Below are 56,274 nucleotides of genomic sequence, written 5' to 3' on the forward strand. Positions count from 1 at the left end.
ATTTCGGCACGGCGGTGTGCGTTCATCGCTCGCCACCCCCCAACCCGCCCCGGCGACCCCCCCCACGGGTCCCACAACAACCACCCCCACCCTGCCGCTTCACGCCGCTCCTACAGCGGGTCATGCTCTACGTGTGCCTTCAGGCATACGCATCTAGCAGGCCGCGCATACGCAGGTTGTGTGGGGTGGTGACTGGGAGGTCGGTGCCTTCCAGTTGGTTGCCGGTTGCCAAACCGCTGCCAGTCTCGCCCTTTTCGCCCTGTTGCTGCGGCGTCGATTGCTGGCCTACATCGGCGTGGCTCAGCTGCAGCCCTTGTTCGCCCAGCATTTCGCGCAGGCGCGGCAAGCTGCTTTCCAGGGCGTGGCGGACGTCGGCGTGGGCGCTGCTGAAGCTGGCGTGGACGCGGTCGCCGTCCAACTGCAGCTTCACATCGATCTCGCCCATGTTGTCCGGGTTGATGCGGATGTGGGCGTGGCCGATCTTCTGCTCTGCAAGCCAGCCGACGCGGGCACCGATGGCCTCGTCAAAGTCGCCGGCATTCAGATCCGGGGTAGGCGTTGGTGCGGTGATGCTGCTGGACGGTGCGCTGCTGCGCACTTCCTGCAACGCCTGGTTATGTAGCAAGGACGCAAACGTAGTTGGTGCGGGCGTATCAACGTCGAGGTTGAGGCCCGCATCGTCGTTTGCCGCCGCGCTGGCCACCGGCAGCGTCAACTCCGCAGCGGCGTCATCCGCGCTCGGCGCGGCTTGCGGATTGGCCGCGCCGATAACGGAAGCAACAGACGGCGTCGACGTAGCGGGTGCTGCCTGCGTGGCCGGTGCTGCCTGATTTGCGACGGTCATCGCTACAGGTAGTTGCGGCGCCGGCTCCGTAGCGGGCGTGATCATGGCCGACAGGCCGAACGGCGGCCACGGTGCATCGTCGGCGGCTGTCTGCGCGTCGGGCCTGTCATCGTCATTGGCGCTGTTGTCGGTGGCGGCACTCTTCTCGGTGCTGGCCTCGCTGATGCCGTCGTCACGGCGCTCCTCGTTGGCAGGCTTGGCGTCATTGCTGGTTGGCTTGCTGGCAGCAGGCTTCTGCGTTGCTGGCTTGCTGTTGAGCATGGAATCAAAGCCGTTGTCGGATTTTTTATCGGTGCTACTACGTGCAGGTCCACTGCTGTCGATATTGCCGGCACCGGACAATCCGGAGGAGAGAATATTCATTGGCTTTCTCCTTCGCCCTCGGCTTTCTTCAAACGCGCGCGGCGTGCACCGATATCGTCCATCTCGCGCTGGTCGCGGCGATCGGCGACCTGCTTTTCCTGGGCGCGGTAGCTGGCAGCCAGCTGTTCCAGCACGGCTTTGTCGCGGCTTGCGAGCAGCAGCCGGGCGCGCTCGGCGTCGACGCGCTCCTGGTTGCTGTCCACGGTCTTGCTCTGCGCTTCCACCGCGTTGTCCAGGCGATCGAGGAAGGCGCGGCGATTGAGCAGCTGCGCAGCGCTGGTGGTTGCCAGCTGTGCATTGGCGTACTCATCGGCGTACTGGCGCAACTCGGAAAGCCGCGATTGATGCATGTCCAAGGCTTGCTGGCGCTCGGCCAGGGCTTTGGCGACTTCATCTTCGCGGTCCTGCGCGTGGCGCAGCAGCGGGTCCAGGCGACGGCTAGGGCTCATGCGGGCGTCTCACTATCTACCAGTTGGTGCAATGCACTGAGGCTGTGGCTCAGGTCGGCGGCGTTGTGCACGTCCTGGCCAAGGAATTCCATGATCTCCGGCCACCGATCCAGTGCTTCGTCGGTGAGCGGGTCGTTGCCGCGCTGATAGGCGCCGATGGCGATCAGGTCGCGGTTGGCGGTGTAGGCCGATACCAGTTGCTTGAGCTTGCGGATACGCGCGCGCCAGACGTCATCGGCGATGTCCTGGACCACGCGGCTTACCGAGGATTCGACGTCGATAGCCGGGTACAGGCCGCTGTCGGCAACCCGTCGCGACAGCAGGATGTGGCCATCGAGAATGGCGCGGGCGGCATCGGCAATTGGGTCCTGCGGATCGTCGCCTTCGGTGAGTACGGTATAGAAGGCGGTGATCGAGCCACGACCTTTTGCACCATTACCGGCGCGTTCCACCAGTGCCGGCAGCTTGGCGAATACCGACGGAGGGTAGCCGCGGGTGGTGGGCGGTTCGCCGACCGACAGACCGATCTCACGTTGGGCCTGGGCGAAGCGGGTCAGCGAATCCATCAGCAACATCACGTTCAAGCCCTGGTCGCGGAACCACTCGGCGATGGCGGTGGCACGGTAGGCGCCGTGCAGACGCGCAAGCGGTGGCCGGTCGGCCGGGCTGGCGACAACCACCGCGCGGCGCAGGCCTTCCTCGCCCAGCGTGGATTCGACGAAGTCACGTACTTCGCGACCACGTTCACCGATCAGGCCAACCACGATCACATCGGCAGCGGTGAAGCGGGTCATCATGCCCAGCAGCGTCGATTTACCGACGCCGGAGCCAGCGAACAAACCGACACGCTGGCCGCGGCCAATCGGCAGCAGGGAGTTGATCGCGCGCACGCCCACATCCAGCGGCTGGGTGATGGGCTCGCGTGCCAGCGGGTTGATCGACACACCGGCCATACTGACGACGCCTTCGGCGCGGATCGGGCCCTTGCCGTCCAGCGGAATGCCATCGGAATCGATGACGCGGCCAAGCAGGCCTTCGCCAACTTCGACGCCGCCACGGCGGTAGGAGGGCACGACGCGGGCGTTGGGCAGCAGGCCATGCAGTTCGGCGCTGGGCATCAGATAGGTGCGGTCGCCGGAGAAGCCGACGACTTCGGCATCAACCCAGCCGCCGTCGATGATCTCGACCTTGCAGCTGGCGCCCATCGGTGCTTCGCAGCCAACCGCTTCAAGCGTGAGGCCAACGGCGCGGCGCAGGATGCCTTCGCGAACCAAACCGTGGCCGGCGCCGGCATCAAGCGATATGCCATCCAGGCGCGCGGCCAAGCGGAGGTTGCGCGCGGCAGCCCAGTCGGCAGGAGCGGGCGAGGGTGATGCGGTCATTGCGTGGCTCCGGCGCGACGCAGCACGGTGGCCAACGCCGCACGTAGACGAGCGTCCAGCGTGCCATCGACGCGTACGGCCTCGGCGTGCACGCGCAGGTCGCCACGGCTGAGGCTGTGGTCGGGCACCAGACGCTGCCCGGCGGGCAGTGTCAGCAGATTGTTGATCGCGGCGATGTCGTCCGGGTGCAGGCGCACTTCGACGTCACGGTTGGTGCCGCTGACCGTGTCCAGCGCTTCATCGATCAGATCCTTCAGCAGCGATGGATCGGCCTCGTAGGCGCGGCTGATCAACGCGCCGGCAATGCGCACTGACAGTTCGCCGAGTGCGCCAACGACTTCATTCTCCAGTCGCACCAGCGGCCGGCTGAAGTTGTCGAGGATGCCTTCGATCTGTGCGGTCAGGCGCCGCACTTCGGCCTGGCCCTGCGCGTAACCTTCGGCGTGACCCTGCTGGAAGCCTTCTTCCTGCGCGGCATCGCGGATCGACTGGATCTCGTCCAGGGTTGGTGGCTGCAACGGCGGCGGCGCCGGCTCGGCAACGATGGTTTCCAGCGACGCGAGGTCGAAATCCTCGGGCACCGGCTGGCCGGCAGGTGCGTTCAGATCAGGGGCGTGCCAGCGCACGGCATTGTTCACAGCATGGCCTCCGCAGCGCCGCCGAGGGTGATGGTGCCTTCATCGCCCATGCGCTTGACGATGGCGAGGATCTCGCGCTGTGCGCCTTCCACATCGGACAGGCGCACCGGACCACGGGCTTCCATGTCTTCGAGCAGGATCTCGGCAGCGCGCTGCGACATATTGCGGGTGATCTTGTCGCGCACCTTGATGTCGGCACCACGCAGCGCCAAGCCCAGACGCTCGCCGCTGACTTCGCGCAGCACCAGCTGCATTTCGCGGTCGTCAAGATCCACCAGGTCGTCGAACACAAACATCAGGTCCTGGATGCGGCTGCCCAGCGGCGAATCGATGCGGGCGATTTCGGTGAGGATGGCTTGATCCTGGCCGCCGTCCATGAAGTTGAGGATGTTGGCAGCACACTGCACGCCACCGATATTCGACGACTTCAGGTTCTGGTTGCCGGCGAACTGGCGCTCCATGATCTCGTTCAGTTCGTTCAGCGCATTCGGCGGAATGCCATCGAGGGTGGCGATGCGCAGCAGCACGTCGACGCGGGTGCGCTCGGGCAGCAGCTTCAAGGCTTCGGCGGCCTGGTCGGTTTCCAGGTGGGCCATGACGATGGCGATGATCTGCGGGTGTTCGTTGCGCACCAGATCGGCGACCGCGCGCGGGTCCATCCACTTCAGGGCATCCAGGCCGGTGGTGTTGCGGCCGAGCAGGATGCGGTCGATCAGGTTGCTGGCCTTCTCATTGCCCAGCGCCTGCACCAGCATGTTGCGGATGTAGTCGTCCGAGCCGACGCTCAGCGAGGTCTTGTTGCCCAGCTCGGCGCCGAAATCGTCCATCACCTTCTGCACCTGCTCGCGGGTGACGTCGGTGAGGGTGGCCATGGCGATGCCGATCTTCTGCACTTCCTTTGGTTCCATGTGACGCAGCACTTCGGCCGCGTCGGTTTCGCCGAGCGACAGCAGCAGTACGGCGGCACGTTGCACGCCGGTCATCGGCATTGCATCAGTCATTTGACACCCATCCCTTCACTACCTGGGCAACCCGCTTGGAGTCGGTCTTCACTGCTTCGCGGGCCATGCGCAGGCGTTCTTCGTAAGCGTCTACCGGCAAGGCCAGTGCTGGCTTGCCATCAAGGTGCAGGCGGTCAGCGGCAAGCGCTGGCATCTCGGTGCCGTCATCCAATACCTGGACGTCGGCGCTGAGCGGATCTTCCGGACCCGACAAGGCCTTCGGGGTGCCAGTGATCTGACGCAGGGCCGGACGCAGCACGCCGAACAGCAGGGCCAGCACCACGATGGCACCAAGTACCAGACGCAGTGCATCGCGCACCTGCGGGTTCTCCCACCACTTGGGGGCTTCGACCGGCACGGATTCGCGCACGAACGGTGCGTTCATCACCGACACGGTGTCACCGCGCTCGGCATTGAAGCCGACGGCCTGCTTGACCAGTGCTTCGACACGGGTCAGTTCAGCGGCGCTGAGCGGCTGATCGGCGAGCTTGCCGTTGCTGCCGGCGCGCGGCACATGGTCGACCAGCACGGCAACCGAGACGCGGTTGACCCGGCCCGGCGGCTGGCGGGTGTGCTGCAGGGTGCGGTCCAGCTCGTAATTGCGGGTGGCGTTCTTGGAGGTTTCGGTGGGTGTGGCCGCAGCCGGCGGCGGTGCAGCAGCGGCGCCCGGTGGGGTGTTGCTGGTCGCGCCGGGAATGCCCTGCGGGCCGGCGGTGGCGCTGCTGTTCTCGCTGATCTGTTCGCTGCGCACCTTCTGCGGCTCACCGTTGAACAGTTCGCGGGCTTCCTCGGTGACCGAGAAATCCATGTCCACACTGACTTCCGGATTGACCCGGCCGGCGCCGGTCATCGGCTCCAACAGCTCGCGGATGCGCTGGTTGTAGGAACCTTCCAGACGGCGGACCTGATCGAACTGGGCGGCGTTGAGCGCGGCTTCGCTGTTGGGATCGGCAATGGTGAGCATGCGCCCGCTCTGGTCGACCACGGTCACGCGTTCCGGTGCCAGATCGGGAATGCTGGACGCGACCATATGCACGATGGCATCCACCTGGTTGCGTTCCAGCTGCTGTCCACCGCGCAGTTCCAGCACCACCGAGGCACTGGCGACATCGCGCTGGCGGGTGAAGGCGCTGGGCTTGGGAATGGCCAGGTGCACGCGCGCATCACGGACCGGGCGCAGGCTGCTGATGGTACGCACCAGCTCGGTTTCCAGCGCGTGCTGGTAGCGTGCGGTTTCGACGAACTGGCTGACGCCGAAGCCGGGATCGCGCTCCATCATTTCAAAGCCGAGGCGGCCGCTTTCGGTCAGGCCGGAGCCGGCCAGCTTCAGGCGCGCATCATGCACGTTCTTTTCCGGCACGCTGATGGCGCCGGTGGTGGCGTCCAGCTCAAACGGAATCTGCGCCGAACGCAGCAGGTCGGTGGCCTCGGCCGTCGCCTTCTGGTCCAGCCCGGTGTACAGCGGCATCATCTGTGGCTTCTGCGCCCAGAAGAACACGAACAAACCGGCTGCCACAGCAACCGTGATCATTGCCATCAAGCCCAGGCGGCGGGTGATCTGCAGGCTCTGCAGACGATCGAACCAGGCGCCAGCCCGTTCCGGATTCAGTGATTCTCTGGACAGCGCGAGTGCCATGCGTGCGGATCCTTACAGCGGCATGTTCATCACGTCCTGGTAAGCCTGGACGAGACGGTTACGGACTTCCACGGTGGCGCGGAACGCCAGCGAGGACTGTTGGGAGGCGACCATGACCTTGGCCAGGTCGGCATTGGCATCGCCGCGCTCGAACGCAGCGGCCAGCTGCCCGGACTTCTGCTGGGCCTCGTTGACGCCCTGGATGGCGCCCTGCAAGGCCTGGCTGAACGAAGGTGCGGCAACGGCGTTGCCTTCGGCCAGCCCCTGGATCGCGTTGCTGCGCGGCACATCGCCGATCGGCGCGGTCTGCGCCACCTGGTTCTGCAGCGTGCGGATCTGGGAGAGAACAGAGGTGATGGAGTGGGACATCGTGCGGGGTTCCGGGCAACGTGTGGGGGAGCTGATAGGACAGCTGCAAGTTGCGTGCCGGAACCGTGAAGGCTTTGATGTTGGTGAATACGTCGGATTTCTGTCGCGGTTGCGATATCGACGGCGACGATTCCATGGTCTGACTTGGTGCAAACGAAGAAGGCCGCCGGAGAACTGGCGGTAGTCATGACAGTAGCTGATCGGCGCGATGCTTCAGGGGCGTAGCACTTGCTGAGTGCGGCGCACCTGGTAGCGGGGGCCGCAGGTCTTTCTGGTTCTCCGCCAACAGCTGGGGCTGTACTTACTCGAGTGACGGATAATTCACTCAGGAGTAACAGCGTTACCCAGCGCCGCTCCCACAAAAAATCCGATGCCAGAGGTCTGACATCGGATTCGGGGTGGCTCAGATGTTTGAGTGAACAGCACCACGGGCATGCTGCGCTTACCCGGGCTATGGGCCGCGATTAATTGCTGGCCTCGACCGAGTCGCGCTCGATACCGTATTTACGCAGCTTTTCCACCAAGGTAGTGCGGCGCAGGCCAAGCAGCTGGGCGGCATGGGCGACCACGCCCTGGGTGCGTTCCAATGCTTCGTTGATCAGGGTCAGCTCGATGCCGGCCATGTGGTCGCGCAGGTCCATGCCTTCGCTGGGCAACTGATTGACGCTCTCCGGCGCAGTGATCTTGCTGATCAAGCCGCTAGGCTGGCTCGTAGGTTGTGCAGGCGTTGCAGCCAGTTTGCCAAGCAGCATCGGCCGCTCGTCGTCGCTGCTCGCTGCAGCGGCAAGGTTCGCTTGGTCGCCGCGATAGCGGCTGGGCAGATCCTGCACGCGTACGGTACCGCCGGGATGCAAGACGGCCAGGCGTTCGACCAGATTGGTCAGCTCGCGCACATTGCCTGGCCAGGCGTAGCTGGCCAGTGCCTGCAGCGCCTCGGGAGCGAAACGGACTTCGCCACGACCGGTGCGGGCGAGCTGGGTGGCGATGGTTTCCACCAGCACCGGAAGATCGCTGGCGCGCTCACGCAGCGCCGGCACGTCGATCGGGAACACGTTGAGGCGATAGAACAGGTCCTCGCGGAACTTGCCATCGGCGATGCGCGATTCAAGGTCACGGTGGGTAGCGGCGATCACCCGCACATTGCAGCGGATAGTCTGGTTGCCGCCAACGCGCTCGAAGCTGCGCTCCTGCAGTACGCGCAGCAGCTTGACCTGCATCGGCAGGCTCATGTCGCCGATTTCGTCCAGCAGCAGGGTGCCGCCTTCAGCCATTTCAAAGCGGCCCTTGCGTGCGCTAAGTGCACCGGTGAAGGCGCCTTTTTCGTGGCCGAACAATTCGCTTTCGAGTAGATCTGGCGGAATAGCGCCGCAGTTGATGGCAATGAACGGGCCATCGCGGCGTGGCGAACGCTGATGGATGGCGCGCGAAACCACTTCCTTGCCGGTACCGGACTCGCCCAGCACCAACACGGTGGTATCGAAATTGGAGACCTGTTCGATCAGTTGGCGCAGTTCGGTAACGGCGGGGCTGTGCCCGGTCGGGCCGCTGTCGCCGGCGTTGTCCGCCTGATGCTCGGCATCCAGTCGCTTCAGGCTGGCGCGGCGCAGCAGCGCTTCCATCTGCGCGTGGCGCATCGGCTGTTCCAGCGGCCAGACATTGGCTTCGTGCAGGCCGTAGTGGCGCGAGAACGCCAGCGGATCGCCTTCGGCCAACAGGATCGGCGGCGGCAGCGAGGTGCCAGCCAGCCAGGTAAAGAAGCCGGCCGCGCGGTCGGCATCTTCAAGCGCGCCGACCACCACCGCCATCCAGTCATTGCTGCGATGACGGCTGACGTCAATGTCCTGCGCTTCGCTGACCCAGCGCGGGTTGAAGTCCATGAACTCCAACAGGGCCAAGGTGCGTTCGGCGCGGACGCCGTCGGCGTCGATCACCAGAATGCGTGATTCACTCATCTTCTTGTACCTTGAGTCCTTCCAGGATCGGCATCACTTCCTGGATGTAGGACAGCTTGCTGACAAAATTATCGGCACCGGCGCGCAGTGCGTGTTCGCGGTGCTCGGCGTCATCGAAGTGACTGGCAATCACGATGTACGGCGGCTGGTCCTGGGTCTTGATCAGGCGTGTGGCCTGCAGGCCGCCCATTTCCGGCATCGCCAGATCCATCAGTACCACCTGCGGGCGCAGGGTTTCGGAGCGCTCAATCGCTTCCAGCCCGTTGGCGGCGCTGCCTACAACTTCCAGCCATTCGATTTTGCGGAAGTGGCGCATGGCAGCGTTGATGAAGCCTTCATGGTCGTCGACCAGCACTACGGTGAGCTTGTTCATGGGAATCCTTGGTCTTAGCCCACACGGGCCAGCTGGGGCTTGCTGCTCTGCCGGCGACGTTCGCGGGCCGGGGCGATATCAAGCTGTTCGCGGTATTTTGCGACGGTCCGGCGTGCAATGTTCACTCCCTGACGCGACAGCAGGCCGGCAATGGCCTCGTCGGCCAGCGGGCGGGACACCGGTTCGGCATCGATCAGGCGCTTGACCATGGCTTTGACCGCCTGGCCAGAGACACTGGCGCCTTCCAGGCGTACGGCAAAGAAGTGCTTCAATTCAAAGGTGCCACGCGGGGTCTGCAGGTACTTGCCGGAGGTGATCCGCGAGACGGTGGATTCGTGCATGCCGATCAGCTCGGCCACCTCTTTCAGGGTCAACGGCGCCATGCACTCGTCACCATTGACCAGGAAGGCAGCCTGACGCTCGATGATGACCCGTGCGGTGCGCAGCAGGGTGTCGTAACGCATCGACAGACCGCGGGTCAGCCAGCGTGCTTCCTGCAGCATGTCGCGCAGGGGTTGGGCGGCTTCGCCGCTGCTGTCGGCGACAACCCGCTCGTAGCTGCTGTTGATGGCCAGGCGCGGCGTGGTGGCAGGATTCAGTGCGACCCGCCATTGGCCGTCAGCGTGCCAGGCGACCACGTCCGGAATCACACTCAGTTCCTGCTGCGGCAGCAGGGTATCGCCGGGGCGAGGCTGCAAGGACAGGACCAGACGGAAGGCTTCCTGCACGTCCTCTACTTCGGCATCCAGGGCGCGGGCCAAGGCCGGGTAGTCGTGGCTGGCCAGCAGCTGCATGTCTGCGTCGAGCAGGCGGCGCGCCAGATTGCGCGCCGGCACCTGGCCGGGCAGGGCAGTGAGCTGGGCCAGCAGGCATTCGCGCAGATCTACTGCCGCCATGCCAGCCGGTTCGCCGTGCAGCAGGCGCTGGCGCAGGGCCTCGATATCGGCGCTGGTGCGGTCCAGGCGAGCGCTGGCCAGCTGGGTCAACTGGGCCAGCGGGGCCTGCAGATAGCCGGCTTCATCGCAGTGGTCCAGCCAGAAGCTGATCACGGCAAGGTCGGCATCGTCCAGTTCATAAGCAAGTGCATTGAGGATGCGCAGCTGCGGATCGGTTGACTCGCCGGCCGCCACGCGTGCCATGCGATCCTCGTCGTCGGCATTCCAACTGGCGCCGGGCACATCCCACAGATTGCTTTCGGGCAGTTCATCAAACGCTGCGGTTTCAGCCTGTGCGGCATCGGCTTCGCTTGCAGCCGGCGCGTCCTCAGCCTGCTCCTGCAGCTCCAGCAGCGGGTTGCTCTCCAGTGCCTGGCGGACCTCCAGTTCCAGCTGCATGCCATTGAGCTGCAGCAAGCGGATCGATTGCAGCAAAGCAGGCGTGAGATGGAGTTGCTGGCCCAGTTGGGCAGAGAGTGTGGCTTTCATGCGTTTCCCCGTTGCGGCCAGTGGATGGCTGCGTTGTGGAACGCATCTTGCGTGCTTCATGTCAGGGCGGTAATAGGTGTTGGCCCTATAGCTGTCAAAATCCGCCCTACGAGACGTAGGTGATTCCCCTACATAGCGTCGAATAATTGGCGCTACAAATCGGGGGTATTTCTGCAAGCCATTGATTTGTATCGCTCATGCCGCGCTGGTGACGGCTTTCCGATTTCGTGACGCAGCTTCGCTTTTACTGGCGTGCCGGCGTCAAGAAAGGTCGTTTTCGTGGCGCAGTGCCAGCAGAAGCAGGTCGTTGGCGCGGCGGCAGCCCAGCGACTCCATCATCCGTGCCCGGTGGGTTTCAACCGTCTTGATGCTGATCCCAAGGTCAGCAGCGATTTCCTTGGTGGTCTGGCCGGTGCCGAGGCGTCGCAGGATCTGCTTCTGGCGTGGCGACAACGCGCCAATGCCTGTTGCGCGTTCCTTGCCGATCAGTGGTGCAAGCATTTTTGCCGAAATCTGCGGACTCAGGAAAACCTGGCCGGCATGGGCGGCGCGCAATGCCAGCTCCAGCTCGGCTGGGGCCGCATCCTTGACCAGAAAGCCGACGGCACCGCGATCCAATGCGTCACGCACGTGTGCAGCGTCATCGTGCATCGACATCATCACCGCACGTGCATGCGGCAGCCGCTGGCGGATATCGGTCAAGGCTTCGAGCCCGGAGCGGCCAGGCAGGGATAGGTCGAGCAGGATCAGGTCCGGCACATGGAACAGGGCCATCTCCAATGCCTCATCGGCATTGCTGGCTTCGGCCACCACCTGGATACCGTCAAATGTCTGCAGCAGCCGGGTGAGCCCAGCACGAACCAAGGTGTGGTCGTCGACAATAAGAACGCGCACAGGAGACCGGGTCATAACGGAAGGCTGCACCTTAGCGGAGCAGCGAGGCGGGCGCCAGAGCACAAATTGGGAATAGGCTCATCGGTTGCGGCGACTGTCAGCAATCTGCTTGCGATGCAGTCGGAACAAATGTCGTTCGACTGCTGCCAGCAAGACATCATTCTGCGTATCCAGGCGCAGCCACAGCTGCGCACCCTGTGCCGTATCGGCTTCGGCCAGTACCACGACGGGCAGTTCAATCGCGTCGGGCAGCCATTCAGCGGGTTGCAGGCTGACCACGCCCGCCGTGCCAGCTGTGAAGCCGCCCAGCTGCTCGCGCTGCAGGCGCAGGCCATGCCGCGACCAGCGCAGCTGGGTGGCTGGCGCAGACGGTGCCTCGCGCTGCAGCAGGCGTCCCAGCAGTACAAGGGTCAGATCCAGGCGTGCTTCCAGCCGCTGCAGTTGCAGGCTGTTGTCGTTGCGTTCGTCGCTGTCGTCCACGTTGCGGGCGTCTTCGACCAGAGCGATGCTGCGCAGAAGCATCTCGGCACTGCCTGGGCGCTTGACCTTGGCACCGGCCTCGAACACTGCTGGCAGTGACAGTTCACAACTGAGTGTGTCGTCGAACAGCTCGGCTTCTGCAGCGTGGGCGATGCCGGTGGCAGTCATGCAAGGGTTCCAGCCTGTTGATAGGCGTTGGCCGCGCGGGTGGATTGACGTTCGGCGCGCAGGTGCATGGCGGCTTGATCACGCAGCTCCCGCATCCGCTCGGTCACGGCGTGCTGCTGTTCCAACAATGCCTGCAGGGCGTCAGCGCTTCCGGCGACGCCATTGTCCTGGATATAGCTGTGAAGACGCTGGTCGTGGGCGGCGACAATCTGCTCGGCGGCGTCGTGGTCTTCAGCGTCAATGGCATTCTTCAGGTCATTGAGATCGGCGTGCAGGGCATCAAGCATTTCGTTGGCAGTGGTGGCCATCAGCGTGCTCCGCCTGCGGTTGATGCGCTGCGTTGCTCGGAGGGGATGGCGTTCCAGGCAGACTCGATCTCACTTACCAAGGACAATGACTCCTGCAGCGCGGCGACATCGTTGTTGAGGTTGGCTTCGGTCAAGCGCTGCACGATGTAGTCATAGAGCGCGGAAAGATTACCTGCAACCTCGCCACCAGCGACATGATCAAGCGAGCCGTTGAGCTGACCAACAATCGCGCAGGCTTCGCCGATGGCTTTGCCTTTCAGGGCTTGGTCGCCCTTGGCGATGAAAGCCTCGGCGCGCCGCATGCGCTCGCTGGCGCCTTCCAGAAGCAGGGAGACCAGCTTGTGGGGGTCGGCATCCACTACCCGGGTTGAAACGCCGATCTGGCGGTATTGCTCGGCGAAATTGCGGCTGGGACCGTACATGTACTCAATCTCCTGGTGTTCGTGCAGTGAAGGCAACGACTGCCGATACATCGTTTGTGTGGCGTGATCTGCTATCGGCCATCAATGCGTATTGCTTGAGCCCGTCCTGGGCTATCAGCCCGACATCGCCGAAAGCTGCTGTGAAAGGTAGCTGCTGGTGCCCTGCATCTGCGACACCAACTTGTCCATCGCAGTGAACTGGGCGGTGTAGCGCGCGGACACCTTTTCCATGCGCGCGTCGAGATCGTCGAGTTGCTTGCCGAGCTTCTTGATTTCCTTGTTGAGCGCGTCGGTACGCTGCACCAAGGTGCCAGTGCCGCTGTCCAGGTTGCTCTTGAGGATGCTGTTCATGCCTTCATACAGCTTGCCGCTCTTGCCTACCAGAGCCTCGGCAGCAGCGGGATTTTTGGCCATCGCCTTGTCGAAGACACTGGCATCCAGTGACAGGGTGCCATCCTTGGTGATGGTCAGTCCCAGCTCCTTGAGGTCGATGACGTTGGCACTGAGCTGGCCGCGCAGCTGCTGCTGCAGGCCGCGCACCATCGAGTCGCCCGTCAGTACCGATGCCTGGTCCTTCTCGGCGTCATAGGCGCTGGAGGTCTTGAGCAGGCTGGTCGAGGCGTTGTAGGCGGTAACGAAGGCCTGCACCGCCGACTTCAACGGTTCATTGTTCTGGGTGATGGTCAACGGGGTGGTGGTGCCAACCTCGGCCTTGGTCAGGTCCAAGGTCACGCCGGCGATGATGTCGCTGATGCTGTTGCTGCTGGATTCACGGTCAAACCCGTCCACGCGTACGTGCGCGTTGGTGGCAGCGCTGATCTGTGACATGCCACCGCTGCTGCCATCCCAGGCCAGCGCGGAAAGGCCGCCATTGCCACCGCTGGCAGTGACCGTCAACTTACCGTCGGTGCCGGCATTGACGGCATTGAGTACTAGGTGCTGGCCATCGTTGGCGGTGATGACGGTGGCATTGACGCCTTTGCCACCGGCTGCACTATTGATGGCGGCGGCGATGCTGGTCAGGTTACTGCCCGGAGCGATATCGACCGAAATGGAATCCTTCTCGCCCCAAGCGATCGACAGCTTGCCGTCGCCCACCACGGCTTCAGCGTCAAACGCGCCGGAGCTGAGCTTCTGCGGCTGCGCCAGGCTGAGCACTTCGATGTTGTACGTACCTGCCGCGGCCAAGGTCTTGCCAGTAGAGGGGTCGGTGACGATGGTCGCTGAGAAGCCACTTTTCTCCGGTACGGAGGTTTTATAGGCGCGCAGATCGGCAGCTTTGCCCATGGCGTCCATCGCCGTCTGCAAGCTGCTCAACGAGCTCTTGATGTTGCCCAGCGCGGAGAGTTTGGCGGTGGCCGTGGTTCCCTGGTTGTTGATGCGGTTGGCAGCAGGTGCGCGTTCAGCTGCAACCAACTGCTTGACGATGGTAGGAATGTCCAAGCCGGAGCCAATGGTGGACAGGGAAGACGTAGCCATGGATGTTCCTCTTTCAGCGAGGGGGTGAAGCTGCAACCGCCACCCCGGATATCGGCACGCGGCGGCATAGCTTTAGCTGCGTGGCTCCGCAGTCATCTGCAAGCGGCGTGCCAGTGCCTGCCGGCGCGCACAGCGCAGTTCACGGCGGGGGAGAGGCGGACCCTTGGCGGCGCTGAATGGTGTTGCCAAGGCGTCGGCTTCGACGCCGTGATCCAGGCGCTGGCATTGCAGTGCTTCCATAACGCACAAGCCCCGCCATTGCTGGCGGGGCATGTGCCACGCCAGCGTTATCACGCCGACGTGGAGGGTGTTGCTTGCTGGATCAGCGCAGCAGGCTCAGCACGTTCTGGCTGGTCTGGTTGGCCTGGGCCAGCATGGCGGTACCGGCCTGCTGCAGGATCTGCGTGCGGGTCAGCTCTGCCGTTTCCTTGGCGTAGTCGGTGTCACGAATACGGCTGCGGGCCGAAGACATGTTTTCCGACGAGGTGTTCAGGTTGGCAACCACCGAGGTGAAGCGGTTCTGCACGGCACCCAGATCGGCACGTGCCGAGTTGATGGTGCTCAGGGCTGCGTCCATTGCATTCAGCGCGTTGTCGGCGCCGGCGGTGGTGGAGATGTCCAGGTCAGCGAAGCCGGTGGCCGAAGCGCCCTTGGCAAAATTGCTGGTGGTGCCTGCGGTCAAGCCAGTCTGGGTGGCCAGATCACCAGTACCTGCACCAATGGTGAAGTCAGCTTTAGCCGAGGTGAGCTGCAGCAGGCCATCCTTATCCAGTGATGCGGATACGCCAGTGTTGTAGCTTTGATTGTTGATGGCCTTGACCAGATCGCTTGCGCGCTGAGCCGAACTGCCGGCCGCACCAAAATTGATGGTCGCCTCGCCCTTGTCGGTTTTCAACGTGAAGCTGCCAGCGCTGAAGGTACCAGCAACCGCTGCGGTGCCGACTTGTTCCGTGCCGTTGCTGTGGGTTGCAACGAATGCGCCCGTTGCAAAGCTGCCGGCCGTGCCGATGGTGCCGCCCAACGCAACGGCCAGATCGGTACCATCGGCCTGCGAGAAGGCCAACGTGCCTTCGACGGCAGAGCCGGTGTAAGTGACGCCAGCAGGAATGTTGGAGGCCGACGAAAGCGCTGCATCGATGTCCGCTGCAGTAACCGTCTCGCCGTTATCGCGGCTCAAGGAAACAACCGCTGCGCCGCCGACGGAGAGCGAGAACGTCTGGCCGTCTGCGGTGGCCGTTGCGGCCGTCCAGTTGCCCGAGGTGCCGGTGGTCGTCGCGGTCGCAGGCGCGTAGTCAGCGGATGCTGCCACGCCGCCAGTGCCCAGCGCCTTGGTGCCCCCGGCGCTTGCCGCCGTATCAACTTTGTTCCAGTTGCCCAGGTCCTTGATGTTGGCGTTGGCGATCTGGGCGATGTCGATGGTCTGGCCCTGGTCGGCGCCGATCTGGAACGACTGTGCCTGGAAGCTGCCGTCCAGCAGCTTGGTGCCGTTGAAGTTGGTCTGCTCGGACACGCGCTGGATTTCTGCCTTCAGCAGCTGCACTTCGGCGTTCAGGGCTTCGCGGTCGGAAGGCGAGTTGGTGGCGTTGCGCGACTGCACGGCCAGTTCGCGGATACGCTGCAGGTTGTTGCCGATTTCGGTCAGCGCGCCTTCGGCGGTCTGCGCCATCGAGATGCCGTCGTTGGCGTTGCGGGCAGCCTGGTCCATGCCGCGGATCTGGGTGCTGAAACGCTCGGAGATCGCCAGACCGGCGGCGTCGTCCTTGGCGCTGTTGATGCGCAGGCCCGAGGACAGGCGCTGGATCGAGGTGGCCAGGCTGGAGCCGCTGGTGCCCAGGTTACGCTGAGCATTGAGCGACATGATGTTGGTGTTGATGACTTGTGCCATGATTCGAGCTTCCTATGTGGCGTTGGGTCCGGCACATCACCTGGCCGGTACTGGGTGCAGTGGGCGGGGGTAAGAAGAGCCTTAGCACCGCTGCTGATACCAATAACGGCAGCTTTTCCGGCAGCTTTAGCGCCTTGCTGCAAGTGATGCCAAAACCACAGAACGCACAAGCCCCGGTTTCCCGGGGTTTGTGTGTTTTTGGCGTTGCTGCGGGTGGTGGGGCGGGCGTCCCCACTACAGATGAAGCCTTTGCCGAGCATGGCTCGGCACTACAGCTGCGTTTGCTTACTTCAGCAGGCTCAATACGTTCTGCGGCGACTGGTTGGCCTGGGCCAGCATAGCCGTGCCTGCCTGCTGCAGGATCTGCGTGCGGGTCAGCTCTGCGGTTTCCTTGGCATAGTCGGCATCGCGGATGCGGCTGCGTGCGGCCGACAGGTTCTCCGAGGAGGTGTTGAGGTTGGCGATGGTCGAGGTGAAGCGGTTCTGCACCGCACCCAGATCGGCACGTGAGGAGTTGATCGACTGCAGCGCAGCGTCGATGGCGTTGAGGGCATTGTCTGCACCCGTGGCCGAGAGCACGTCCAGATCCGCGAAACCGGTTTCGGCCGCGCCGGCTGCCCAGTCGGTCGTCGTATCTGCCGTCAGGCCGGTCTGTGCGGTCAACGATGCGCCGCCAGCAATGGTGAACTGGCCCGACGCCGAAGCCAACTGCAGATTGCCGCTGGCATCCAGCGAGGCGGTGACACCGGTGTTGTAACTCTGGTTGTTGACGGCTTTCACCAGATCGCTGGCGCGCTGTGAGGCGCCACCGGCTGCGCTGAAGCTGATGGTTGCGGTGCCCTTGCTGCCGGTCAGGGTGAAGTTGCCGGCAGTGAAGCTGGCCGGGGTGCCGCCGACTTCGGTCTGGGCGCCGACCGTCCCAGTGAGACCACCGGAGATGGTGATTGGTGTTGCATTGGCATTGCTCAGGTCGATATCCGTACCATTGATGGCAGCGGTCAACCCCGCAACGCTGGTGCCGATAGCCGTGTTGACCGCGGTAGCCAAGCCGGCGGCGGTGGTACGTGCTGCATCTGGTGCCACGTTGATGGTGGTGCCGCCAATCTGGAAGGAAAGCGCAGCAGCGGGATCAGCCACACCAGCCAGGCTCAAGGTGCTTGTGCCTGGAGTGGGAGTGCCTGGGATGTAACCACCGTCAGCGGCGACAGCTGCTGCCGAGGCCGGCGTATCCACGCGGTTCCAGTTACCCAGTTCCTTGATGTTGGCGTTGGCGATCTGCGCGATGTTGATCACCTGGCCCTGGTCGGCACCCACCTGGAACGCCTGGTTCTGGAAGCTGCCATCCAGCAAAGCAGTGCCGTTGAAGTTGGTCTGTTCGGCGACGCGCTGGATTTCGGCCTTCAGCAGCTGCACTTCGGCGTCCAGCGCTGCACGGTCGGAAGGCGAGTTGGTGGCGTTGCGCGACTGCACCGCCAGTTCACGGATGCGCTGCAGGTTGTTGCTGATTTCGCCCAGGGCGCCTTCAGCAGTCTGCGACAGCGAGATGCCATCGTTGGCATTGCGGGCGGCCTGGTCCATGCCGCGGATCTGGGTGCTGAAGCGCTCGGAAATTGCCAGGCCGGCGGCGTCGTCCTTGGCGCTGTTGATACGCAGGCCCGAGGACAGGCGCTGGATCGAGGTAGCCAGGCTGGAGCCGCTGGTGTTCAAATTCCGCTGAGCGTTCAGCGACATGATGTTGGTGTTGATGATCTGTGCCATGGGTACGTCTCCGTTGTGCTCGGTGCTTTGCGTTGTGGACTGGCAGATGTGCTGCCGTAGATGTGAATCAGCGAATCATGTTGAACAGCGACATCGACTGCATCTGCGTGAAGATGGTCTGTGCCGCTTGCAGCGCCGCGCCTTCGAGCTTGTACTGCCCGATTGCTTCGGCGTAGTTGAGGTCACGCATCTGCGAGAGCGAACTCTTGAGCGTGACGGTGTTGGCTTCGCGCAGTGAGTCAGCGTTGTCGATTGCAGTGAGCTGGGCGCCACCTGCAGCACGCGTATCGATCATGCTGTTGGATGCCTGGCGAACATCGCGGATGCTGGCCTGCAATGCGTTCTGCTGGGCTGCCCTTGCCGCCGGGGTGGACGTGTCCATCTGCAACGTCTGCACCAACTGGTCGATGCTGCTGAATACGTCGCGGGTTTCAGCGGTAGCCGCAGTGAACGTGTCGCCCGCCGCCGGGGTGCCGTCAATGCGCATGCGCAGCCCCTCGAATACGATGTCTTCGCCGCTGGTATGGGTGCCGGTGGCCACAATGGTGTTGCTGGCATCCACCACTTCGTAGGTATCCGCTGCGGTGAAGCGAAGCGTGTAGCTCGCGCCTGCCCAACCACCGGAGCCGTCGCGGCCGACATCGGTGAGCACTGCCTGGCCGGTGTTGCTGGCGCCAGCGCGCCCATCCACCGTGCCGTCGCCGGTACGGATGCGCATGAAGATCTCACTGCCAGGCAGCGCGTCTTTCACGAAGGTACCTGGCGACACTTCGACCTGGCGCTGGGTCTGGTCGCCGTTGTAGGTAACCGTGCCGTTGCTCAACGAGAACGGCGCGCTGGCATCGGCAGCGCCACCGAACAGATAGCGGCCACTGCCATCGGTGGTGTTGGCGAGGGCCAGCAACGAGTCCTTGATGGACTTCAGCTCGCTGGCCACTGCCTTGCGGTCCTCCACCGACAGTGCCGGGCTGTTGGCTTGGACAGTCAAGTCCGACACCCGCGTCAACATTTCGCCAGCCTGTGCCAGCACGTTCTCCTGCAGGCCGAGGCGGTTCTGCACGGCGTTGGCGTTCTTGCCCAGTTGTTCAAGTTCAGCCAGTACGCGGTCCATGCCCACGGCGGTGCCTGACGCGACCGGATCATCCTTGGCAGTGACGATCTTCTTGCCGGTCGCCAGCTGCTGTTCAAGGTGATTCATCTTGCTCTGCTTGGACAACATCAGCGCGACAGACTGGTCGTACATCATGTTGCTGGAGATACGGGTACTCATCAGCCCACCGCCTTCAGGATTGTCTGGAACATGGTGTCGGCGGTGGAAATCAGCTGCGAGGCAGCCTGGTAGGCTTGCTGCAACCGGAGCATGTCCGCCGCTTCCTCATCAAGGTTGACGCCGGAGATCGAATCCCGTGATGCCTTGGCGTTGTCATTGATGACCTGTTGCGCCTGCAATGAGTAGTCGGCGGCGCGCGCAGCGGAGCCGATCTGGGTGGTTAGCCCGCCCAATGCACCGTTCAAGGTGACGGTGCCGCCGTTGAACGCCTTGGCGTCTTCGACATCGGCCAAGCGCTTGGCATTGCCGTTGTCACTGGAACCGGGCGCAGTCTTGGTGATATCGAAGCGATCGCCAGCGGCAGGCTTGCCATCAAGCACAACGCTCCAGCCATTGGCGCTGATGGCCTGGCCGGGGGTGTAGGGGTAAGGTCCGGCGCCATCTATGGTGTAGTTGTTTGCATCGACGAAGCTGATCACCGCCGGATTGAGTAGGGCAGGGTTACCCGCATTCACAACATCCAGGTTGCCGAGCTTGCCGGTCCCGGTATTGCTCAACGTGGCAGCTCCCTTGATCGGGTTGGCGGCGGCGATGCGCGACGGGTCGGTGATTGCCACCGAGAGCTCATTGGTTGCAGCGGCAGTCGGTTGCAGCAGGAAACGGTCGTTGACGGCAGGGTTGCCGCCGACCACGAACTGAACGCCATTGACCACGAACGGATCGGCTGCGGTGCCGGTACCTGTCATCGGCACCGCGACGCCGCTATCGGCGCGGCTCGCCTGCCAATTGCTGCCGTCAAATTTCAGCAGCAGGTTCTGCCCGTCCAGCGCGCCCAGATCGCCATAACTGGCGGTGAGACTCGCGCTACCATTATTGCCGCTATGCGCCGAGATCTTCGGTATACCGAGGTTGAAGAAATCTCCACCCATGTCGCCGTACAGGTCCATGCCTTCGGCGTGCGATTCATTGAACGATTGCGCCATGCCAACTGCGATCCGGCCCAGCTCGGCTTGCGCCGGATCCAGTACGGTTTCGCGGAATTCCAGCATGCCGCCGATCTGGCCTCCCAGCGCTTTGCCGTCCAAGGTAACGGTCATGCCTTGGGTCTTGATCGCAAGCTGTAGACGCTCAGGCTGATACGGATCAGCGGCGGTGGTGATCTGTGAGGCGGTGGTGCCAACGACCAGTGCCTGGCCGCCGGCGGAGTAGACGTTCATCACGCCGCCGTCCTGGATCACCGCGGTGCCGCCGGTGTAGCCAACCAGCGCGGAGATCAGCTGGTCGCGGCGGTCCAGTAGATCTGGCGCAGCGGCCGCGGCGTTGCTGCCGATGGCGCCGTTGATCTGCGCGATCTCAGATGCAAGCCGGTTTACCTCGTTTGCGGCAGAGATCAAACCGTTGTTGACCTCGCTGTTCAAACTGTCGAGGCTGCTGTTGAGTTGTTTGAAGCGGCTGACCAGGGTGCTGGCGTTGTCCAGCACATCGCGGCGGTCGGCGGTGCCGGCAGTGTTGGATCCCAGGCCATTGACGGCGTCAAAGAAGTTGGACCACACGCCACTGACGTTGGTCGCCGGGTCGGAGAACAAGGCATCAACGCGGTCAGCCATGCCGGACAGCTGCTGCAGCCGCGCAAGTTCACCACTGCTGTCCAGCAGTCGCGAGATAGCCAGCTGATCAGCGACCCGGCGGATGTCGGTGATCTTGGTGCCGTTGCCGACATTGCCATAGCCAACGTCGCTGGGTTCGCGGGTGGCGAAATCAACTTTCTGGCGGCTGTAGCCGTCAGTCTTGATGTTGGCCACGTTGTGGCTGACGGTGGCCAACGCCCGTTGGAAGGCGATCAGTGCGCTGGTGCCAGTGGAAAGAACATTAGACATGGACGGCTATCTCAACGACGGGTGATGCCGGCAAAACCGGCGTTGCTGGCAAAGGTCTGGCCCAGTCGCGTACCGGCATCGCCGATGGCGGCGACGGCGCGCTCGATGGTGGGGCCTGCGGCAATGGCCGCGATCTTGGCGGCGTAGGCCGGATCGGTGGCATAGCCTGCGCGTTGCAAGCCTTGTGCAAAGCTGCGCACATCGCTGCCGGCGCTGAGTGCGGCCTGGTAGCGTGGACTGGTCTTCAACATGCGCACGTAGTCGCCAAAGCTTTCGGCCATTGAGCCATAGGCACGGAAGCTGGCAGTCTCGTTGCGACGCTGGCCGTTGACGTATTCGTGGGTGCCGGTGGTGGCCCGTTCGCCACTCCAGCCGGTGGCCTTGATGCCGAACAGATTGTGGCTGCTGTCACCGTTGTCGCGTTTGATATGACGCTTGCCCCAGCCGGTCTCCAGCGCCGCCTGGGCAACCAGTGCGCGCGGATCAACACCGAGTTCGCGTGCAGCGCGCTCGGCATGCGGCCAGATGCTGGCGACGAAGCCTTCCGGGGTGTGCTTGCCGAGCTTGTCGGCAGCGACGTTGGCGGTGGTGGTATCAACCGCATCCCCACGCTCTGCCGCCGAGACATTGCTCCAGCGGTCGTTGCTCATCGCCCAATCGGCGGGCTGTGCAGCCGCTGAAGTGTCCTGGTACGGGTTGGTATTGTTCAACGAGGCATGGAAGCTGCTGCTGTCACGGCCGGCAATCAGATCCAAGGCCTGCGCCTGTGGCGCCATATACGTGGATTGATCGTTGAGGTTCAGCGAAGACAGCGGGTCCTCGCCCATCGTCGGCGCTGCATTCAACGGCAGGCCGGTGGCAGCAGGGGAGGTCAATTGATAGGCACGTGCAGCCGCGGCGGGCTTGATGCTGGGATCTACCGGTGCCGTTGCTGCGCCCTCCGCACCGCCCAATTGACGCGCGATCATGGCTGACAAGCCGAGCCCACGACCACGCGTCATCGCCTCGGCAATTCGTTGGTCGTACATCTCGCGGAACATCTGGTTTTCGCCCGGGAACAGCGAATCGCCGAAGCTCGCATCGCGCATGCTCTTGACCAGCATCTGCGCGAACTGGCCTTCCAGCTGGCGTGCAACCTTGTCGATCTTCGCCGGATCATTGGCGATGGCCGGATTCAGTTCCAGCGAGGGCGCGGCGATACGCATGTCAGATCACCTCAAGGTCGGCGGTCAGTGCGCCGGCCTGCTTGAGTGCCTCCAGGATTGCGATCAGGTCGCCCGGTGCCGCACCAACTTCGTTGACCGCACGTACGATCTCGTCCAGGGTCGCGCCGCCATCAAAGCGGAACATGCGGCTGCCTTCGTTGCTGGCCGTGATTGTCGACTGTGGCGTGGCGACGGTCTGGCCACCGCCAAAGGCGTTGGGTTGGCTGACCTGGGTCGATTCGCTGACGGTCACCGTCAAGGAACCGTGCGAGATCGCTGCCGGACTGACTCGCACCTGCGAGCCGATCACCACGGTGCCGGTGCGCGAATTGACCACGATACGCGCGGGCGCAGTGCCCGGTGATAGCTCGACGTTCTCGATACGCGCCAGCATGCCGATGCGTGCGCCCGGGTCGGTCGGGGTCTGCACCGAAACCGTACCGCCATCAACCGCACGTGCCGCACCTTCGCCGAAGGTGGCGTTGAGTGCATTGACCATCCGCGAGACGGTGGTGAAATCGTTCTGGTGCAGGTTCAAGGTGATGTCGCCGCCGCCAGCGAAGACGTCGGGAAGCGCACGTTCAACGGTGGCGCCATTGGGAATGCGGCCAGCGCTGGGAATATTCACCGACATCCGCGAGCCGTCCTTGCCCTGTGCGCCAAAGCCGCCAACTACCAGGTTGCCCTGGGCAATGGCATACACCTGCCCATCGATACCTTTCAGCGGCGCCATCAGCAGCGCGCCACCGCGCAGCGAGACCGCATTGCCGATAGAGGAGACGGTGATGTCGATGGTCTGGCCAGGCTTGGCAAACGGCGGCAGTTCAGCGTGGATGGCGACCGCAGCGACATTCTTCAGCTGCGGATTGACGTTTGCCGGAACATTGACGCCCAGTTCGCCGAGCAGGTTTTTCAAGCTCTGCACGGTGAACGGTGCCTGGCTGGTGCGGTCGCCGCTGCCATCCAGGCCAACTACCAGGCCGTAGCCGACCAGCGCATTGCCACGCACGCCGCCGACCTGGGCCAGATCCTTGATCCGCTCAGCCTGAGCGGGCAGGGCGGCTGCCAAGGCCAGTGCTGCCAGGGCAAGAGGACGCATGAAAGAGAAAGTCTTCATCACAGTGCTCAGAACAGCGCAAACGCTGAATTGAAGAAGCGGCCCAGCCAGCCCATCGCATTGGACTGCGCTACCGCGCCGCGACCGCCATAGGCGATGCGCGCATCGGCAACCTTGCTGGAGGAAATGGTGTTGTCCGGGTTGATGTCCGCAGCGCGTACGACACCCTGAATCTGCACCAGTTCATCGCCCTGATTCAGCCGCAGGTTCTTCTGCCCCTGCACAACAAGGTTGCCGTTGGGCAGGCGCTGGATCACGGTGACGGTGACGCTGCCCTGCAGACGATTGCTCTGCGCGCTATTGCCTTTGCCAGCGAAGTCGCGCTCTGACGAGGCAGATGCGCCGAGAATGTCCTTGCCGCCAAGCGTCACCGGCGCACCGAACAAGGTCGGCGTGCCAACGTCGATATCAGACTTCTTGCTGATCGCGGTGCTGGCAGTGGTGGTGGCCATGGTGTTCTCGACCAGGGTGATCGTCAGCAGGTCACCGACATCACGCGCGCGCCGATCGCCATACAGGTTCAAGCCCGGGCCGGCAGCGTAGATCGCGCCAGCGGTCGGCACTGCGGCCTGCACCACGATGGGTTGGATCGGTGCCATCGGTGCATACGGGCGCACGTCGCCGGCCAAGGTGCAGCCGCCGATCAAGGCAGCGCTCAAGGCGATGGACAGGTGGCGCAGGAGTGGGGTGCTGCTCATGACGGTATCCCTTGGCGACCAATCAGACGTTGTTGTTGAGGTAGCCGAGCATCGAGTCGGTGGTGGAGATGGCCTTGGCGTTCATTTCGTAGGCGCGCTGCGTCTCGATCATCGACACCAGCTCTTCGACCACGTTGACGTTGCTGCCTTCCAGCGCGCCCTGCACGACCGTGCCCAAGCCATTGAGGCCGGGCGTACCGTTCTGGGCTGGGCCCGATGCGGTCGTTTCCAGGAACAGGTTCTCGCCCTTGGCCTGCAGGCCGGCGGGGTTGATGAAGTCGGTAAGCGTCAACGATCCGATTTCGACCGAGGCAGCTTCGCCGGCCATCTTCACGCTGATGGTGCCGTCGGTGCCAATGGTCATCGATTGCGCGCCTTCGGGAATCTGGATGCCAGGCTGCACCGGGTAGCCGCTATTGGTTACCAGCTCGCCCTGCGCATTGATCTGGAAGCTGCCGTCACGCGTATATGCCGAGGTGCCGTCGGGCATCATCACTTCGAAGAAGCCTCGGCCATTGGCCATGACATCCAGTGCGCGACCGGTTTGCTGCTGGCTGCCTTGCTCGAAATGCTTGGAGGTAGCGACAACGCGTACACCGGTACCCAACTGCAGGCCGGTGGGCAGCTGCGTCTGTGCCGAGGATGAACCGCCGGGTTGACGCACCTGTTGATACAGCAGGTCCTCGAAGCTGGCGCGGTCGCGCTTGAATCCGGTGGTATTGGTGTTGGCCAGGTTGTTGGAGACAACCGACATACGTGTCTGTTGCGCATCCAAGCCGGTCTTGGCGACCCACAATGCCTGATTCATGGTGCGATTCCTTGGTGACGGATACCGGCCGATTGGCCCTTGGTACTGTCAATGCATGGGCTGTGCCAAAACCGGTGTCGGAATGTCGGCGCTGAGCACATTGGCTCTGCGATGGCCTATGGCTGCGACCGAGCGCGGTTTGCGACATGGCGCCATGCGCACCGGAGCAGTGCGCGCCGGGCGGGTATGAAGCGGTGGGAGATCATCTGGATCTTGCTGGAGACGGGTAGCCCACCGTTTCCAGCGCTGGCCCGGCCGAAGGCCAGGGCAGGCGCACTGCATGCGCGCTGGCCTTGTTCTATCAGCCGTTGAGGCGCAACAAACTGTTGGCACTGCGCGCGTTCTCGTCGCCGTGCTTGATTACCTTGACCTGCATTTCAAATTGGCGCTGCAGCTGGATCATCTGCACGAGTGCGCCGGCCGCATCGACGTTGCTGGATTCCAGCATGCCGCTGTCCAGGGCCTTGCCTTGACGCTGGGCAAAGGGCTGTTGCGGATCGGTGTTGCGCATCAGTCCATCCAGGCGCCGCTCCAACTGTTCATTGGGTGCATCAACCACGCGCAGGCGGCCAATCATCGCCATCGTCTGCGGGCCTTCGCCCAGCGGAATGATCGATAAAGTACCGTCGTGACCGATCTCCATGGCCTGATGTGGTGGCACCGCGATCGGGTTGCCGTTGTCGTCAAGCACGGCATTGCCTTCGGCGGTCACCAGCTGTCCATTCGGCGTCAACGATAAGGCACCGCTGCGGGTATACGCCTCGCTGCCATCGCTGGATTGCACGGCCAGCCAGCTGCCTGGCTGCAGGGATAGATCCAGCGAATTGCCGGTGATCTGCTGCGCGCCAACGCGACGGTTGAAACCAGCATCGACGTGCACGGCATCTACCCGCGATGGAAACCCCGGACCCTGGATGCGGAACGATTCGGTATTGGCCAGCGCTTCCTTGAAGCCCGGTGTATCCGAGTTGGCCAGATTGTGCGACACGGTGGCCTGCGCCTGCAGCGAGGCGCGGGCACCGGTCATGGCAACGTAGAGGGCTTTGTCCATGGTGCTGGAATTCGCGTAGTGAGATTGGGGTTGAAAAACGCTGTTGGCAGCTGCGTCGCGGTGGGGACCAATCAAGTGTTGATTGATCCCCACGTCTTGCTTTACCTGATGTTGATGATGGCCTGGGTGACCTGGTCCTGCGTCGAAAGCATCTGCGAGTTGGCCTGGAAGTTGCGCTGGGCGACGATCATGTTGACCAGCTGTTCGGTGAGGTCCACCGTCGAGGCTTCCAGTGCACCAGCTTGAACCTGGCCAAAGTCCGACGAGTCAGGCGCGCCAACGCGCGGGTTGCCGGACGAGAAGGTCTCCACCCACAGGCTGTTGCCCTGGTTCTGCAGCCCCTGCGCATTGTTGAACGTGCTCAACGCGACCTGGCCCAACGGCTTGTCGTCGCCATTGGAGTAGCGTGCATAGACCACGCCCTGCTCGGAGATGCTGATCTCATTGAGCTTGCCGGCAGCGTATCCATCCTGGCGGGTATCGCGTACCGCGAACTTCTCGCCGTACTGGGTAGAGCCTGCGACATTCAACGTCAGGTTGACCACGCCGGCGCCGGTGCTTGGCGTGAACGGAGCCAAGGTGATGTCGCCGTTGGCCGGGCTGACCAAGGCGCCGGCGTTGGAGAACTGCAGCAGTGACGGTGCGCCGGCAGGCTGGCCATCCACATAGTTGTGTACCTGCCACTCATTGGCGGTACCGGTCTTCACGAAGTACGAGGTTTGGGTGTGGCTGACACCCAGCGAGTCGTACACGGTGATGCCACCGGTGGAGTGGTTGTAGGTATTGGAATCGGCCGGGTCGAACGGCGCTACCGTCGGCGCTGGTGCATTGCCGGGCAGGGTGAACGCCATGTTGACCAGGGTGCTTGGCTTGGGCGGGCTGTCGGTATTGAGCAACTGCAGATCGGTCAGCTGGCCATCAAAGCGGGTGCCGTCAGCGTTCGGTGCAAACACCTGCAGGCGTGCACCCTGCGGATTCACCACATAGCCATTGTTGTCAGTCTGGAAATTACCGGCGCGCGAGTACACGCGCGCACCGTTCATGTTCAGGGTGAAGAAGCCTTCGCCGGCCACGGCCAGGTCCAGGCTGCGTCCGGTCTGGCTGATATTGCCCTGCGAGAACTGCTGCGCCACGTTGCTCAGGCGTGCGCCGGAGCCCATTGCGTTGCGCGACAGTCCATAGCTGGTGGCATTGAACAGATCGGCGAACTCGGCGCGCGATTCCTTGAAGCCGGTGGTGTTGACGTTGGCGACGTTGTTGGCGGTGACATTCAGATCCGCGTTGGCCGCGTTGATGCCCGACAGTGAGACATTGAAAGCCATGGCGATACTCCTGGGAAATCGAAGAGGGGGCTCAGCTGACGCGGAGCACGTAGTCGAGCGGGGCAGTGCCCAGCCCCTTGAGATTCAGATACAGGCCGTCAGAACCTACCGTCACGCTCTCGACTTTCGCCTCGGCGTAGGTGGCCAGCTTGCTCTGTACGCCGGCGCTATCGGTGTGGGTGGCGGTGACGGTATAGCTGCCGGCCGGCATGCGCTTGCCATCGGCATTGGTGCCATCCCATTGGAAGGCGACCTCGCCGGCAGCGTTGGCCGGAACGGTCAACTGATTGACCTTCAGGCCGTTGGCATCGGTGATGTCGACGGTGACCGAGCCGGCTGACTGCGCCACAACCGTGCCGCTGGTACCGCCTTCGGCCTCCAGTGCGAGCTTGGGCGAGGGCACCATCACGCTGTGGCCAACCAGTGCAGCGCCGCGCAGTACCTGGTCGCTGGCCATCGACTGTTGGAAGCCCTTCACCGAGGTGTTCAGATCGCTGATGCCCTGCACAGTGGACAGCTGCGCCATCTGCGCAACCATCTGGCTGTTGTCCATTGGCTTGGTCGGGTCCTGATGCTGCAGCTGGGTAGTCATCAGCTTCAGGAAGTCGGCCTGATCGAGCGAGCCTTTGTTCTTGCTGGTGGGCGTGGTGTTCGGCGCGGTGAGGCCGAGCGACTTGTAGAGATCGGAGTTGACGCTGGTGCTCATGTCGGCAGATTCCTGGGGGAGTGGGCTCAGCGGCCCATGGTCAGCGTGGCCAGGGCGAGTTCCTTGGCGGTGCTGAGCATTTCCACGCCGGCTTGGTAATTGCGCGAGGTGGAGATGAGGTTGACCATCTGCGCGACCGGATCAACGTCGGGCGAGTACACATAGCCCTCGCCATCGGCCAGCGGATGATTGGGTTCGTAGCGCTTGATCGGCGGCGCATCGCTCTGTGCAATCTCCTTGACCTGCACGCCGGTCAGATTGGGATCATTGCGGCTGGTAACGGCCTGGAAGATCGGCTCCAGCGGCTTATAGACCGCCTGCGGCGAACCGGCGATCGAATCGGCATTGGATAGATTGGAGGCGATGGTGCTCATGCGCACCGACTGCGCCTGCAGCGCCGAGCCGGCAATATCAAAGATGGGCAGGTTGCTCATGGCGTGCTTCCTTACTGGCCAGTGATGGCGGTGAGCATGGTCTTCACCTTGGACTCGACGAAGCTCAGCGAGGCGCGGTATTCCAATGCGGCGCGGCCATAGGCGGCGCGCTCGGTATCCGGGTCGACGGTGTTGCCGTCGAGGCTGGGCTGGGCGCCTTCGCGCAGGATCTGGAACGGGTTGAGCCCGTTGGCACCACCGATGGCGTAGTGCTGTTCGGCGGTGGCCGTCAGCAGGCCATTGCCGCTGGTCGCACCCTGGGCATTGCGCAGGGCGGCATCAAAATCGAGATCGCGGGCCTTGTAGCCAGGCGTGTCGGCATTGCTCAGGTTGCTGGCGATCAGCTTCATGCGCTGCTCGCGCAGCGGCATTGCCTGGGCGTGGATGCCTAGATAGTTGGAAAACAGGTTGGCCATGTGGAACCTCCCACGGAACGTTGCCGGGGAAGCTGCAAAACCTGTGCCAAAGAAACATGTAGTGCCAAGCCATGCTCGGCAGGGGCTCTACCGGTAAAGCCATTGCCGAGCATGGCTCGGCACTACAGCCGGTCAGGCTCAGCTATACGCGTACTGCGTCTCGGCCACATGGCGCAGCCGCTGCAGGACGAAATCAGCAAGCTCATGCGGGCTGTACTTGGCCACAAAGGCATTGGCACCCACACGCTCCACCATGGCGTTGTTGAAAACGCCCGACAAGGAGGTGTGCAGGAGCACATACAGACCAGCCAGCCCAGCATGGCGGCGGATTTCCGTCGTCAAGGTGTAGCCGTCCATCGCCGGCATCTCGATATCGGAGATCACCATGGCGTAGCGCTCGGCCGGGTTTTCGCCCGAGGCATGGATCTGCAACAGGTGTTCCAGCGCCTGCTTGCCATCAGAAAGCAGGGTTGCGCTCACCCCCAGCTGGTCCAGCACGCTGCGGATCTGCTGGCGGGCGACACGCGAGTCATCGACCACCAGCACCTGCATCGGCGGTGCGTCGGCAGGCAGCGCCATGGACGGGTCAAGCACCGCCTCGCTGCGCACCTGGGCGATGTCGGCGAGCACGCTTTCAACGTCGATCACCTGGATCAACTCACCCTGGAAGCGGGTAACAGCGGTCAAATACGTCGATTCGGCGCCCAATTCCGGCGGTGGGTGGATATCTTCCACCGCAATATTGACGATGCGCTCAACCCCGCTGACCAGAAAGCCCTGCACCGAGCGATTGAACTCGGTCACCACCAGGTAACCCGGTGAGGTGTCCGCCTCGGGCTCGCGCTCAGGGTGGCCGATGGCCAGGCCAAGGTCCAATACCGGCACCGAGCGGCCACGCACATCAGCCACGCCGGCAAACTGGGCGGGCAGGCCGGGTACCTGGAACAATGCTGGGCGGCGCAGCACTTCCTGCACCTTGAAAACATTCACGCCAAAAAGCTGACGGCCGCCAAGGCGGAACAGCAGCAGGGCAAGGCGGTTGTGGCCGGCCAGCCGGGTGCGCTGGTCAATTCGGTTGAGCAGGTCTTGTGACATGAGTGCTGTATCGGCGGCAGGGGACGACAACTTGAGTGCTCACCCCAGTCTGGACTGGCACAGCACTTGCAGCAGGGCTGTCGAACTATTCCTGAGCCGGGTGGCCGCCGTTGAAGCGTTTACTCCTTATAACCAGTCTGCTGTTGCCTTCATTGGCTTGGGCCACCACGTTCCAGCCGGTGGAATCCATCCGTGCCGCGGCCTTGGCCACCTTGGGAGCGGGCGAGAGCGGGGAGGCCAATCTTGATGCGAACCTGCGTTTGCCGGCTTGTGCGCAACCGCTGCAGGCCAAGGTTACCGCCAACACCACCGTGGAGGTCGCCTGCCCGCAGGCTGGCGGCTGGCGCTTGTTCGTCCCGGTCAAGGTCCGTCGCGAACAGCAGGTACTGGTTCTGGCGCGCGGCGTGGCTGCTGGAGAAACCCTAGCAGCGGCCGATATAAGTAGCGTCAAGCGCGATACGGCACGCTTGGCTGGTGCCGTGCTGTTGAAGCCGGAGGCGGCCGTGGGCCGGGTCGCGCGGCGCGCATTGAGCGCCGGCAGCCTGCTGTCGGCGACCGATCTGGTCGCGCCCCGCACCGTTCGCCGTGGCGATAATGTCGCCCTGGTGTCGCGTCGGGGCGGGGTGGAGGTGCGTATGGCGGGCAAGGCGCTGGGAGATGCGGGTGAGGGCGAGCGGGTCTCGGTCGAGAACCTGTCTTCACGCCGGGTAATGCAGGGCATTGCTACCCCCGCTGGCGACGTACTGGTCAGTCGATAAATTGCTAAAGAAACACCCGGCGTTGCCGTTATCGTTTTTGAACCGAATCAGGACTCCATCACATGAGCCAGAAAATCGACGGTGGTATTCCGGCCGCAGCGCAGCTGCGCAGCGTAGCCATCAACACCAAAGTGGCCGCCGCAGGCGATGCCAAGCCCAAGCCCGTTGAGGCCGCCGACAGCGTGCGCCTGACCGGTGAGGCTACCCAGCTGCAGGCCGTACAGCGTGAGCTGAGCGCCGCCCCGGCCATCGACCAAGCCCGTGTGCAAGCGGTGCGCGAGGCGCTGGAAAACGGCAGCTACAAGATCAACCCCGATGCCATTGCCACGCGCATGCTGGGCCTGGACCAGCAGTTGCAGGGATGAACCTTTCCATGGGCGACCCGTTGCAGCGTCTGAGCGAGGCGCTTGACCGCGAACAGCGCGCCTTGGCCGAGCACGACGTGCCGGCCTTGGTTGCCGCCACCGGCAACAAGCTGGAAGCCCTGCGCGAGCTGGAACGGCAGCCGCCGCTGCACGAGGCTGAAAAGCTCAAGGAGCTGGCAGAGCGCAACCACGCCAATGGCGTATTGCTGGCGCGCCGCCGCCGCGAGGTCAACTGGGCGCTGCGTCAGCTGGGTCGTAGCGAAAACGCGCCTTCTTACGATGCCAAGGGCCAGGCACAAACCGTACATGCGCGGCGGCCGCTGGCCGTGGCCTGATCTGTAGCAAGCGCGGCGCCAGCGCCGCGATCGAATTCGCACATCCGGCTATAGTGGCGGCCTGTTCCTAGCTTGTGCCGGCCGCCGTGACCCAGATCGATAGCAGCATCCTCATGCCAACCCCTTCGGCGGCCACATTGCGAGCCCTCGGCGAGCGCGTCCAGCACGGGATGCTGGTGTTCAGCGGCAAATTTGAAGTCAGCATCGCCAACGGTCTGGTGCGCGAGTTGTTTGGCGTGGATGGCCCTGGCAGTGTCGACCTTGGCCGCCAGCTTGAAGCCTTGTTGCCACCTTTCGCGCTGTCGCAGGCCCGTGACTCGGGTAGCTGGATTGGCAGCCTGCCGGTTGGCGAGCGGGTCATCACCCTGCATCTGCACCATCACAGCGATGAGGCTGGCGAAGCCTTTCTGGCTCTGTTCCAGCATATAGATGGCCCTGAGGACTATGAGCGCGAGTTGCAGCAGCGTCATGCCGAGCTGCGCCAAGCCTATCTGCGTTTGAATGGCACCCAGGAGAAGCTGCTGCAGTCCGAGAAGATGGCCTCCATCGGCCAGCTTGCGGCAGGCGTCGCCCACGAAATCAACAACCCGATCGGCTATGTCCATTCCAACCTGGGCAGCCTGCAGGAGTATCTGCGCAGCTTGTTCACGGTGATTGAAGCCTATGAGCGGGCCTTGCGCGCACCTGATCCGAAGGCGCTGATTCCGGAGATCGACGATATCCGCGACCGCCTGGATATCGATTTCATCAGCCGCGACCTGCCGCAGCTGATGGCTGAATCACGCGAGGGCATCGAGCGGGTTACCCGGATCGTCCGCGACCTCAAGGATTTCTCGTATTCCGGCCGCGACGAGTCGTGGAAGCTGGTCGACCTGCACGCCGGCCTCGAATCGACCATCAACATCATCTGGAACGAGCTCAAGTACAAGGTCACGTTGGAGCGCCACTACGGCGAACTGCCGATGATCGAGTGCCTGCCGTCCGAGCTCAACCAGGTCTATATGAACCTGCTGCTCAATGCCGGTCATGCCATTGCCGATCGCGGCAATATCGTGGTCAGCACGGGTGTCAGCGGGGAGGAAGTCTGGGTTGAGTTCAAGGATGACGGTGCGGGTATTTCGCCGGAGCTGCGTCAGCGTATTTTCGACCCATTCTTCACCACCAAGCCGGTGGGCAGCGGTACCGGTCTGGGCTTGTCGATCTCCTACGGCATCATCAACAAGCACCACGGCCGCATCGACCTGGACAGCACGGTGGGCGAGGGCTCCTGCTTCCGCATCGTGCTGCCGATCCGCCAGCCGAAGTAGGAGCGGCGTAAGCCGCGAAGCTGGCGCCATGTCAGTCCTCGTGGCAACTGCAGTCACGGATTTCGGAGGCCAGCTTCAAGCGACGCCTCGTGCAACTGCAGTGAATGCATAGGGATTCAGCCATCAGTGGCTTCGCGGCTTACGCCGCTCCCACAACAGCTGCAGCGATCTGGCCAAACTTACGAAGCCCCCACACCCTGCTTTTCATCATGGGTGCGGAAGGCCTGGCGGATATGCTCACGCAGCTCGTCGTCATTCCATGGCTTGGTCAGGAACCGATAGATGGCGCCACGGTTGATCGCGTCGGTGACGGTGTTCAGGTCGGTATAGCCCGACAGAACCAAACGGATCGTGTCCGGGTACAGCATCTTTACCCGGCCAAGGAACTCGGTGCCGCTCATGTCGCTCATGCGCTGATCGGACAGGATCACCTGTACGTCGTTGATCGCCAGCAGATCGAAGGCATCGCGCACATTGCCGGCGGCAAGGATCCGGTAGCCATCACGACGGAACAGACGCACCAATGAACGCAGCACGTTTTCTTCGTCGTCCAGTAGCAACAAGGTGCGGTCAGGGCGGGTCTCGGCGAATGCTTCCGGTCGCAGGTAGCGTCGGCGCAAGGTCATGCCGGCGGCGTCGGCCGACATCGGCTCGCCGAACAGATAACCCTGGAAAACATCGCAGTCATTGCGGCGCAGGAAGCCGAGCTGGGCCTGTGATTCCACGCCGTTGGCAATCACCGTCATGCCCAACTGGTGGCCCATGGCAATGATGGCGCGGCTGATGGCGGCCTCGCGGTTTGCCGCAGGCGCACTCTTGATGAAGCTTCTATCGATCTTGAGCTTGTCCACTGGATAGCGGACCAATGCGCTCAAGCTGGAGTCGCCAGTGCCGAAGTTGTCCAGGCACAGGCTGATGCCTTCGTTGCGCAGGTTGGCCAGGGTCTCGTGGACAAAGTTGACGTTGTTGGTCAGTGCGCTTTCGTTGATCTCCAGCGTCAGCATGCGCGCCGGTACACCGATCGACTGCAGCATCGCCATCACTTCGGTGAAGAAGTTCGGACGCAGCAGCTGCAGGGTCGATACATTGACCGCTACGTTGAAATCTTCGAAGCCCTGATCACGCCAGACCTTGGCTTGGCGCAGGGTGGTTTCCAATACCCAGGCGCCGATCTGCACGATGATGCCCAGGCGCTCGGCGGTACGCATGAAACGCTCGGGCACCAGCATGCCCAGAGTTGGTGACTGCCAGCGCAACAGCGCTTCCATGCCCATGACGTGACCGTCGCGGGCGCTGACTAGCGGCTGGTAGCGCAGGCGCAGTTCGCCGTTGTCGATGGCGTCCACCAGCTGCCGCGAGATGATGCTTTCGCTGTGGGCGCTGCTGGGTTTGTGCAGTACGTGGACGTGCACCGCATTGCCGCCTTCGCGACCGGCCTGGTGCAGAGCGTCCTCAGCCAGATCCAGCACCCCGGTCGCGGTATTGGCATGCTCCGGGCAGAGGCCAACCCCGATCTTGGCAGTCAGGAACAGGGTGTAGGGCAGCACCGACAATGGCAGCTCGATCTGCTGGCGCACCTGCTCGGCGAAGTCTTCCGGGGCGGGTGTCTGGCTGCTGCGTGGCACCGCGATCAGGAATTCATCGCTGCCGTGCCGCCACAGCTTGCCGCGGTCGCCAAGAAAGCCACGCAGGCGCTCAGCGATCAGGATCAGGGCCTGATCGCCCACTTCGGCGCTCATGTTCTCGTTGACCGAGGCAAAGTGGTCGATATCCAGATGCAGCAGCATCAGCGAGGTGCCGGTACGGTTGGCGGCGTCCACCAGCGTGGCCAGTTCAGGATTGCCAGCGCCCAGCCGGGCAGGGCGCGCGTCATTGCGGTCACCAAGCGAAGCGGGGCCGGCATTCCACATCGGGCGGGGTCCTTGAGGGGTCACAGTGCGTCCATTGCGTAGGGTAAACGCAGATCAATACGGGTGCCGGCGCCCGGCGCGGTTTCGATGTGCAGGCTGCCGCCGGCGCTCTGCGCGCGCTCGCGCATCACGATCATGCCAAGGCCGCGCGGGCCCGCAGGGTCGAAGCCTTCGCCGTCGTCCACCACCTGCAGGTGCAGGTCGCCGTTGTTGCCGTCGCGCAGCGACAGCGATACCTGGCTGGCACTGGCATGGCGCAAAGCATTGGTCAGGCTTTCCTGGGCAATCCGGAAGCAGGCCTGCTCGACCTCGTTGCTGGGGCGGCGCGGCAGCGCGGCCACATCCAGCAGCAACTCCACATCGGTGGAGCGGAACAGCAGGCCGGCCTGCCAACGCAAAGCAGCTTCCAGGCCCAAGGCATCGAGCTGCGGCGGTCGCAACAGCATCGACAGATTACGTAGTTTGATCACCGTGCTGTCAGCCAGTTCGATGATCTGGTCGATATCATCCTGCCGCCGTGGCTTGTTGTCTTCATCGCGGGCGGCGCAGGCGGCCAGCTTCATCGCTGTGATGGCCTGGCCGATATCGTCATGCAGATCGCGCGAGATCGAGCGCCGCTCATCCTCCTGCAGGGAGAACAAGCGGCCCGCCATGGCCTGAAGCTCGCTGTTGCTGGTGGCCAAGGCAACCCTGCCGTGCTCCAGTTCACTCAAGTCTCGGATTACAAAAAGCTGGCAGGTCTTGTCGCCATGTTGCAGCTGCTGGGTGATCACCATGGCGTGGAACGGCTCGCCGCCCATCCGTGACAGCTGCACCGGTAGTTCGCTCTTGCTCGAGCGCGGGCCATGGCCGCTCAAACTGGCCAGCAATTGGATGGTGCCATCGCTGCGCCCGCCGCCAATGCCCAGGATGCTGCTTGCGGCCGGATTGGCATAGATAACTGTATCGCCGTCAGCGATCACTACGCCGTCAGGCAGCAGCGCCGCCAGCTGCTCGAACTCGGCAGGCAATTGCTGGTTGAAACGGGCAGCGGGTTTCAGTGACCAAAGCTGCCACCAGAGCAGGACTAGTGCCGCACAAATTGCCATCGCGACCGCTGTCACACTTTTCACTCGCCAGCCGGATGAACTCGGGTCCGTTGCCATCAATATCGCCGCGCCGCCCGCCAAAAAAACGGCGACACCAAGCAAGCAAAGCGCGCGTGCGCGCCGCCGCTGGAGTGCGGCGAACACGGATGGAGCAGAAGAGGCCGGATCGGCTTGCATGATGAGAGGGGGTTTCGGACAAGCGTCGCCGCAGTTTAACGGCTTGTGCACAGAGCGCGCGACGAAGTGCTCAATTCTGCCGAGTTGGTGCCGTTATCGAATGGGTACCCGGTTTGTCGGGCATGGAGATAGATCGCGTGGATCGCGGCGTCATAGCTAGCCTGCTTCGTCATCCGTTGAACGCGGCCGTCGTGCTGTTGGACACGGACGGGCAGCCATTGGCTGCCAATGGCATGGCCAGGGAGCTGGGCCTGCCCGAACGTCTGTCACGTTATTGCCCGCAACTTGCCGGTATCCGCCAGCAACTGGACCGGCACGAGGCGGTGGCGTGCCCGCTGCCGGGGGCTGGCCAGCGGCTGGATGGCTGGCTCAGTGTGGTGCAGTCGCCCTCGGCGACACCACTGGGTTATTTGTATTCCGTGGCCAGCGACACCGAGGTCCGCAACGCCCGTTGGGCGATGGCAATGGAGTCGGCAGGTCACAGCTTGTGGGACTGGGATATCGTCAGCGATGCGGTTACCCGCACCAGCCCGGCGCATGCCCCCAATGCGGCGCAGCCTGGCATCGGTCTGCTGGACGAGGTACATCCAGAAGACCAGCTGCAGTTGCGGCAGGCTATTGCTGCGCACCTGCATGATCCGCAGGTGCCATTTGCCTGCCAGTTCCGCCTGCGCCAGGCCGATGGCAGCTGGCATTGGGTGCTGGATCGCGGCCAGGTAGTCACCCGCGCTGGCGATGGCCAACCGTTGCGAATGGTCGGCACCTATACCGACATCCAGCAGCAGAAATCGCTGGAGGACGAGCTGCGCTCCCAGCAGGCCTTGTTGCGCCGCGCCCAGCGCGTGGCCGGCATGGGCAGTTGGGTATGGGAGCCGCAGCGCAAACGCGTGCAGTGGTCCGAGGAATTCGCTGCGGCCATTGGCTGGAGCGATGCAGCACTGCCGACCGGCCGACAATGGTTGCGCAACCTTGCCAGCGATGCCCGCACGCACCTGTTCTGCAGTTGGCGGCGCGTGTTGGATGAGGCCAAAGGTGGCAGTTTCGATATCACCTGGGGTCGCGATCCGGTCACCCAGCAGCAGCTGCGCATCTGGGTGGAGCTTGATTACGACGGCGCTGGCGGCCTGCAGCGGGTGCTTGGGCAGGTGCAGAACATCAGCAATCAGCGCCGTACCGATGCCTTGATACGCTGGCGTACCGAATTGCTGAACCGGGTGTCCGCGCTGGGCCGTATTGGCGGCTGCGAGATCGAGGTCAGTACCCGCGCGATGCAGTGGACCGAGGAGTGCTACCGCATCCATGGCCTGCGCAAGGCGCCGGTGACCTTGGACCAGGCCTTGGACCTGTACATCCCGGACTCGCGTGACAACTTTGAGTCGGCGTTGCTGCGCATCGCCGAAGGCGGGCTGCCCGAGCAGCTTGATCTGTGCTTCTACCGCCCTTCCGGACAACGGGTATGGGTGCAGGTGCTGATCGAGCTTGATCAACGCGACGGGCTACCTGAGCGCTTCGTTGTGCTGTTCCGCGATATCACCCGCGAGCGCGAGGCCGATGAGCGGCTGGAACTGTTGGCACACTACGACCTGCTGACCGGCTTGCCCAATCGCATGCTGCTGCGTGAGCAGGGTTCGGAAGCGATCATCGAGGCGCGCGAACGCGGTGCCATTCTGGCGATGTTGTTCATCGACCTGGATGGCTTCAAGAGCATCAACGACACTTTCGGTCACGCCACCGGTGACATGCTGCTGAAGGCCGCCGCAGCGCGCCTGCACCAGAACCTGCGCAATGCCGATCTGTTCGCCCGCTTCAACGGTGATGAGTTCATTGTGATCCTGCGCAACCTGGTTGAGCCGGACGACGCCGGGCATGTGGCACGCAAGTTGATTGCGTCATTGGCGGAGCCGCTGTATCGCGAGGATGTCACCTTGAAGGTTGGCGCCAGCGTGGGTATCGCAATGCTGGACGAAGGTCGCAACGACTTCGACAGTCTGCTGCGAGCGGCCGATGCCGCGATGCACGCTGCCAAGGAGGCCGGCCGCAACACGTATCAGTATTACAGTCAGGATGCCTTGGCACGCACCCAGCGCCGGGTCGAGATCGAACATGCGCTGCATGGTGCGGTCGAGCGCGACGAATTCAGCCTGGTCTACCAGCCGTTGGTGCATGCCAATGGCGATGCAACGCCATCGATCGAGGCGCTGCTGCGCTGGAACAGCGGCAGGATTGGTTCATGCAGCCCGGCCGAGTTCATTCCGATTGCCGAGAAATGCGGCGAGATCATCCATATCGGCGACTGGGTGCTGCAGGAAGTGTGCCGGCAAGCGGTGGTCTGGCAGCAGGCCGGGCTTAAGTTCGAGCGCATTGCAGTCAACGTGTCGGCATTGCAGCTGCGTGATCGCGGCTTCGCCGAGCGCGTTGTCAGTATCTGCCAGCAATACGGCTGGCCTGCACAGCGCTTGGAGCTGGAGTTGACCGAGTCGGCATTGATCCGTGATACCGATGCATTGCGCCAGTGTTTTGATGTCTTCGAACAGCATGGCATTCCGCTTGCCGTGGACGACTTCGGCACCGGTTTCTCCAACCTGCACTATCTGAACCGTTTCCCGGTGCAACGGCTGAAGATCGACCGTAGTTTCGTGCAAGGCATGCTGCACGATGCCGGCACCGCTGAGGTCACCCAGGCCATCGTGCATCTGGGCCACGCACTGGGCATGCTGGTGGTGGCTGAAGGCGTGGAGACCCCGGCCGAAGCAGCGATGCTGATCCAGCAGGGTTGCGATGAGCTGCAGGGCTATCTGTTCTCGCGGCCACTGCGGCCGCGCGAGATGGTGCAGTGGTTGCGCAGTGGCCCGGGCGAGCTGCTTGAACTGCCGAACCTGGGCTCGATCACGACAATCAGCGCAACCCACTGATCGTTGGCAAAGCAAACAACCAAGCCTGGCTGCGTGATCCGCAGCCGGGCTTTTTCTTTGTCTTTGCGTGTGGGAGCGGCGTCAGCCGCGAAGCTGGTAATGCCGCAACCCTTCATCTGGCGATGTGTTTGCTTCGCAGCTCACGCCGCTCCCACAAAAAGGCGCGGAGTGCGCGCAGGCCAAGGCCGCCATGCTGTTTGTCTGTGGGGGCGGCGTCAGCCGCGAAGCGGGCGTTGCTTGCAGGCCATGAGCTGATGCTGTTCTTGCTTCGCGGCTTACGCCGCTCCTACAACAGAAGCGGAGTGCGCGCAGGCCAAGGCCACCATGCTGCTTGTCTGTGGGGGCGGCGTCAGCCGCGAAGCTGGCGTTGCTTGCAGGCCGTGAGCTGATGCTGTGCTTGCTTCGCGGCTTACGCCGCTCCCACAAAGAGGGCCGCGGTGCGCGCAGATGTGTAGCCCGGCCAAGCGCAGCTTGAGGGGAGGTCTCAGGGGACCGACAGGTCCCAGTCGATGCAGCTTGTCAGCCAGTCAGAGTCTTCAACGCGGCCAGGGCTCTGGGCTTGATCGCGCACTGCACGCAGCTCCAGCAGCTCCTGCTGCGCACGCTGCTCAAGCAGCGCGAGCTGTTCGCGTCGGCTCAACGAGATGCGATTGGCGGCAGTAGGAAGAGGCATGGCGTCATCAGCCTGCGGTGCTGGCTCGGCGTTGCTGTTGGCGGTGGAGCAAGGTGTCAGCATATATCAGCGCGCTTGCAGCAACAGCAAAGCCCCGGCCAAGGGCCGGGGCTCGGATGCAGTACGGGTGCGGGGTGGAATCAGAACAACTCCACCGTGCCTGCGCCCATGCTCTGCTGGGACACCGGCTTGTGCGGCGGGCGCTCCCACTCCACGCGCATTTCGCGCAGGCGGCTGCCGGTGCGCTGTAGCGCGCTGACCATCTCGCCATCGAACACGCCGCCGTTACGGTGCAGCAGTTCCTGCAGCGCGACGGCTTCGCGGTTGATCGCACCCAGACGGTCAAGATGGGTATGCACGCCGCCCAGGGCCTGGGTGGCGATGTCTTCGAACTGCAGGGCGCGTACGGCTTCAGCGACGCTGCCGTCGATGGCGCGGCCACACTCGGAGATCTCACGCATGCCGTCGCCCAGCGAGGCATTGATGGCAGCCACGCTGTCCAGCATGGATGCGGCCTCGTGGCGTGCTTCGCGGGACCGGTCCATATCGCGCGAGGCCATGTGGGTGACGGTTTCGCGCACCTTGGCGATGGCGTCCTTGGAGCTGTGGGCCAGCTTTCGGATCTGCTCGTTGAAGGTGGTGGAGCGCTCGGAGAGGTTACGCACCTCGTCAGCTACCACTGCGAAACCACGCCCGGCTTCACCGGCACGTGCTGCTTCAATGGCGGCATTCAAGGCCAGCAGGTTGGTCTGGTCGGCGATTGACTTGACGTCTTCCAGCAGGGCGAAAATGCCGTCCAGGTGCTGCGCCATCTGGTCGATGTGCTGCACGGTGTTGCTGCTCTGGCCGCTGACCTGCTCCAGTGCTTCAACCAGCTGTTCCATCTGGTGGCTGGCGTTCTGGGCGAAGCGGGCCACGTCGACACCGCCATTGCCACCGCCACCTTCATCACCGGCGCGGTCAACGATGCGGGCCAATGCCTGGCTCTGCTGGCGCGATTTGCGGCTCATCGCATCAAAGCTGCCACCGAGGCCGCCGACCGCTTGCCGGATCAGTTCGCGGGCGCGCTCGATCTCGCTGCGTGAGCCGTCGATTTCGTTGCTGACGAAGCTGCGCAGTTCATTGAGCAGCTGGTCCTGCTCTTTCAGCACCTTGGCGTGCTCGGGCGAGCGCTGGGTTTGCGAATGCACGCTCCACCAGGCAAACACCAGCCAGCTCAGCACCATGGTGGTCAGGATCGCCCACAGGGCCGCAGAGGGCCAGGACAGGGCGGCAGCGACCACAACCAGAAGGGTGAGGACAAGCGGGGCTGCCAAACGGATTGCAATACGTGAATACATGGACGTTCTCGGGAGAGTCACGAATGCAGTATCGGCAGTGGGCAGGGTGTCTTTAGCCCACTGGCGTGAATCCCGAGAGGTTTTGCGATGCAGGCCCGCAACGGCTGCGATTGCGGGCCTTGAAAATCAGCGCAGACGACGCTCGATGGCTTCGAGCATGGCCTTGCGCGAGAACAGGAAATCCCAGTAAGCGCCGCCCAGCTGACGCCACAGCACCGCCGAGCGCACCGCTGCCAGCAACAGCGCACGGATCTCCGACACCACCATCGCCTGGCCCAGGTAGTGCGGGTTGCCTTGCACCATGATCTTCGGCTTGAGCTGGCTGATGGTGTCGGCATACAGCGCGCCCATCGCACTCAGCACGTCCGGGTGGCAGCTGTCGCCGCGGTCCTTGGCGATGCTGGCGGCGCGCTCGATGCCGGCCTCCACCTTGTCGACCGTGGCGCCTTCGCGCACGAAGCGGCGTTCCAGCTGCATCACCGACAGGGCCAGCCGCGGCAGCAGATCGTCCTTGCCCTGGTTGCGGAAGTAGTCGCGCAGCAGGCGCAGGCCGGGCTCAACCTGGGTAGCACTGCCGTATACGGCGGCGGGCGAGCTGGCATCAATACGCAGCACGCTGTCCATTGCGGTGCGCACCACGGCGCTCTCCGAATGGCCGGTTTCTGCGATGCGGCGCACCTGCTGCAAGGCCTGGGCAATGCCTGCCAAGGCAAGTACGCGGTCATCGATGGAAAAAGTCATGGTCATCTCTCAAGGGGAAACAGGGGCGGCCAAACGGCGCTCCAAAGGTGCATCGGTGGCGGCGATCACCGCGCCGCCAAGGCATTCCATGCCGTCGTACAGCACCAGTGACTGGCCGGGGGTGACGGCGCGTTGCGGGCGTGCGAAATGCACGTCCAGCGTACCGTCATCACGCACCTTCACGGTGCAGGCTTCGTCCGGTTGGCGGTAGCGGGTCTGCGCGGTGCATTCGAATTCACGGGCGGGTGGGGCGCCGGCAATCCAGTGCATGGTTTCGCTGCGCAGCCAGTTGGACTGCAACCAGGGGCTGTCATGGCCCTGGTCGACGTACAGGATATTGCGGGCCACGTCCTTGCCGACCACGAACCACGGCGCCGCCGGGCGGCCACGCACGCCGCCGATGTTCAGGCCTTCGCGCTGGCCCAAGGTGAAATAGAACACGCCGGGGTGGCGGGCGATTACCTGACCATCGGGGTCCTGGATCTCGCCTTCGCGGGCAGGCAGATACTGGCCCAGGAACTCGCGGAAATCGCGTTCACCGATGAAGCAGATGCCGGTCGAGTCTTTCTTGGCATGGGTTGGCAGGCCAGCATCGCGGGCGATGCGGCGCAGATCGCTCTTTTCCATGTGCCCGATCGGGAACAGGGTAGCCGCCAACTGGGTCTGGCCCAGCTGGTGCAGGAAGTAGCTCTGGTCCTTGCCGCGATCGGCGCCGCGCAGTAGGCGCCAGCGGCCGCCGGAGTGGTCGACCTGGGCGTAGTGGCCGGTAGCGATGCGCTCGGCACCCAGCTCACGCGCGGCGTCCAGGAAGTGTTTGAACTTGACCTCGCGGTTGCACAGCACGTCAGGGTTGGGCGTGCGACCGGCCGCATACTCGGCCAGGAAGTGCTCGAATACCCCCTGCCAGTATTCGTTGGAGAAATCGCGGAAATGGAACGGAATGTCGAGCCGCCCGCAGACCGCCACCGCGTCGCGACGATCATCTTCGGCACGGCAGTGCCCGCTGCCATCGTCAGCCCAGTTCTGCATGAACAAGCCGGCGACATCCAGGCCTTGCTGGACCAGGGTGAGTGCGGCCACCGACGAATCCACGCCGCCGGACACGCCCACCACGATATTGGGATTACTCACGGTGCCACCTGTCGCACGATCGAAAGCGGGTAGCGCTGCCCGGCCAGCCAATCCGAGATCGTATGCCAGACCAGCGGGCTGCGCAGCCGCGCCATGTCGGCCTGCAGGGCAACCGGGCTCATCCACAGTGCCTGCACGATGCCGGTGTCCAGCGCCTGCTCCGGGTGGTGCTGCAGCGGCTCGGCGGCGAAGGCGAAGCGCAGGAACGGCGTGCCATCGGCAGCCGTCCACTGATAACTGCCGATGAAGCCGGTCAGGTGCACGTCCCAGCCGGTTTCTTCGCGGGTTTCACGCACTGCCGCCTCGAGCAGGCTTTCGCCGGGCTCGAGATGGCCGGCCGGCTGGTTCAACACCCGCCGGCCGTTCTTTTCTTCCTCTACCAGCAGCAGTTGCCCTGCGCGGGAGACCACGGTGGCCACGGTCACATGTGGCGCCCATCGCTGGGACTGCAAAGCATTCACGCTCAGTACTCGTCCTTGGACGTCATTTCCAGTTCGATCGCATCGGCGCTCTTGGCGGCAGCGTCGATGGCGTCGGAAATCACCTCGGAGCTGGCATCGGCATCAACCTTGACCACGAACATCGCTATTTCGCCCTGCTTTACCCAGCCGCCCAGCTTGGAGTCATTGGAGTCTTCCAGCAGGCGGTTGGCAACCAGTGCCGGGAACTGCGGGCCATCGGACTTGTAGCCCGGCGACCAGATTTCGCGGACGTGATGGCTGCCATAGGTCTCAACATTGGAGCGCACGTACACCAGCTGGGTACGGTCGTCGTCCATTTCAAAGACCAGCTGGTAGTCGCCATCGCTGTCCACTTCGTACTTGTACTTGAGCGTATCAAGCACGCGACCGACCGCACGGTCCGGTTCACCGGCAAAAGCGCTCCCGGCGGCAGCCGTGGCCAAGGCCAGCAAGGCGATGCTGAGTACAGACTTCTTCATTTTTTCCCCAAGGAATGGATGGTTAGCCTGCAAATTGTGCGGGGGCGAGGGGGGTTGCGTCCAATGGTCAAAAGACAGCCACCTGGAACCGCTATAATCGAGGGATGTCCCAGAAGACCCAACACGACAGCGAACACGGCCTGCTGGTAGCCCCCGGCAAGCCCGAGGTTGCGCCCCCGCCGCAGTACCAGGTGATGCTGCTGAACGACGATTACACCCCGATGGACTTCGTGGTGACTGTCCTGCAGAGCTTCTTTTCCATGGACATGGACAAGGCCACCCAGGTGATGCTGCACGTCCATACCCGCGGCCGCGGCATCTGCGGTGTGTACACCCGCGAAGTTGCCGAGACCAAGGTTGCGCAGGTCAACGAGTTCTCGCGCATGAACCAGCACCCGCTGATGTGCACGATGGAGCGGGCCTGAGCCTGCCCTGGGCACCGACAGTGCGCCCGGCTGTTTGCCCATGCGGCACGGTTATCAGCATCGCTGCCGCAGTGGCCGCTGGTCTGCTGTAAAACAGCAGGTGTGGCAGGACGCGGGCGTTGGAGCTGGCGGAACGATGCGTTTCGCTTGATGCCCGCAATCCGGATCCAAGCCCCTGTCCCTGCGTCGAAACTGAATGCAGAATTCACGGGTACGGGCGATTTGGCGAGATTGCAGGCGCGTTGTCTACATCTTCGTCATTAGGGTGCTGGAAAAATCGTTGCCAGGCCGCATATTGTCTCCAACCGCAACCGGAGTGCCTTATGTTCAGTAAAGACCTCGAGCAGACCATTGGTCAGTGCTACAAGCGCGCCCGAGAAGCCCGTCATGAGTACATGACGGTTGAACATCTATTGTTGGCGTTGTTGGAGAATGCTTCGGCGCAGGCGGTGCTCAAGGCATGCGGCGCGGACCTGGAGCGGCTGGGGCGCGAGCTCGAGAAGGCGATCAACGCCTCGGTGTCGTTGCTGGCCGAGGACGACGGCCGCGATACCCAGCCAACCCTGGGCTTCCAGCGGGTGCTGCAGCGGGCGGTTTACCACGTGCAGTCCTCGGGCAAGAAAGAGGTCACCGGGGCCAATGTGCTGGTGGCAATCTTCGGCGAAAAAGAGTCGCACGCGGTCTATTACCTCAACCAGCAGGATGTGACCCGGCTGGATGTGGTCAATTACCTTTCCCACGGCGTGGGCAAGAGTGGCGACGACCCAGAGATGTCCTCCCCGCTTGAGGGCGAGGGCCGGGCCGAGGGCGGCGATGGCGAGGGCAAGGGCGATTCGCTGGCTGAGTTCGCCAGCAATCTCAACGAGCAAGCCAAGGCCGGGCGGATCGATCCACTGGTTGGGCGTCGCGATGAGATCGAGCGCACCATCCAGGTACTGTGCCGCCGTCGCAAGAACAACCCGCTCTATGTCGGTGAAGCCGGCGTGGGCAAGACCGCCATTGCCGAGGGCCTGGCCAAGCGCATCGTCGACGGCGAAGTGCCGGATGTACTTGCCGATGCGGTGATCTATTCGCTGGACCTGGGCGCGCTGGTGGCTGGCACCAAGTACCGCGGTGACTTTGAGAAGCGCCTGAAAGGCGTGATCACCGCGCTGAAAAAGATCCCCAACTCGGTGCTGTTCATCGACGAGATCCACACCATCATCGGTGCCGGCTCGGCGTCCGGCGGCACCATGGATGCGTCCAACCTGATCAAGCCGGCGCTGGCCTCGGGCGAACTGCGTTGCATTGGCTCGACCACGTTCCAGGAATACCGCGGCATCTTCGAGAAGGATCGCGCTTTGGCGCGCCGCTTCCAGAAGATCGACATCGTCGAGCCAACCGTTGGCGAGACCTACGAGATCCTCAAGGGCCTGCGTCCCAAGTACGAGGCGCATCACGGTGTGACCTATGCCGACGATGCGCTGCAGGCAGCAGTGGATCTGTCGGTCAAGCACATCGCTGATCGCCTTCTGCCTGACAAGGCCATCGATGTTATCGACGAGGCCGGTGCGCGCCAGCGCCTGCTGCCGGAAGGCCAGCGCAAGGATCGCATCGACATCGAGGAGATCGAGACCATCGTCGCCAAGATGGCGCGTATCCCGGCCAAGCAGGTCACCGCCACCGACAAGGACGTGCTGCAGCATCTGGAGCGCAACCTGAAGATGGTGATCTTCGGCCAGGACCAGGGCATCGAATCGCTGGCTTCGGCGATCAAACTGTCGCGTTCCGGCCTCGCCAGTCCGGACAAGCCGATCGGCAACTTCCTGTTCGCAGGCCCTACCGGCGTCGGCAAGACCGAGGTGACCCGTCAGCTGGCACTGCAGCTGGGTATCGAGCTGGTGCGCTTTGACATGTCCGAGTACATGGAGCCGCATTCGGTCAGTCGTCTGATCGGCGCGCCTCCGGGTTACGTCGGTTTCGACCAGGGCGGCCTGCTGACCGAGAAAATCGTCAAGACGCCGCACTGCGTGCTGCTGCTGGATGAGGTGGAGAAGGCGCACCCGGACATCTTCAACATCCTGTTGCAGGTCATGGATCGCGGTGTGCTAACCGACACCAATGGTCGTGAAGCCAACTTCAAGAACGTGATCCTGGTGATGACCACCAATGCCGGTGCCACCCAGGCGGCGCGTCGCTCGATCGGCTTCACCAAGCAGAACCATGCGACCGATGCGATGGAAGTGATCCGCAAGAGCTTCACCCCGGAGTTCCGCAACCGGCTGGATGCGGTGGTGCAGTTCCAGCCGCTGGGCTTCGAGCACATCCTGCGGGTGGTGGACAAGTTCCTGATCGAGCTGGAGATGCTGCTGCAGGACAAGCACGTTTCGTTGTCGGCCACCCCGGCTGCCCGCGAATGGCTGGCCCACCACGGCTTCGACGCTGACATGGGCGCACGCCCGATGTACCGGGTGATCCAGGACAAGGTAAAGCGTCCGTTGGCTGACGAGCTGCTGTTCGGCAAGCTGTTGAACGGCGGCAAGGTCAGCATCGACGTCCGCGACGGCGAGCTGATCGTGGATACCGAGTCCGAGCCGGAGCATCTGTTGCCAGCAACGGTGTAATCCCGCCCTTGTAGGAGCGGCGCTGGGTGGCCTCGAGCCATAAGCCGCGAAGCCAGGATTGTTTCAGCGCAAACAAAACCCCGCATCCAGCGATGCGGGGTTTTTTGTCTTTGCGCTGCGCGCTGCACCTGTAGTGCCGAGCCATGCTCGGCATGGGGCATTACCGGGAACGCTCCTGCCGAGCATGGCTCGGCACTACGGGGGCATTGCTGGTAACGCCTCTGCCGAGCATGGCTCGGCACTACCTGAAAATTTGCGGCCACGCGAAAAAGCCAGCACGAAGGCTGGCTTTCTGCTAACGCTCGACTTACCGCATTACTTCATGCGGTAGGTGATACGGCCCTTGGTCAGGTCGTACGGCGTCATCTCAACCTTGACGCGGTCACCGGTCAGGATGCGGATGTAGTTCTTGCGCATGCGGCCGGAGATGTGGGCGATGATTTCATGCCCATTTTCCAAGCGAACACGGAACGTGGTGTTCGGCAACGTCTCGCTGACGGTGCCTTCGAACTCAATGGAGTCGTCTTTCGACATGTAGTCCTGTGCGGTTCTGCGGACGGCCAATGGGCCTAAGGGCGGGCATTTTACGCTGTCGCGGCCAAGGATGCAAAGTTTGCGTTAAGCACCTGCATTCAGGCCAATGCCGAGGCGGCCAGCTCGCCAAATCTGCGCGTCCAGCTACCGGCACCACTGGGGCGCTGCACCAGTTCGCGCACATTTTCCAGAAACACAGCGCGGGGCAGGTGCTCGGCGCCCATCCGCAGCAGGTGCGGGTTCTCCACCTGCGCGTCCATCAATGGCCAACCCCAATCGGCCAGGGTGCCGGCCAAGGCCGCGAGCGCTACCTTGGAGCCACCGCTTCGGCCGCTGAACATACTTTCGCCGAAGAACATCTGGCCGATGGCGACGCCATAGATGCCGCCAACCAGCACGTCGCCATCGAATACTTCAACCGAGTGCGCGTAGCCGAGCTGGTGCAGGGCGACATAGGCCTTGTGCATATCGGCGGTGATCCAGGTGCCATCCTGGCCGGGTCGCGGTGCCAGTGCGCAGGCCTGCATGACCTCGGGGAACGCCGTGTCGGCGCGTACCGTCCAGGTGCTGTTGCGCAACCCGCGGCGGAAGCGCGAGGACAGATGTACCTGGTTGGTGCGGAACACCATGCGCGGGTCTGGCGACCACCACAGCAGTGGCTGGCCTTCGGAGAACCACGGGAAGATGCCGCCGGCATAGGCGTTGAGCAGGCGTACCGGGCTAAGGTCGCCGCCAATGGCCAGCAGGCCATCGGGCTCCTGCAGGGCCAGCTCGGCAGGCGGGAACGGCGCATCGCTGGCACTATCCAGCAGGAACGGGCCTTTGTTGCTCATTGCGCTGGATCTTCCTGCTTGAAGGGCGAATGGCGCAGCAGGTCAGCCGAGTAAGTCGCGACATCCTCGCGCTCTTTGCCGCACCAATCGCGCACGGCCTCGCGGAACTGCGGGTGTGCAAGCCAATGATGGCTGCGGACCTGGGTTGGAAGGAAACCGCGCGCCAGTTTGTGCTCACCCTGCGCGCCAGGCTCGAAGCGCTGCAGGCCTTCGCGCAGGCAGTACTCGATGCCCTGGTAGTAGCAGGTTTCAAAGTGCAGGCCGGGCAGGGGGGCGCCGCCCCAATAGCGCCCGTACAGCGCATCTCTGCCGCGCAGGCACAGCGCGCCTGCAATCGGTTCGCCATCCTGCATGGCCATGAACAGCACCAGCTGGCGCGGCATCTGCTCGGCCATGTGGCGCAGAAACGCCAGCGTCAGGGCCGGCGCATTGCCGTACTCGGCAAAGGTCTGCAGGTAGAAGCCATGCATGGCGCGCAACTCGTCCGCGCTGGCTTCGTCGCCATGGCGCACTACGAAGCTGATACCGGCACGGGCAACCTTGGTGCGCTCCTGGCGGATGTTCTTGCGGCGCTTATGATCCATCGCGCCGAGGAAGTCATCGAAGTTCTCCCAGCCCGGCTGGCGTTGCCATTGGAACTGCACATCATCGCGTTGCAGCCACTGTGCGCCGAACAGCGGATTCTCATCGGCAAGGTGGAAGTTGATATGCGCCGAAGACAAGTCGTTGTCCCGCACATGGCTGACAATCGTCTCAATCAGCTCACGACGATCCACTTCGTTGCGAGCCAACAGGCGTGGCCCGGTAACCGGCGAGTAGGGCACGCCGCACAGCCACTTGGGGAAGTACTCCAGCCCGTGGCGGGCATAGGCATTGGCCCAGGCATGGTCGAACACGAACTCGCCGTGTGAGTTCTGTTTCAGATAGCCGGGGGCGGCAGCAACAAGTTCATCGTCGCGCCACAACGTCAGATGTTGGGCCTGCCAGCCCCATTCCGGGCGCAGGCAGCCATGCTGCTCCAGCCCGCTGAGAAAGGCGTGACTGATGAAGGGATTGCTGCCGTCGTGCAGGACATCCCATTGCGCGGCAGGCAGCGCTGCCAACGCAGGGAGTGTCTTGACTGTGATCGCGGCGGTCATGGTTGCAACTGCAGGACGTCGATCGTAGGCGGGTTGAGCAAGCGCAGCGGCAGGCCTATCTCGCCAACACCGCGTGTGGTGAACACCCGGACGCTGCCGTGTGGGGTTTGCGCGACTTGCTCGCCTCTATCAAAGCCGTGGGCACTTGGAATGACCTTGCGATACAACCACGGAATACGGATTTGTCCGCCGTGGGTATGACCGGCCAGCACGATGGAGGCTTCGTCCGGGCGCAACTGCATTGCGCTGTCGGGGTTGTGTGCAATCACGATCATCGGTGTCTGCGGTGGGGATGCCAGTCGCAGAAAACCGGGGTCGTCCTTGCCTGCCCAGCGATCACCCAGGCCCGCCCAGCGGCGCCCTTGCGCGTCGGTGATGACCTTGCCTTCAATCATCTGGACGCCAAGTTGGCCCAGCGCCTCGCGCAGGGGCTTGTCGATATCTGGCCCGGGTTGCTGCTGGTCGTGATTGCCGAGCACGACATAGGTTGGCACGCGCAGCTGGCTCAGCGGTGCAAACAGTACCTGCAGATCATGCCCTTGCGGCTCATAAGTCAGATCGCCGGCAATAACCACCGCGTCGACAGGCAAGGTGTTGATGCGCTCCACCAACCGCCGTAGAAACGCCGTGTCCTTGTAGACACCGAGATGAATGTCGCTGATCAGCGCAATGCGCGCACTGATGCCGGTGTTTGGCAGCACGGTGTGGTCGACGCGGACGATCTGCGGTTCGATGAAGCGTGCCCAGGCGAACACGCCACATCCAAGCAACAGAATCGCAAGCGCCGGGCGATGGCGCGGGTTGCGCCAACGCCACAGCAGCCAGACGATGGCGGGGAATACCAGCCAGCTGCCATGGAACAGCAGCTGCTTGAGCATCAGCTTGTCCATGGCAGGCTAGCGGGGTGGGGCGCTCAGGCGCCCTTTTCGTCCAGGAAGCGCTCGGCGTCCAGCGCGGCCATGCAGCCGAAACCGGCCGAGGTGATGGCCTGGCGGTAGTGCTGGTCGGCGACGTCGCCAGCGGCGAACACGCCTTCGACCGAGGTCATGGTGGCGTTGCCGCCCAGGCCGGAACGGATTTCCAGGTAGCCGTTGTTCATTGCCAGCTGGCCGGTGAACAGTTCGGTGTTGGGCTGGTGGCCGATGGCGACGAAGAAGCCGTGGGCTTCGATGTCGCGGGTGCTGCCGTCAAGGGTGGACTTGACGCGCACACCGGTGACGCCAGCGTCATTGCCCAGCACTTCGTCGACCTGGTGGTGCCACACGGTTTCGATCTTGCCGGCAGCGACCTTGGCGAACAGCTTGTCCTGCATGATCTTTTCCGCCTTCAGGGTGTCGCGGCGGTGGACCAGATAGACCTTGCGGGCGATGTTGGACAGGTACAGCGCCTCTTCAACGGCGGTGTTGCCGCCGCCGACCACGACCACATCCTGGTCGCGGTAGAAGAAGCCATCACAGGTGGCGCAGGCGGACACGCCGCGGCCCTTGAAGGCTTCCTCGGACGGAATGCCCAGGTACTTGGCGGTGGCACCGGTTGCGATGATCAGGGCATCGGCGGTGTACTGGGCGCTGTCACCGGTCAGGGTGAACGGGCGCTTGGACAGGTCGGCGGTATGGATGTGGTCAAACACCACTTCGGTTTCGAAGCGCTCGGCATGCGCCTGCATGCGCGCCATCAGGTCCGGACCCATCAGGCCGTGGGCATCGCCCGGCCAGTTGTCGACCTCGGTGGTGGTCATCAGCTGGCCGCCCTGCTGCAGGCCGGTGACGACCAGCGGCTTCAGGTTTGCGCGCGCGCCATAGACGGCAGAGGTCCAGCCGGCGGGGCCAGAGCCGAGGATCAACAGGCGGGAGTGCTTGGTCGGGAGGCTGGAAGTGCTCATGTATACTCGCGAAAGTCAGGATTGGTGGCCCGAACGCGGCATTCCGCAACTGTCCGGGCAAGCCAATAGAGTGGCGGTCCGACCTCGGTGAATCAAGGCACGTGAATGGAACTGCGCGGCCCGTTGCATACAACTCTGCTGTTTCCCGCATTGCCGCCGCCACTGTCTGGCGGCTTTTTGACGTTTTCTGTCTGTCAGCCGTACCGCACTGCGCTGTAATTGGGTGAAACCCGACGATCTGTCGTTTAATATCAATCACTAACCGTGCATTTTTAAGGTCTGGTCAAAGGTGGCGAAACAGGTCCCGGAACGCGACAAGAGCCCCAAGGCTGCCGCTGATGCGCGCAAGTCGGCGGCTGCAGCAGACAATCCACGTCGTCAAAAGCTGTGGCGTGATCTGGCGTTGATCGCGATCGCGCCGGCATTGCTGTACCTGCTGGCCAGTCTGTTCACATATTCGCCTACTGATCCGGGCTGGTCGCAGTCGGGCTCGGTGGTTGCGCCCGTGCACAACATGGGCGGCAGGGTAGGCGCGTGGATTGCCGATGTACTGCGCCAATTGTTTGGCTATGTGGCCTACCTGATCCCGCTGATGCTGGCTGCGGTCGCATGGATCGCCATGTTCGGCCTGAAGAAGACCGATGAGCGTGGCCAGGATGATCTGGGCCCGGCGCTGCGTCTGGTCGGCATTGTCGGCTTCCTGATTGGTGCTACCGGTTTCCTGTACCTGCGTCTTCCGCCAGGCGATGTTGCCCGTGCAGGCGGCGGCTTGGGCGTGTTGGTGGGCAAGTCGCTGCAGACTGGCTTTGGCCCGGTCGGCAGCAATCTGTTCCTGCTGGTGCTGCTGCTGACCTCGATCACCCTGGCCACCGGGCTGTCGTGGTTTGCGGTGATGGAGAAGATCGGCAAGTGGGTGCTGGCCTTGGGCCCGCTGCTCAACAAGAAGAAAGAACAGGCCAACGAGTGGCAGCAGACCCGCGTGCTACGCGAAGAGCGCGAGGAAGTACGCAAGGTGGACGCCGAGGTTCGCGCCAAGCGCGAGCCGGTGAAGATCGAGCCGAGGCCTGCACCGGTGATCGAGAAGAGCGACCGCGCCAAGCGCGAGACCCAGATTCCGATGTTCCAGGGCGTCAATGGCGACGGCTCGGACATCCCGCCGCTGGCCCTGCTGGACGATCCCAAGCCGCAGCCAAAGGGCTACGACGAGCAGACGCTGGAAACCCTGTCGCGGCAGATCGAGTTCAAGCTCAAGGATTTCCGCATCGATGCGCAGGTCGTCGGCGCCTATCCGGGCCCGGTGATCACCCGTTTCGAAATCGAACCGGCACCCGGCATCAAGGTCAGCCAGATCAGTTCGCTGGACAAGGACATCGCCCGCGGCCTGTCGGTCAAGTCGGTGCGTGTGGTCGACGTGATTCCGGGCAAGTCGGTGATCGGCCTGGAAATCCCCAACGTCACCCGCGAGATGATCTTCCTGTCCGAGCTGCTGCGCTCCAAGGAATACGACAAGTCGACCAGCCCACTGACGCTTGCGCTGGGCAAGGACATCGCCGGCCGCCCGACCGTGGCCGATCTGGCACGCATGCCGCATCTGCTGGTGGCCGGTACCACCGGCTCGGGTAAGTCCGTTGCGGTCAACGCGATGGTGCTGAGCCTGCTGTACAAGGCCAGTCCGAAAGACCTGCGCATGCTGATGATCGACCCGAAGATGCTGGAGCTCAGCGTCTACCAGGGCATCCCGCATTTGCTGGCACCGGTGGTCACCGACATGAAGGAGGCCGGCAACGGCCTGCGTTGGTGCGTGGCTGAAATGGAGCGCCGCTACAAGCTGATGAGCGCGGTCGGCGTGCGCAACCTGGCCGGCTTCAACAAGAAGGTGAAGGACGCCATCGACGCTGGCCAGCCGCTGATGGATCCGTTGTTCAAGCCCAACCCGGAAATGGGTGAGGCACCGCGCCCGCTGGAACCGCTGCCGTTCATCGTCATCTTCATCGACGAATTCGCCGACATGATGATGATCGTCGGCAAGAAGGTCGAAGAACTGATCGCGCGCCTGGCGCAGAAGGCACGTGCGGCCGGTATCCATCTGATCCTGGCCACGCAGCGTCCCTCGGTGGACGTGATCACCGGCTTGATCAAAGCCAATATCCCGACCCGCATCGCCTTCCAGGTCAGCTCCAAGATCGATTCGCGCACCATCCTCGATCAGTCAGGCGCGGAAGCGCTGCTGGGCAACGGCGACATGTTGTACCTGCCGCCGGGCACGGCCATGCCGGACCGCGTACACGGTGCCTTCGTCTCCGACGAAGAAGTGCACCGCGTGGTTGAGCATCTGAAGGCCAGTGGTCCTACCGACTACATCTCCGGTGTACTGGACGAAGTGCAGACCATGGGCGACGGCATCGTGGTCGGTGCCAATGGTTTGCCTGAGAGCAGTGCCAGTGCTGGCGACGAATCCGACCCGCTGTACGACGAAGCCCTGCGCATCGTCACCGAAACCCGCCGCGCCTCCATTTCCGGTGTGCAGCGCCGCCTGAAGATCGGCTACAACCGCGCCGCGCGCCTGATCGAGGCAATGGAAGCGGCCGGCGTTGTCACCGCGCCGGAGCACAATGGCGACCGCACCGTGCTGGCGCCGCCGCCGCCCAAGCACTGAACGGAAGGGCGGCATTCAGCGATTGATTGCCGCCCATTCAGTTTGAAAGAGGCAGACTCTGCCTCACCACCGACACCACTATCCCAAGCCGCCATGACTGCATTCCTGCGCCACTCCGTTCTTGCTGTTGCTTTGGCTTGTGCCGGCCTTGCCGCGGATGCCCATGCCGGCGCCCGCGATGACCTGAAGTCCTTCACCAACGGCCTGCGCGGCCTCGATGGCCAGTTCGCGCAGCAGGTGGTGGATCAGCGCGGCCGGGTCAAGGAATCGTCCAGCGGTCGCGTGGCGCTGTCGGCACCGCGTCAGTTCCGCTGGGAATACACCCGCCCGCATCCGCAGCTGATCATCGCTGACGGCAGCAAGTTGTGGGTCTACGAGCCGGACCTGGAACAGGCGCGCGTCAGTCCGCAGGGCACCGAGGAGCAGAACAATCCGCTCACCGCGCTGATCAACCCGGCACTGCTGGAACAGCAGTACGACATCAGCGAAGAAGCCGCGCCGCGCGACGGCATGCAGTGGCTCTCGCTCACACCCAAGCGCGATACCCAGGCCAGCTTCGATGTCGCCGCACTGGGCTTCGCCGGTGGCGCACTGTCGCGGATGGAACTGACCGACGCGGTAGGCCAGCGCACCATCATCACCTTCAGCGGCTGGAAGAAGAACCCGAGCTTCGCTGCCGGCACTTTCCGTTTCGTCCCGGGCAAGGACGTCGACGTGGTCGGCGAACGCTGAACCCAAGCCCGGCTTCTGAAGCCGGGGCAGGGCGGCCACGCTGCTAGAATGCAGGCGTGGCCAGATCCCGAAATATCTTTCTTGATGAAGCTCCCGCCGACCTGCTGACCGCGGACCGGGACAATATGCGTCCGCTCGCCGAGCGCATGCGCCCGCGTGCACTGGACGAGATGGTTGGCCAGAAGCGATTGCTGGCACCCAATACGGCACTGCGCCGCGCGGTTGAATCAGGGCGCGTGCATTCGATGATCCTGTGGGGCCCGCCGGGCTGCGGCAAGACCACGCTAGCCTTGTTGCTGGCGCAGTACGCCGATGCCGAGTTCAAGGCGATATCGGCGGTACTGTCCGGCCTGCCGGATGTGCGTCAGGTGCTGGCCGAAGCCGCGCACCGCTTCGCCGACGGGCGCCGCACCGTGCTGTTCGTTGACGAGGTGCACCGTTTCAACAAGGCACAGCAGGATGCCTTCCTGCCGCATATCGAGCGCGGCACCATCATTTTTGTCGGCGCCACCACCGAGAATCCTTCGTTCGAGTTGAACTCGGCACTGCTGTCGCGCTGCCGCGTGCACGTGCTGGAATCGGTCTCACCCGAAGACGTGGTGGAAGCCTTGCAGCGCGCCTTGGACGACAAGGAGCGCGGGCTGGGCGAGCAGGACATCACGGTCTCGGCCGAGTCGCTGCTGGAGATCGCCCGTGCCGCTGATGGCGACGTGCGCCGAGCACTGACGCTGCTGGAAATCGCTGCCGAACTTGCAGCGGGCGAGGGCGGTGAAATCACCCCGGAAACCCTGCTGCAGGTACTGGCCGATCGCACCCGCCGCTTCGACAAGAACGGCGAGCAGTTCTACGACCAGATCTCGGCGCTGCACAAGTCAGTACGCAGCTCCAACCCGGACGGCGCCATCTATTGGCTTGCCCGCATGCTCGATGGTGGTTGCGATCCGTCCTATCTGCTGCGGCGGCTGACCATCATGGCGGTGGAAGACGTCGGCCTGGCCGATCCGCGGGCGCTGGAAATGGCGATCAATGTCTGGAACGCATATGACCGCATCGGCGCACCGGAAGGCGATATCGCCCTGTCCAACCTGGTCGTGTACCTGGCCAGCACCGCCAAATCCAACGCCGCCTACATGTCCTTGCATGCGGCCCGCGCTGACATCGCCAAGTACGGTACCCAGCCGGTACCAATGCACCTGCGCAACGCACCCACCCGTTTGATGAAGACGCTGGGTTACGGGCAGGGCTACCAGTACGACCACGACGTTGAGGGCGGCATCGCACTGGACCAGACAGCGTTCCCGGATGAAATGGGTGAGCAGGTCTATTACAAGCCGGTGGAACGGGGTCTGGAGATCAAGTTGAAAGACAAGCTTGACCGCCTGCGCATCGCCCGTGAACAGGCGCGCACGCAACGCAAATGACCACCATTCGCCAACCCGCACCCGGAACTTGACCCCATGTGGCTTTCCTTCCTGGCCATCGGCGTTGGCGCGGCACTCGGTGCGTGGCTACGGTACGGGCTGAGTCTGTGGCTGAACCCGCTGCACAACACGGTGCCGCTGGGAACGCTGACCGCCAATCTGCTCGGCGGCTACGTTATCGGCCTTGCCCTGGCTTTCTTCGCCACCCGGCCCGAGCTGTCACCGCAATGGCGGCTGTTTGTGGTGACCGGGCTGCTGGGCGGTTTGACCACGTTTTCGACCTTTTCCGCCGAAGTTGTCTACCTGCTGCAGCGCCAACAGCTGGGCTGGGGACTGGTCACCATTGGCCTGCATCTGGGCGGCTCATTATCGATGACCGCGCTGGGCTGGTGGACCTGGCGTGCTTTGCGGCACCTGACTTGAGCCCGCTTTCAATGCCGCAGTCGATACCGCATCATGCGCCCACCACAAATTGAGCGTTTTCTGGATATGCAGCAAAAGCGGGCACACGAATGAGCAGACCGGCGTCGGATGACGCGGCCCGCAGC

Annotated in this window: 54 protein-coding genes and 2 pseudogenes (1 of these 56 only partly in view); 12 read left to right on the forward strand and 44 right to left on the reverse strand. The window is 63.3% G+C overall.

The annotated features are described in order from the left end of the window. Positions 1–139 precede the first annotated feature (139 nt). The 31 genes and pseudogenes from ACVOLR_RS02435 to ACVOLR_RS02585 form a co-directional block, all read right to left on the reverse strand. A complete protein-coding gene (locus tag ACVOLR_RS02435) occupies positions 140–1,207 on the reverse strand; it encodes a flagellar hook-length control protein FliK (protein ID WP_481535021.1) in 1,068 nt (355 codons plus the stop codon). Beyond that, complete coding sequence (gene fliJ, locus ACVOLR_RS02440) at positions 1,204–1,656, reverse strand: flagellar export protein FliJ (protein ID WP_481535022.1); 453 nt, start codon at positions 1,654–1,656, stop codon at positions 1,204–1,206. The genes ACVOLR_RS02435 and fliJ overlap by 4 nt, the downstream gene beginning before the upstream one ends. Beyond that, positions 1,653–3,038, reverse strand: coding sequence for a flagellar protein export ATPase FliI (gene fliI / locus ACVOLR_RS02445; protein WP_481535023.1), 1,386 nt, complete (start codon positions 3,036–3,038; stop codon positions 1,653–1,655). The genes fliJ and fliI overlap by 4 nt, the downstream gene beginning before the upstream one ends. Beyond that, the gene (locus ACVOLR_RS02450) at positions 3,035–3,676 is read right to left on the reverse strand and encodes a FliH/SctL family protein (protein ID WP_481535024.1); all 642 of its coding nucleotides are present in this window, start codon (positions 3,674–3,676) and stop codon (positions 3,035–3,037) included. The genes fliI and ACVOLR_RS02450 overlap by 4 nt, the downstream gene beginning before the upstream one ends. Continuing rightward, positions 3,673–4,659, reverse strand: a complete 987-nt coding sequence (gene fliG, locus ACVOLR_RS02455) for a flagellar motor switch protein FliG (protein WP_057628133.1) — start codon at positions 4,657–4,659, stop codon at positions 3,673–3,675. The genes ACVOLR_RS02450 and fliG overlap by 4 nt, the downstream gene beginning before the upstream one ends. 10 nt (positions 4,660–4,669) lie before the next feature. Beyond that, on the reverse strand, positions 4,670–6,313 hold the full coding sequence (gene fliF, locus ACVOLR_RS02460) for a flagellar basal-body MS-ring/collar protein FliF (protein WP_481535025.1): 1,644 nt from the start codon (positions 6,311–6,313) through the stop codon (positions 4,670–4,672). Positions 6,314–6,325: 12 nt separating this feature from the next. Next, positions 6,326–6,682 (reverse strand): flagellar hook-basal body complex protein FliE, encoded by a 357-nt coding sequence (gene fliE / locus ACVOLR_RS02465; protein ID WP_282272448.1) that lies wholly within the window; start codon positions 6,680–6,682, stop codon positions 6,326–6,328. Between the two features lie 464 nt (positions 6,683–7,146). Next, positions 7,147–8,634, reverse strand: a complete 1,488-nt coding sequence (locus tag ACVOLR_RS02470) for a sigma-54 dependent transcriptional regulator (protein WP_481535026.1) — start codon at positions 8,632–8,634, stop codon at positions 7,147–7,149. Beyond that, positions 8,627–9,007, reverse strand: coding sequence for a response regulator (locus ACVOLR_RS02475; protein WP_481535027.1), 381 nt, complete (start codon positions 9,005–9,007; stop codon positions 8,627–8,629). The genes ACVOLR_RS02470 and ACVOLR_RS02475 overlap by 8 nt, the downstream gene beginning before the upstream one ends. Before the next feature lie 14 nt (positions 9,008–9,021). Next, the gene (rpoN, locus tag ACVOLR_RS02480) at positions 9,022–10,431 is read right to left on the reverse strand and encodes an RNA polymerase factor sigma-54 (RefSeq protein ID WP_481535028.1); all 1,410 of its coding nucleotides are present in this window, start codon (positions 10,429–10,431) and stop codon (positions 9,022–9,024) included. Positions 10,432–10,692: 261 nt separating this feature from the next. Then, positions 10,693–11,325, reverse strand: a complete 633-nt coding sequence (locus ACVOLR_RS02485) for a response regulator (protein WP_481535122.1) — start codon at positions 11,323–11,325, stop codon at positions 10,693–10,695. Positions 11,326–11,403: 78 nt separating this feature from the next. Then, positions 11,404–11,973: a PilZ domain-containing protein gene (locus ACVOLR_RS02490; protein WP_481535029.1), complete on the reverse strand. Its 570-nt coding sequence runs from the start codon at positions 11,971–11,973 to the stop codon at positions 11,404–11,406. Next, positions 11,970–12,281: a hypothetical protein gene (locus ACVOLR_RS02495; protein ID WP_481535030.1), complete on the reverse strand. Its 312-nt coding sequence runs from the start codon at positions 12,279–12,281 to the stop codon at positions 11,970–11,972. Before ACVOLR_RS02495 ends, ACVOLR_RS02490 begins: the two co-directional genes overlap by 4 nt. Beyond that, on the reverse strand, positions 12,281–12,703 hold the full coding sequence (gene fliS, locus ACVOLR_RS02500) for a flagellar export chaperone FliS (RefSeq protein WP_481535031.1): 423 nt from the start codon (positions 12,701–12,703) through the stop codon (positions 12,281–12,283). The genes ACVOLR_RS02495 and fliS overlap by 1 nt, the downstream gene beginning before the upstream one ends. Positions 12,704–12,817: 114 nt before the next feature. Continuing rightward, positions 12,818–14,182, reverse strand: coding sequence for a flagellar filament capping protein FliD (fliD, locus tag ACVOLR_RS02505; protein WP_481535032.1), 1,365 nt, complete (start codon positions 14,180–14,182; stop codon positions 12,818–12,820). Between the two features lie 72 nt (positions 14,183–14,254). Beyond that, entirely contained in the window at positions 14,255–14,422 is a 168-nt protein-coding gene (locus tag ACVOLR_RS02510; RefSeq protein ID WP_481535033.1) for a hypothetical protein, read from the reverse strand. 82 nt (positions 14,423–14,504) lie between these two features. Beyond that, positions 14,505–15,359 (reverse strand): flagellin, encoded by an 855-nt coding sequence (locus tag ACVOLR_RS02515; RefSeq protein ID WP_481535123.1) that lies wholly within the window; start codon positions 15,357–15,359, stop codon positions 14,505–14,507. 30 nt (positions 15,360–15,389) lie between these two features. After that, positions 15,390–16,067 (reverse strand): annotated as a pseudogene (locus ACVOLR_RS02520) (flagellin N-terminal helical domain-containing protein); the annotation flags it as partial. Positions 16,068–16,352: 285 nt separating this feature from the next. Further along, positions 16,353–17,825, reverse strand: a complete 1,473-nt coding sequence (locus ACVOLR_RS02525) for a flagellin (RefSeq protein ID WP_481535034.1) — start codon at positions 17,823–17,825, stop codon at positions 16,353–16,355. A 67-nt stretch (positions 17,826–17,892) separates the two neighbouring features. Then, entirely contained in the window at positions 17,893–19,095 is a 1,203-nt protein-coding gene (gene flgL, locus ACVOLR_RS02530) for a flagellar hook-associated protein FlgL (RefSeq protein WP_481535035.1), read from the reverse strand. Continuing rightward, entirely contained in the window at positions 19,095–20,972 is a 1,878-nt protein-coding gene (flgK, locus tag ACVOLR_RS02535; RefSeq protein WP_481535036.1) for a flagellar hook-associated protein FlgK, read from the reverse strand. Before flgK ends, flgL begins: the two co-directional genes overlap by 1 nt. An 11-nt stretch (positions 20,973–20,983) precedes the next feature. Then, on the reverse strand, positions 20,984–22,177 hold the full coding sequence (flgJ, locus tag ACVOLR_RS02540) for a flagellar assembly peptidoglycan hydrolase FlgJ (RefSeq protein WP_481535037.1): 1,194 nt from the start codon (positions 22,175–22,177) through the stop codon (positions 20,984–20,986). 1 nt (position 22,178) lies between these two features. Continuing rightward, on the reverse strand, positions 22,179–23,294 hold the full coding sequence (locus ACVOLR_RS02545) for a flagellar basal body P-ring protein FlgI (protein WP_481535038.1): 1,116 nt from the start codon (positions 23,292–23,294) through the stop codon (positions 22,179–22,181). An 8-nt stretch (positions 23,295–23,302) separates the two neighbouring features. Then, entirely contained in the window at positions 23,303–23,992 is a 690-nt protein-coding gene (gene flgH / locus ACVOLR_RS02550) for a flagellar basal body L-ring protein FlgH (protein ID WP_481535039.1), read from the reverse strand. A gap of 22 nt (positions 23,993–24,014) precedes the next feature. After that, complete coding sequence (gene flgG, locus ACVOLR_RS02555; protein WP_481535040.1) at positions 24,015–24,800, reverse strand: flagellar basal-body rod protein FlgG; 786 nt, start codon at positions 24,798–24,800, stop codon at positions 24,015–24,017. Between the two features lie 301 nt (positions 24,801–25,101). Continuing rightward, on the reverse strand, positions 25,102–25,851 hold the full coding sequence (locus tag ACVOLR_RS02560; protein WP_481535041.1) for a flagellar basal body rod protein FlgF: 750 nt from the start codon (positions 25,849–25,851) through the stop codon (positions 25,102–25,104). A gap of 101 nt (positions 25,852–25,952) precedes the next feature. Beyond that, positions 25,953–27,173 (reverse strand): flagellar hook protein FlgE, encoded by a 1,221-nt coding sequence (gene flgE, locus ACVOLR_RS02565; RefSeq protein WP_481535042.1) that lies wholly within the window; start codon positions 27,171–27,173, stop codon positions 25,953–25,955. Positions 27,174–27,204: 31 nt separating this feature from the next. After that, entirely contained in the window at positions 27,205–27,879 is a 675-nt protein-coding gene (locus ACVOLR_RS02570) for a flagellar hook capping FlgD N-terminal domain-containing protein (RefSeq protein WP_481535043.1), read from the reverse strand. 26 nt (positions 27,880–27,905) lie between these two features. Further along, the gene (flgC, locus tag ACVOLR_RS02575) at positions 27,906–28,313 is read right to left on the reverse strand and encodes a flagellar basal body rod protein FlgC (protein ID WP_282271517.1); all 408 of its coding nucleotides are present in this window, start codon (positions 28,311–28,313) and stop codon (positions 27,906–27,908) included. A gap of 11 nt (positions 28,314–28,324) precedes the next feature. After that, positions 28,325–28,729 carry a flagellar basal body rod protein FlgB gene (flgB, locus tag ACVOLR_RS02580; RefSeq protein WP_481510530.1) on the reverse strand — a complete coding sequence of 135 codons (405 nt, stop codon included), beginning with the start codon at positions 28,727–28,729 and terminating at the stop codon, positions 28,325–28,327. Positions 28,730–28,867: 138 nt separating this feature from the next. After that, the gene (locus ACVOLR_RS02585; RefSeq protein WP_481535044.1) at positions 28,868–29,824 is read right to left on the reverse strand and encodes a chemotaxis protein; all 957 of its coding nucleotides are present in this window, start codon (positions 29,822–29,824) and stop codon (positions 28,868–28,870) included. 110 nt (positions 29,825–29,934) lie between these two features. Between ACVOLR_RS02585 and flgA the strand changes: the two genes are divergently transcribed. From flgA to ACVOLR_RS02605, 4 genes are all read left to right on the forward strand, one after another. Beyond that, a complete protein-coding gene (gene flgA, locus ACVOLR_RS02590) occupies positions 29,935–30,582 on the forward strand; it encodes a flagellar basal body P-ring formation chaperone FlgA (RefSeq protein WP_481535045.1) in 648 nt (215 codons plus the stop codon). A 62-nt stretch (positions 30,583–30,644) separates the two neighbouring features. Continuing rightward, positions 30,645–30,947: a flagellar biosynthesis anti-sigma factor FlgM gene (flgM, locus tag ACVOLR_RS02595; RefSeq protein ID WP_481510927.1), complete on the forward strand. Its 303-nt coding sequence runs from the start codon at positions 30,645–30,647 to the stop codon at positions 30,945–30,947. Next, entirely contained in the window at positions 30,944–31,282 is a 339-nt protein-coding gene (locus tag ACVOLR_RS02600; protein WP_481535046.1) for a flagellar protein FlgN, read from the forward strand. The genes flgM and ACVOLR_RS02600 overlap by 4 nt, the downstream gene beginning before the upstream one ends. Positions 31,283–31,395: 113 nt before the next feature. Then, on the forward strand, positions 31,396–32,589 hold the full coding sequence (locus tag ACVOLR_RS02605) for an ATP-binding protein (RefSeq protein ID WP_481532892.1): 1,194 nt from the start codon (positions 31,396–31,398) through the stop codon (positions 32,587–32,589). Positions 32,590–32,768: 179 nt separating this feature from the next. On the opposite strand, the gene ACVOLR_RS02610 is transcribed toward ACVOLR_RS02605, so the two are convergent. Together ACVOLR_RS02610 and ACVOLR_RS02615 are read right to left on the reverse strand one after the other, a co-directional pair. Next, positions 32,769–34,499, reverse strand: coding sequence for an EAL domain-containing protein (locus tag ACVOLR_RS02610; protein WP_481535047.1), 1,731 nt, complete (start codon positions 34,497–34,499; stop codon positions 32,769–32,771). A gap of 20 nt (positions 34,500–34,519) precedes the next feature. Then, positions 34,520–35,524: pseudogene (locus tag ACVOLR_RS02615) on the reverse strand (sensor histidine kinase); the annotation flags it as partial. A 377-nt stretch (positions 35,525–35,901) separates the two neighbouring features. On the opposite strand from ACVOLR_RS02615, the gene ACVOLR_RS02620 reads away from it, so the two are divergent. Further along, a complete protein-coding gene (locus ACVOLR_RS02620; protein WP_481535124.1) occupies positions 35,902–38,676 on the forward strand; it encodes a bifunctional diguanylate cyclase/phosphodiesterase in 2,775 nt (924 codons plus the stop codon). Positions 38,677–39,160: 484 nt separating this feature from the next. Here ACVOLR_RS02620 and ACVOLR_RS02625 read toward each other — a convergent pair whose 3' ends face one another. The 6 genes from ACVOLR_RS02625 to ACVOLR_RS02650 all read right to left on the reverse strand — a co-directional run bounded on the left by ACVOLR_RS02625 (position 39,161) and on the right by ACVOLR_RS02650 (position 43,501). Continuing rightward, positions 39,161–39,412, reverse strand: a complete 252-nt coding sequence (locus ACVOLR_RS02625; protein ID WP_481535048.1) for a hypothetical protein — start codon at positions 39,410–39,412, stop codon at positions 39,161–39,163. 77 nt (positions 39,413–39,489) lie between these two features. After that, on the reverse strand, positions 39,490–40,689 hold the full coding sequence (locus ACVOLR_RS02630; protein WP_481532645.1) for a methyl-accepting chemotaxis protein: 1,200 nt from the start codon (positions 40,687–40,689) through the stop codon (positions 39,490–39,492). A 126-nt stretch (positions 40,690–40,815) separates the two neighbouring features. Further along, positions 40,816–41,430, reverse strand: a complete 615-nt coding sequence (gene hflD / locus ACVOLR_RS02635) for a high frequency lysogenization protein HflD (RefSeq protein ID WP_481535049.1) — start codon at positions 41,428–41,430, stop codon at positions 40,816–40,818. A gap of 9 nt (positions 41,431–41,439) precedes the next feature. Further along, a complete protein-coding gene (gene mnmA / locus ACVOLR_RS02640) occupies positions 41,440–42,561 on the reverse strand; it encodes a tRNA 2-thiouridine(34) synthase MnmA (protein WP_481535050.1) in 1,122 nt (373 codons plus the stop codon). Next, a complete protein-coding gene (locus tag ACVOLR_RS02645; protein WP_481535051.1) occupies positions 42,558–43,022 on the reverse strand; it encodes an NUDIX hydrolase in 465 nt (154 codons plus the stop codon). Before ACVOLR_RS02645 ends, mnmA begins: the two co-directional genes overlap by 4 nt. Positions 43,023–43,024: 2 nt before the next feature. Continuing rightward, positions 43,025–43,501, reverse strand: coding sequence for a hypothetical protein (locus ACVOLR_RS02650; RefSeq protein ID WP_481535052.1), 477 nt, complete (start codon positions 43,499–43,501; stop codon positions 43,025–43,027). Positions 43,502–43,605: 104 nt separating this feature from the next. Here ACVOLR_RS02650 and clpS point away from each other — a divergent pair, with 104 nt between their 5' ends. Both clpS and clpA read left to right on the forward strand, forming a co-directional pair. After that, positions 43,606–43,926, forward strand: a complete 321-nt coding sequence (gene clpS / locus ACVOLR_RS02655) for an ATP-dependent Clp protease adapter ClpS (protein ID WP_282272346.1) — start codon at positions 43,606–43,608, stop codon at positions 43,924–43,926. A gap of 323 nt (positions 43,927–44,249) precedes the next feature. Then, positions 44,250–46,529 (forward strand): ATP-dependent Clp protease ATP-binding subunit ClpA, encoded by a 2,280-nt coding sequence (gene clpA / locus ACVOLR_RS02660; RefSeq protein ID WP_481535053.1) that lies wholly within the window; start codon positions 44,250–44,252, stop codon positions 46,527–46,529. Positions 46,530–46,844: 315 nt separating this feature from the next. On the opposite strand, the gene infA is transcribed toward clpA, so the two are convergent. The 5 genes from infA to trxB all read right to left on the reverse strand — a co-directional run bounded on the left by infA (position 46,845) and on the right by trxB (position 50,917). Next, a complete protein-coding gene (gene infA, locus ACVOLR_RS02665; RefSeq protein ID WP_005409596.1) occupies positions 46,845–47,063 on the reverse strand; it encodes a translation initiation factor IF-1 in 219 nt (72 codons plus the stop codon). Between the two features lie 98 nt (positions 47,064–47,161). Beyond that, positions 47,162–47,896 carry a leucyl/phenylalanyl-tRNA--protein transferase gene (gene aat, locus ACVOLR_RS02670; RefSeq protein ID WP_481535054.1) on the reverse strand — a complete coding sequence of 245 codons (735 nt, stop codon included), beginning with the start codon at positions 47,894–47,896 and terminating at the stop codon, positions 47,162–47,164. Next, positions 47,893–49,035, reverse strand: coding sequence for a GNAT family N-acetyltransferase (locus ACVOLR_RS02675; protein ID WP_481535055.1), 1,143 nt, complete (start codon positions 49,033–49,035; stop codon positions 47,893–47,895). Before ACVOLR_RS02675 ends, aat begins: the two co-directional genes overlap by 4 nt. Further along, positions 49,032–49,925: a metallophosphoesterase gene (locus tag ACVOLR_RS02680; protein ID WP_481535056.1), complete on the reverse strand. Its 894-nt coding sequence runs from the start codon at positions 49,923–49,925 to the stop codon at positions 49,032–49,034. The genes ACVOLR_RS02675 and ACVOLR_RS02680 overlap by 4 nt, the downstream gene beginning before the upstream one ends. Before the next feature lie 23 nt (positions 49,926–49,948). Continuing rightward, positions 49,949–50,917 (reverse strand): thioredoxin-disulfide reductase, encoded by a 969-nt coding sequence (gene trxB / locus ACVOLR_RS02685; RefSeq protein WP_282270462.1) that lies wholly within the window; start codon positions 50,915–50,917, stop codon positions 49,949–49,951. Between the two features lie 289 nt (positions 50,918–51,206). On the opposite strand from trxB, the gene ACVOLR_RS02690 reads away from it, so the two are divergent. The 5 genes from ACVOLR_RS02690 to ACVOLR_RS02710 form a co-directional block, all read left to right on the forward strand. Further along, the gene (locus ACVOLR_RS02690) at positions 51,207–53,573 is read left to right on the forward strand and encodes a DNA translocase FtsK (RefSeq protein WP_481535057.1); all 2,367 of its coding nucleotides are present in this window, start codon (positions 51,207–51,209) and stop codon (positions 53,571–53,573) included. A 93-nt stretch (positions 53,574–53,666) separates the two neighbouring features. Then, positions 53,667–54,305 (forward strand): outer membrane lipoprotein periplasmic chaperone LolA, encoded by a 639-nt coding sequence (lolA, locus tag ACVOLR_RS02695; RefSeq protein ID WP_481535058.1) that lies wholly within the window; start codon positions 53,667–53,669, stop codon positions 54,303–54,305. Positions 54,306–54,430: 125 nt separating this feature from the next. Continuing rightward, entirely contained in the window at positions 54,431–55,726 is a 1,296-nt protein-coding gene (locus tag ACVOLR_RS02700) for a replication-associated recombination protein A (protein ID WP_481535125.1), read from the forward strand. A 36-nt stretch (positions 55,727–55,762) separates the two neighbouring features. Beyond that, the gene (gene crcB / locus ACVOLR_RS02705; protein WP_481515660.1) at positions 55,763–56,149 is read left to right on the forward strand and encodes a fluoride efflux transporter CrcB; all 387 of its coding nucleotides are present in this window, start codon (positions 55,763–55,765) and stop codon (positions 56,147–56,149) included. 89 nt (positions 56,150–56,238) lie between these two features. Then, positions 56,239–56,274, forward strand: partial view of a glucokinase gene (locus ACVOLR_RS02710; protein ID WP_481535059.1) — the 5' portion only. It continues 1,011 nt past the right edge of the window; only the first 36 of its 1,047 coding nucleotides appear in the window; its start codon is at positions 56,239–56,241; its stop codon lies off the right edge, out of view.

Source organism: Stenotrophomonas sp. STEN030 (assembly GCF_056759995.1).

What these genes read in the sequence shown, in the direction of transcription:
- ACVOLR_RS02650 (WP_481535052.1), bottom strand. Translation starts at nt 43,501, where the DNA reads ATGAAGAAGTCTGTACTCAGCATCGCCTTGCTGGCCTTGGCCACGGCT.
- ACVOLR_RS02700 (WP_481535125.1), top strand. Translation starts at nt 54,431, where the DNA reads ATGCGTCCGCTCGCCGAGCGCATGCGCCCGCGTGCACTGGACGAGATG.
- flgM (WP_481510927.1), top strand. Translation starts at nt 30,645, where the DNA reads ATGAGCCAGAAAATCGACGGTGGTATTCCGGCCGCAGCGCAGCTGCGC.
- ACVOLR_RS02435 (WP_481535021.1), bottom strand. Translation starts at nt 1,207, where the DNA reads ATGAATATTCTCTCCTCCGGATTGTCCGGTGCCGGCAATATCGACAGC.
- clpA (WP_481535053.1), top strand. Translation starts at nt 44,250, where the DNA reads ATGTTCAGTAAAGACCTCGAGCAGACCATTGGTCAGTGCTACAAGCGC.
- ACVOLR_RS02545 (WP_481535038.1), bottom strand. Translation starts at nt 23,294, where the DNA reads ATGAAGACTTTCTCTTTCATGCGTCCTCTTGCCCTGGCAGCACTGGCC.
- lolA (WP_481535058.1), top strand. Translation starts at nt 53,667, where the DNA reads ATGACTGCATTCCTGCGCCACTCCGTTCTTGCTGTTGCTTTGGCTTGT.
- ACVOLR_RS02675 (WP_481535055.1), bottom strand. Translation starts at nt 49,035, where the DNA reads ATGACCGCCGCGATCACAGTCAAGACACTCCCTGCGTTGGCAGCGCTG.
- flgH (WP_481535039.1), bottom strand. Translation starts at nt 23,992, where the DNA reads ATGAGCAGCACCCCACTCCTGCGCCACCTGTCCATCGCCTTGAGCGCT.
- flgB (WP_481510530.1), bottom strand. Translation starts at nt 28,729, where the DNA reads ATGGCCAACCTGTTTTCCAACTATCTAGGCATCCACGCCCAGGCAATG.
- aat (WP_481535054.1), bottom strand. Translation starts at nt 47,896, where the DNA reads ATGAGCAACAAAGGCCCGTTCCTGCTGGATAGTGCCAGCGATGCGCCG.
- ACVOLR_RS02510 (WP_481535033.1), bottom strand. Translation starts at nt 14,422, where the DNA reads ATGGAAGCACTGCAATGCCAGCGCCTGGATCACGGCGTCGAAGCCGAC.
- ACVOLR_RS02605 (WP_481532892.1), top strand. Translation starts at nt 31,396, where the DNA reads ATGCCAACCCCTTCGGCGGCCACATTGCGAGCCCTCGGCGAGCGCGTC.
- rpoN (WP_481535028.1), bottom strand. Translation starts at nt 10,431, where the DNA reads ATGAAAGCCACACTCTCTGCCCAACTGGGCCAGCAACTCCATCTCACG.
- ACVOLR_RS02625 (WP_481535048.1), bottom strand. Translation starts at nt 39,412, where the DNA reads ATGCTGACACCTTGCTCCACCGCCAACAGCAACGCCGAGCCAGCACCG.
- fliG (WP_057628133.1), bottom strand. Translation starts at nt 4,659, where the DNA reads ATGACCGGCGTGCAACGTGCCGCCGTACTGCTGCTGTCGCTCGGCGAA.
- crcB (WP_481515660.1), top strand. Translation starts at nt 55,763, where the DNA reads ATGTGGCTTTCCTTCCTGGCCATCGGCGTTGGCGCGGCACTCGGTGCG.
- flgJ (WP_481535037.1), bottom strand. Translation starts at nt 22,177, where the DNA reads ATGCGTATCGCCGCGCCCTCGCTGGAACTGAATCCGGCCATCGCCAAT.
- ACVOLR_RS02610 (WP_481535047.1), bottom strand. Translation starts at nt 34,499, where the DNA reads ATGTGGAATGCCGGCCCCGCTTCGCTTGGTGACCGCAATGACGCGCGC.
- infA (WP_005409596.1), bottom strand. Translation starts at nt 47,063, where the DNA reads ATGTCGAAAGACGACTCCATTGAGTTCGAAGGCACCGTCAGCGAGACG.
- fliJ (WP_481535022.1), bottom strand. Translation starts at nt 1,656, where the DNA reads ATGAGCCCTAGCCGTCGCCTGGACCCGCTGCTGCGCCACGCGCAGGAC.
- ACVOLR_RS02680 (WP_481535056.1), bottom strand. Translation starts at nt 49,925, where the DNA reads ATGGACAAGCTGATGCTCAAGCAGCTGCTGTTCCATGGCAGCTGGCTG.
- ACVOLR_RS02585 (WP_481535044.1), bottom strand. Translation starts at nt 29,824, where the DNA reads ATGTCACAAGACCTGCTCAACCGAATTGACCAGCGCACCCGGCTGGCC.
- ACVOLR_RS02475 (WP_481535027.1), bottom strand. Translation starts at nt 9,007, where the DNA reads ATGAACAAGCTCACCGTAGTGCTGGTCGACGACCATGAAGGCTTCATC.
- flgE (WP_481535042.1), bottom strand. Translation starts at nt 27,173, where the DNA reads ATGGCTTTCAATGTCTCACTGTCGGGCATCAACGCGGCCAACGCGGAT.
- flgC (WP_282271517.1), bottom strand. Translation starts at nt 28,313, where the DNA reads ATGAGCAACCTGCCCATCTTTGATATTGCCGGCTCGGCGCTGCAGGCG.
- flgL (WP_481535035.1), bottom strand. Translation starts at nt 19,095, where the DNA reads ATGAGTACCCGTATCTCCAGCAACATGATGTACGACCAGTCTGTCGCG.
- trxB (WP_282270462.1), bottom strand. Translation starts at nt 50,917, where the DNA reads ATGAGCACTTCCAGCCTCCCGACCAAGCACTCCCGCCTGTTGATCCTC.
- clpS (WP_282272346.1), top strand. Translation starts at nt 43,606, where the DNA reads ATGTCCCAGAAGACCCAACACGACAGCGAACACGGCCTGCTGGTAGCC.
- ACVOLR_RS02470 (WP_481535026.1), bottom strand. Translation starts at nt 8,634, where the DNA reads ATGAGTGAATCACGCATTCTGGTGATCGACGCCGACGGCGTCCGCGCC.
- ACVOLR_RS02570 (WP_481535043.1), bottom strand. Translation starts at nt 27,879, where the DNA reads ATGAGCACCAGCGTCAACTCCGATCTCTACAAGTCGCTCGGCCTCACC.
- ACVOLR_RS02495 (WP_481535030.1), bottom strand. Translation starts at nt 12,281, where the DNA reads ATGGCCACCACTGCCAACGAAATGCTTGATGCCCTGCACGCCGATCTC.
- flgG (WP_481535040.1), bottom strand. Translation starts at nt 24,800, where the DNA reads ATGAATCAGGCATTGTGGGTCGCCAAGACCGGCTTGGATGCGCAACAG.
- hflD (WP_481535049.1), bottom strand. Translation starts at nt 41,430, where the DNA reads ATGACTTTTTCCATCGATGACCGCGTACTTGCCTTGGCAGGCATTGCC.
- fliI (WP_481535023.1), bottom strand. Translation starts at nt 3,038, where the DNA reads ATGACCGCATCACCCTCGCCCGCTCCTGCCGACTGGGCTGCCGCGCGC.
- ACVOLR_RS02525 (WP_481535034.1), bottom strand. Translation starts at nt 17,825, where the DNA reads ATGGCACAGATCATCAACACCAACATCATGTCGCTGAACGCTCAGCGG.
- fliE (WP_282272448.1), bottom strand. Translation starts at nt 6,682, where the DNA reads ATGTCCCACTCCATCACCTCTGTTCTCTCCCAGATCCGCACGCTGCAG.
- fliS (WP_481535031.1), bottom strand. Translation starts at nt 12,703, where the DNA reads ATGTACGGTCCCAGCCGCAATTTCGCCGAGCAATACCGCCAGATCGGC.
- fliD (WP_481535032.1), bottom strand. Translation starts at nt 14,182, where the DNA reads ATGGCTACGTCTTCCCTGTCCACCATTGGCTCCGGCTTGGACATTCCT.
- ACVOLR_RS02600 (WP_481535046.1), top strand. Translation starts at nt 30,944, where the DNA reads ATGAACCTTTCCATGGGCGACCCGTTGCAGCGTCTGAGCGAGGCGCTT.
- ACVOLR_RS02560 (WP_481535041.1), bottom strand. Translation starts at nt 25,851, where the DNA reads ATGGACAAAGCCCTCTACGTTGCCATGACCGGTGCCCGCGCCTCGCTG.
- fliF (WP_481535025.1), bottom strand. Translation starts at nt 6,313, where the DNA reads ATGGCACTCGCGCTGTCCAGAGAATCACTGAATCCGGAACGGGCTGGC.
- flgK (WP_481535036.1), bottom strand. Translation starts at nt 20,972, where the DNA reads ATGTCTAATGTTCTTTCCACTGGCACCAGCGCACTGATCGCCTTCCAA.
- ACVOLR_RS02490 (WP_481535029.1), bottom strand. Translation starts at nt 11,973, where the DNA reads ATGACTGCCACCGGCATCGCCCACGCTGCAGAAGCCGAGCTGTTCGAC.
- ACVOLR_RS02630 (WP_481532645.1), bottom strand. Translation starts at nt 40,689, where the DNA reads ATGTATTCACGTATTGCAATCCGTTTGGCAGCCCCGCTTGTCCTCACC.